We start from the raw sequence: 55034 nt of genomic DNA on the forward strand, positions 1-55034 counted from the left end.
CCTGACACCCCTCCCCTCCTCTCCTCCCGTACCCTCCCCTCCCTCCCCCTCGTTCTCCGTGATGTGTCTCACGAGGCGTGTGGTGATCCGTGAGGCGGGTATCCGGCCCCGGGACCATGGAGCAGGGTGCCGGGATGAAATGGTAGAAATGGGGAGCAAAGCCCCCTGCGGAGAGGAGACGCCATGTCGTCGAAGCGACGCCGTAAGAAGAAGGCACGCCGTAAGAACGGCGCCAACCACGGCAGCCGTCCGCAGTCCTGAGCGGCCCGCCCGCCGGACCTGCGAGCGCACGCGAAGGCCCCCGGGACACCGTCCCGGGGGCCTTCGCCGTCTGACGCCGCGAACCCGCTACGCGGCCTCCACCACGCCCGAGGACGCCACCTCGATCTTCGCGGAGGTGGCACCGGAACGGGACCCCAGCCCCTCGATCCGCTTGACCAGCTCGGTCCCCTCGACAACCTCGCCGAAGACGACGTGCGCGCCGTCCAGCCACGGGGTCTCGACCGTCGTGATGAAGAACTGCGAGCCGTTGGTGTTGCGGCCGGCGTTCGCCATCGACAGCAGGAACGGGCGGTTGTGCTTCAGCTCGAAGTTCTCGTCCGGGAAGCGGTCGCCGTAGATGCTCTTGCCACCGGTGCCGTTACGGCGGGTGAAGTCACCACCCTGGAGCATGAACTCCGGGATGACCCGGTGGAACGGCGACCCCGCGTAACCGAAGCCATGCTCGCCGGTGGCCAGCTCACGGAAGTTGCGAGCGGTCTTGGGCACGACATCGTCGTACAGCTTGAAAACGATGCGCCCCGCGGAGGCGCCGTCGATCGTAATATCGAAAAATACGTTGGAACTCATGGAAGCCATCCTTCCACTTCCCGGCGGTGCCCTGTGCCGCCGGTCCACGTTCCTGGTCGACGCCGTCCCTCTCCTGCCGCCCTGCCGGGCCCGCGAAACACCCTCGCCGCCCCCATGGCGATCTCCCGCCCGCCCGGCGGACAATGCGGCATGACCGAACGGCTCTGGGAGCTCTGGTACCGCCGGCTGCCGACGACCGAACCCGAAAAGCCGCTGTCCCCGGCCCGCGAGGCCCGCATCCGGGAACTCGGCGAGGAGAACGCCCAGGAAGGCGCCCGCGCCATCGAGGCGGCACACGCCGCGGCCGGAGACCTCCTCGTCGAGCTCGACCGGCTGCGTCCGCTGGTGGAGCTGATGGGCGAGTACGGGTCGGCGGCAGTGACCCAGCACACCGATCAACGGCCGTAGGGTGCGACCGGCCGTAGTACAGCCACAGCGCCGGCCCGGGAGGCCGCGGCGTGAGCCGAGCCCCGCCGCTCCAGTGAGGCAGTGGCGGGGCTCAGGGCCGGCTGGTGCGCAACCGCCACATCACGTGGCGGAGAACGCGCCGCCCTGGACGCCCGCGATGAACTCCGCGAACGAACGGGAGGGGACGGAGAGGACGGGACCGTTCGGGTCCTTGGAGTCGCGGACGGGAACTATGCCGGTGGCTGCGGTCTGTGTCGGGGCCCACTCGACACAGGAGCCGCCATTGCCGCTGTAGGAGGACTTGAACCAGATGAGGGCTCGGGGGTCGTTCGTCACGAGGTGCCCTTTCGTACCTGCTGGATCATGGCTACTGAGTCTGCCTGCGAAAGCGCTTCGGTCTGTAGCTGATGGTAGGCCCTTACCAGAGGCAGCACGGACGTGAGTTCCCTGTCCAAACGGCCGTGCGTCTCGGACTCGACGTAGGAAACCACGGAGCGGTCGGACAGGGTCAGCAGGTTGACCAGGCGGTTGAACGGGCGACGCTCGCCTATGGCGTAGGGGGCTACCTGGAGAGTGGTGTTCGGCTGGTCGGCGAACTCGACCAGCCGGGCCAACTGGGCGTCCATGACGGCGGGCTTGCCGATCGGTCGCCGGATGCAGCTCTCGTCCAGGACCACGATCACCATGGGAGCAACGCGCCGCACCAGGGACGCCTGTCGTTGCACCAGGAACTCGACTCGCTCACGGGCCTGTTCGGGACTGAGCGTGCCACGCCGCACATTGCCGTCCTCGATGACTCTCGCGTACTCCGGCGTCTGAAGCAATCCGGGGATCACCCCTACTTCGAACAGCCGGATCTCCGCTGCGCGGGCTTCGTGGAGCTCGACCGGCTGCACCCCTTGGTGGAACTGATGGACGCACCGTACGACTGAGGACGTGGACCGGATCGGCCCCTCGGACGAACCGTGCGCCGCCCCGCCGCTCCAGTGCGGGGGTGGCAGGGCTCAGGGGCGAGCCGACCGCGCAGGTCAGATGGCGGCCTGCCGGGCGAACTCGACCAGTCCGGTGAAGGTGGTGGGGAGCAGCATCAGGACCGGGCCGCTCGGGTCCTTGCTGTCACGTACGGGGACCACGCCACGTGAATCGACGAGGTCGGTGGCGACCTCTATGCAGTCGCCGCCGTTGTTGCTGTATGAGGACTTGACCCAACGGGGGAATTCGGTGGTCACGGGGCGCCCTTTCGTACCTGCTCGATCATGGCCACAGATGCCGCCTGCGACAACGCTTCGGCCTGCAACTGATGGTATGCCGTCAGCACGGGCACCACGGAGGCGCTCTCCCGGTCGAGGTTTCCCTGAGCCTGGGATTCGGCGTAGTAGATCAGGGACCGGTCCGGCAGCGTCAGGAGGTTGACGGGCAGGTCAAACGTGCGGCGCTCCCCTATCTCGTACGGTGCCACCTGCAACAGCGTGTTCGGCAGGTCGGCAAACTCGACCAGCCGAGTCAACTGTGCGTCCATGACAGCGGAGCCGCCGACCTGCCGACGGATACAGCTTTCGTCTATGGCCACGAACACCATGGGTGGCCGGGGCCGCTCCAGTGCGGCCTGGCGCTCGGCTAGGAACGCAACGCGTTCATCCGCCTGTTGAGGCGTGATGGCGCCCCGTCGCACGGCGCTGTTAGCCAGCACGCGTGCGTACTCCGATGTCTGCAACAAACCAGGAATGATCCCGATGTTGTACAGCCGGATCTCCACAGCACGGGCCTCGTACCCGACGTACTCCGGAAACCCTTCCAGCAGACTGCCGTGCTTGATCTCACGGAATTCGCGCTCGAACGTATTCGCGGCGCCGACAAGGCCGAACGCCCTGTCTGCACTACGCGAGAACGGAAGGGTTGGAGGCTTGCGACCAGTTTCGACCGCCGAAATGTGCACGCTGGAGTAGCCCATGTGGCCGGCGAGATCTTCCTGGGTCCAGCCACGTCCCTCGCGCAGACCGCGCAGATGCGCCCCGAAGGCGGCCTGCGGGCTACTGCCGGGCCTCAACTCTTTACGATTCAGGGGGAGTCACCAGCTCTTCGTCCGTATTCGGCAGGTTGAAGGGATACCGACTCTAGGCCACTCTCGGCCTATCCGGTGGCGGAACGGCCGCGGGGAGGAGCGGCGGGCGTGGCCCGGAACCGCATCCGCTCGCCCCACCGCCTCGCGGTGACGCCGATTACCGGACTGCGCGGCCTGATCGCGTACCGACGTACCCCCACGAACGGTGGCCACAAGTGACCGATCCCCACCCCGTCTTCAACCCCAGCCCCAGCCGGGAAAGCCTCACCCGACTCATGCGCTTGTTCGGTCACAACGGTGTGCTGCGTGTGCGCACCAGTCGCGGCAGTGACGCTGCCCTCAACCTCCTCCGACCCGAAGGCAAGGCCATGACACCCGCCGCCCCCATGCCCACGTCCAAGGAAATCCAGATCACCGGCATCCGGAAACACGTCGCCGAATGCGTCACCGAGATCAATGGCGCGCGGTGCGGCGCCCGCTCCAACGTCTGGGACACCCCCGTACATCTGAATGTATGGATCCTCGCCCACGCGGACGCATACGCGCACAAGAAGTTCGTGAAGCACACGGAAGACCCGGTCAACGTCTACACCAAGCCCGCCAAGAGGCCGCAGTGAGAGAGGCGGGTTGACGCGTTCGCCGAGCAGTACCGCGCCCCGGCCGCCCTGCTGCGGCACCGCGGCAAGAGCCGGGCATCAGGAGCCCTCCGTGCCGTCCGACCTCGCCAAGCATGAGGACAGCGGATGGGTGGGGCTCATGTGCAGTGATTTTCCACGGACCGAAGGAGAGCACACCATGAGCACGGCCGTCGTCAGCAACTCACGCACGGAGAACGCGGCATCTTCATCGCCGGCAGCAGTACAGAAACCGCCTCGCTTGCTGTGGTTGGATCTGACCCGGAAGTATCAGCTCCGATGTGTGCACTGCTACAACGGGTCCGGCGCGGACGGAACGCACGGCACCATGACCCGCAGTGACTGGATCAACGTGCTGGACGAGGGCGCCGCGCTGGGCGTCCCGCACGTCCAGTTCATCGGCGGCGAACCGACCCTGCACCCCGACTTCGACACCCTGGTGACACACGCGCTGGGCCTCGGAATGCAGACAGAGGTTTACAGCAACCTGGTCCACGTCCCATCCGCACGCTGGGAGCTGTTCCGACGTAACGGTCTGTCTCTGGCCACGTCCTACTACTCGGCCAAGGCCAACGCGCACGACGCGATGACCGGACGGCCCTCCCACCGCCGCACCCGGGCCAACATCGAAAAGGCCGTACAGCTCGGCATTCCGCTGCGCACCGGCATCGTCGCCGAGACTGACGAGCAGATCGCCGAAGCACGCCGCGATCTCGAAATGCTGGGCGTCAAGCAGATCGGCGCCGACCGCGTTCGGCCTTTCGGCCGGGGCGCGCAGGGGAAGGCGCCGGACCTGACCGGCCTGTGTGGTAACTGCGGTAACGGAGCGGCGGCCATCGGCCCCGATGGGGCGGTTTCTCCGTGCGTGTTCTCCACATGGATCAAGACCGGCAACGTACGGGACGCCCCCTTGGGGGAGGTGCTCACCGGCTCGGGCATGGCTGAGGCCGCTACGGCCATTCGCAACGCGCGTGGGGCCAAGGAGTGCCAACCTGACTGCGTGCCCAACAACCCGTGCGACCCGCGATGCGAACCGGCCGCCGCCTGCACTCCGGGAACGCCGCCCAGTGACTGCGACCCACGAAGGTGAAGCGCCCCGAAAGGACACGACATGACCGGCTTGCCCGACTCCCACTTCCGGGATCTGATCCGCCCGCATACCGGGCAGGTCGGCCATGTTCTGGTTCCGGAGCGCGGCTTCAGCTCGGACTTCGCCGCAGTGATCACCAGCGAGAAGGGCGAGTTCTTCGTCAAGGCGATGTTCAATAATCCGGGGGGCCGCCGGGACTCCATCCTCCGGGAAAAGCTGATCAACCCCTCCGTGCAGCCCCTCTCCCCTCCTCTGCTGTGGAGTGCCGAGGGTCGGTGGATCATCCTCGGATTCGAAGCCGTCACCGGGAGGGCATCCAGCTTCAAGCCAGGTTCACCAGACCTTCCCGCGGCCATCGGCAGCCTGGACCGCATCGCAGGCGTCGGCCTTCCCGACGTGGCGCGGAAGTGGACCGAGACGCGGTGGGACGCTTACGCGGCGGATCCCTCGGATGTGGAACTGTTCCGAGGGAACACACTGGTCCACGCCGATATCAACCCGAGCAACATCATGATCGGCGAGGACGCGACATGGCTGGTGGACTGGTCGTGGCCCACCCGGGGTGCCGGCTTCATCGACGCGGCCTGTCTGGTCGTACAGCTCGTATCGGCCGGGCACAGCGCCGAGGACGCCGAAGCCTGGGTGGCCGGCTGCACAGCTTGGGCAAACGCCGATTCGGAAGCGATCGACGCTTTCGCCAAAGCCACCTTGCGGATGTACACCGGGTTCGCGGAGCGGAGCCCTGACGCGTCATGGCTGAGGGCCATGGCAGCAGCAGCCCGGGCATGGGTGAACCATCGCGGCCTGAATGAATCACTCGAAAGCCGCAGCTGACGAGCCTTCGCACCGCCACACGACACTGACAAGCCCCCGGAACCGCCACGGACAGTGATCACTCCATGACGGGGCCAGGGGCGCAAAAAGGCCCGCTGACCTGGCGTGTTGCCAGGCCGGCGGGCCTTGTGCCGGCTAGCGACGGACGAGTCGGCCATATACGCCGGGTTCTGTCACCGACGGCCCTTGCGGCCCGTCGGGAGACGGCCATCCATCTAGGGCTGTCGTTGCCGGCAGCCTCGTGCGGTCTACCCGCGGACTCGGGCGGGCAGCCCTCGAACGTCCGCGCAGGGCCGTCAGCCGACGGCCCCTCTTGACCTTGCTCCGGGTGGGGTTTACCTAGCCCTCCGAGTCACCTCGGAGGCTGGTGGTCTCTTACACCACCGTTTCACCCTTACCGAGGACCAAGGTCCCCGGCGGTTTGCTTTCTGTGGCACTGTCCCGCGGGTCACCCCGGGTGGGCGTTACCCACCACCCTGCCCTGTGGAGCCCGGACGTTCCTCGGGGGGATGCGGTGCATCCCCACGCGGCCGTCCGGCCGGCTCGTCCGCCGTGCGGACCATGGTACCCGGCGGCCGGCTGAGCCTTGACCTTGCCGTAGCGGCAACGTTTCTACTGTCCCCATGAGGATCGGAGAGCTCGCGGCGCTGGCCGGCGTCACCACGCGGACCGTGCGGCACTACCACCACCTCGGGCTGCTCCCGGAGCCCGCGCGGCTGGCGAACGGGTACCGGCAGTACGGGCTGCGCGACGCGGTGACGCTGGCGCGGGTGCGGCGGCTGACCGAGCTGGGGCTCGGTCTGGGCGAGGTGCGCGATGTGCTCGCGGACGACGCGGGGCGGGAGCTGCGGGAGGTGCTGGCCGAGCTGGACGCGGATCTGGCGCGGCAGGAGGAGGAGATCCGGCTGCGGCGCGAGCGGCTGGGGGCGCTGTTGCGGCAGACGGAGGAGGACGGGCAGCCGACGGCCGACGGGCCGTACTCGGAGCAGCTGACGGAGCTGTTCGGCGAGATGCGGCGGGTCTCGGCCACGCTGCCCGGCCCGGAGCCCGCGATGGCCGCGAAGGAGCGGGAGATGCTGGAGATGCTGGAGCTGGCCGCGGGCTCCGAGAACGGCGAGCGGATGGTGTCCCTGCTCAGGGAGGCCGTCGCGCCGCCCGGGGCGATGGAGCGGATCTATGAGGTCTACGCCCTGCTGGACGAGCTGGCGGGGGCCGGTCCGGACGATCCGCGGGTGGCGGAGGCGGCCCGCGCGCTCGCCGCGTGCATCCCGGTGAAGATGCTGGGCGCGGTGCGGCTGGACCGGGACGGGCCGGCCGTGACGGGGTTCGCGGACTCGTATTTCGCGGATCTCGCGCCGGCGCAGGAGGCGGCCGTGCGCCAGGCGATCCGGTTGGTGATGGAGCCGGGCGAGGGAACGACGCAGGGAGGGGTGTGACGTGGGTGCGGGACGGGAGACGGGCAGAGGGCGGCGGCTGCTGGCGTACGAGGGGAGGTGGATGGCCAGTCTGGGGCTGTGGGTGACGCGGCGGCGGCACGGGGTCGGGCCGGGGCAGCGGCCGCTGGGGTACGCGCGGGCGCAGGCGCCGATGATGTACGGGTTCGCGTTCGTGTGCACGGTGGAGACGGTCGGCGTCGGGTTCCTGCTGGCGAAGATGCCGGTCGTGCACTGGATCATGCTGGTGCTCGACGTCTATACGGTGCTGATGGTGCTGGGTTTCCAGGCTGCCGCCGTGACCCGGCCGCATGTGCTGGGGCCGGAGGGGCTGCGGGTGCGCCAGGGTGCCGCGCTGGATGTGTGGATACCGCTGGAGCGGATCGCTTCCGTACGGTACGACCTGCGCTTTCCGAAGGCGGAGGCGGCCGGGCGGCAGGCCCTGGAGCGGGACGGGGTGCTGGAGATGGCGGTGGCGGCGCAGACCTGTGTCACCGTCGAGCTGACCGAGCCGGTCACGGCCGTGAAGCTGCTGGGGCAGCGGGTGACGGCCCGTACGGTGCGCTTCCACGCCGACGAGGGGCGGGCCGCGGTCGCCGCGATCAGGGAGGAACTGGCGGCGGGGAAGGAGACGGCGGCGGTCACGCCGGTGTGAAGCGGACGAGAACGTGACCAGAGCCCACATCACACCGGCGTGAAGCGGACAAGAACGAGACCGGAACCGCATCACGCCGGCGTGAAGCGGACAAGAACGTGACCAGAGCCCACATCACGCCGGCGTGAAGCGCACCGGAGCGTGCCCCGGGTCCGCTTCCGTGAGGCGGACGCGCAAGGGCTCGCCCAGCGGCAGTGCCGGGACCCGCTCGCCGCCGTCGATCCGGCCGATCACCGCCGGGTCGTACAGGTGCACCGTGCCCCGGTCCGGCCGTTCCTCCTGGACGTCGACCACGTACCCGTCGAAGATCTCGCCGAGCCGGTCCTGCATCAGGGCCGCCTCGACGAGGTCGACGCATTCCCGCTCGACCCGGCCGGCCCGGCGGCTGCCCTCCGCCATCTCGGCGGGCAGCGCGGGCAGTGCCGTACGGACCCAGTCCGGCGGCTCCTCGCCGGCCGAGGCGGCCAGGCACAGTTCCGCGCCGTAGCGGTCGGCCAGGCGCCGCAGCGGGGCGGTGACGTGGGCGTACGGGGCGGCGACGGCGGCGTGCCGGGCGTGTTCGGGGGCGGGCGGGTCGCCGTCGAAGACGGTGTAGCCGGCGCCGCGCAGCAGGGTCGTGCAGTCCTGGAGGAAGGCGGCGTGCGCGGCGCGGGTGGGGTCGAGGGTGCGGACGAGGGCGGCGTACGAGGTGTGGGCCGGCCAGTCGATGCCGAGGGCGCGGGCGGTACGGCGCAGCCGGGCGACCGCGCCGTCCGGGGCGGTGGGGAGGGTACGCAGGACGCCGGTGCCGGAGGCGAGCATCAGGTCGGCCGCGGCCATGCCGGTGAGCAGGGAGAGCTGCGCGTTCCAGCCGTCGGCGGGGCGGGGCGCGCGGTAGGCGAGGGCGTAGCCGTCGGGGCGCTCGATGATCTCCTGCTCGGGGACGTTGAGGGAGATGCCGCCGCGGGCCACCTCCAGGTCCTCGCGGAGGCGGCCGATCTCGCGCAGGAGGACCAGCGGCTCCTCGGCGGCGCCGGTGTCGATGGCGCGCTGTACGCCCTCGTAGTCCATCCTGACGCGCGAGCGGACGAGGGCGCGGCGTACGTCCGTCGAGCGCAGCGCGCCGTCCGCGTCGAGGTCGAGCCGCCACAGGACGGCCGGGCGGTCCTCGTCGGGGAGCAGGCTGGCGGCGCCCTCGCCGAGCACGGGCGGGTGCAGCGGGATGCGTTCGTCGGGGAAGTAGAGGGTCGTCACGCGGCGGTGCGCCTCGGCGTTCAGGGCGCCGCCGGGGGTGACGAAGGAGGCGACGTCGGCGATGGCGTAGTGGACGCGGTAGCCGCCGCCGGGGCGCCGGGCCAGGAACATGGCCTGGTCGAGGTCCATCGAGCCGGGCGGGTCGACGGTGAACATCGGCAGGCCGGTCGCGTCGGTGGCGGCGGTCTCGGCGGGCGGGTGCGGCCAGCGTGCGGCACTGTCCGCCTCGGCCTGCGCGGACAGCGGAAAGGTCTGCGGTATGTCCAGCCGCGCCCGCAGCTCGCGCAGCGCCGCGCGCAGCGGTGCCTCGGCTGCGGCGGTCACGCGGAGGTGGCGGCGGGGCATGTTTTGAGCGTAGGGGGCGCGCGGGGCGCCCGCCCCTCGATGGGGTGCCCGCCCCGCTCCTGGCCCGACCGTAAAGTGGCACAGCCATTGCACAGGAGGTTAAGGAGAAGCGCGTGCTCGTGTTGTTGCCGCCGTCCGAGGGGAAGGCCGCGTCCGGGGGCGGGAAGCCGTTGGACATGGGGGCGCTGTCCCTGGCCGGGCTGAATCCGGCCCGGGAGGCGGTGCTGGACGAGCTGGTCGGGCTGTGTGCGGCGGATGAGGCGAAGGCACAGGAGGTCCTGGGGCTGAGCGACGGGCTCCGGGGCGAGATCGCGAAGAACGCGGGGCTGCGCGAGGCCGGGACGCGGCCGGCCGGGGAGATCTACACAGGCGTGCTGTACGACGCGCTGGGCCTGGCCACGCTGGACGCGAAGGCGCGGCGGGCGGCCGAGGCGTCGCTGCTGGTGTTCTCGGGGCTGTGGGGCGCGGTGCGGATCGGCGACCGCATCCCGTCGTACCGCTGCTCGATGGGCGTGAAGCTGCCGGGGCTGGGCGCCCTGGGCGCGTACTGGCGGACGCCGATGGCCGAGGTGCTGCCGCAGGCGGCGGGGGACGGTCTGGTGCTGGATCTGCGGTCGGCGGCGTACGCGACGGCGTGGAAGCCGAAGGGCGAGGTCGCGGGCCGTACGGCGACGGTGCGGGTGCTCCAGTCGAAGATCGTCGGCGGGGTGGAGAAGCGGTCGGTGGTCAGCCACTTCAACAAGGCGACGAAGGGGCGCATGGTGCGGGACCTGCTGACGGCGGGGCGCGCGCCGGAGGGCCCCGCGGAGCTGGTGGAGGCGCTGGGCGATCTCGGGTACGTGGTGGAGGCCGAGGCGCCGGCCAAGGCGGGCAAGGCGTGGGCGGTCGATGTGGTGGTGACGGAGCTGTAAGCCCGCTGACGGAGCGGCGTTGCAGCATCCGCAACGATCGTTGCGGATGCTGGCAGCCCGCAGCACTATAGGCGGCGTGACTACCGCTGCCGCCTCCTCCCCCGCCACCCCGCCCTCCGTACTGGGGCTCGCCCCCGTGATCCCCGTCGTGGTCCTCGACGACGCGGCCGACGCCGTGCCGCTCGCCCGCGCGCTCGTGGCGGGCGGGCTCCCGGCCATCGAGGTGACGCTGCGTACGGCCGCCGCCCCGGAAGCGATACGGGCGATCGCCGACGCGGTCCCGGAGGCGGTCGTCGGCGCGGGCACGGTGCTCACCCCCGAGCACGTGGACACCGCGGTCGCGGCGGGTGCCCGCTTCCTGGTCAGCCCGGGATGGACGCCGCGGCTGCTGGCCGCGATGCGCGGCTCGGGCCTGCCGTTCCTGCCGGGCGTCTCGACGGCGTCGGAGGTGGTGACGCTGCTGGACGAGGGCGTCACCGAGATGAAGTTCTTCCCGGCACAGGCGGCGGGCGGCACCGCGTACCTGAAGTCGCTCGCCTCGCCGCTCCCCCGGGCCCGCTTCTGCCCCACCGGCGGCATCGGCCCGTCCTCGGCTCCCGCCTACCTGGCGCTGCCGAACGTGGACTGTGTCGGCGGTACGTGGATGCTGCCGGCGGACGCGCTGCGCGCGAAGGACTGGGGCCGGGTGGAACGGCTGGCGCGCGAGGCCGCGTCGCCGGCCTGAGCCGACGACGCGGCCGGGTGCCCCTGTGCGGACGGGCGTTACGGCGTGACGATCGCGAACATCGGGTCCGGCACCGTCAGATACCCGAACACCGTGTCCGCCGCCGTCTGATCGTCGACGCGGATGGTGCCCGCCTTGACCGCCGCGTCGAAGTTCCGCTGGAACAGCGGCCCTTCGAGGATCAGCGAGTCGAACGTCTCCCTGGTGAGGGCGATGCCGGCCTGCGGCTTGCCCGCGTACAGGTCCGTGCCCGCCACGTACACCAGGACGCCGTTGCGCAGTGTCGTGGTGCACTCCTGCCGCGTGTCGGTGAAGTTCCAGTGGAGCACGATCGCGGCGCGCTGTTCCTGTGCCGCCTTCGGGCCGTCCACGCTGCGCGCCATCGCCGCGAAGACCTGCTCCAGGGTCATGCTGTGGACCAGGTCGGGCGCGCCCTTGCCGGTCGGCCGCTGCGGGCCGCCGCGCAGTTCCTCGGCGCCGGTCAGGTAGAAGTTGCGCCACGGCCCGTTCTCGGCGCCGTAGCCGAGCTGCGCGAAAGCCTTGATCTGGAGGGCCTTGGCGTCCTGCACCGCCTTCTCGGAGACGGTGGCGGGGTCGGCGAAGATGACGTGGTTGAGCAGTTCCACGACCCAGCGGTACGCCGCCGGGTCGCCTTCGCGCCCGTCATACGCCTCCTGCGCCTTCTGCACGACGGCCTCGGCGCCGCCCATCGCCGCCACGTAGCGGGTGCCAGCCTCGGTCGGCGGCAAATTCCACAGATGGGCCGGGTTTCCGTCGAACCAGCCCATGTAACGTTGGTAGACCGCCTTGAAGTTGTGGCTGAGGGAGCCGTAGTACCCCTGGTTGTACCAGTGGTCGGCGAGCCCGGCCGGCAGGTGCTGGAGTTCCTCGGCGATCTCGATTCCGGTGTATCCGCGGTTGATGAGCCGCAGCGTCTGGTCGTTCAGGTACGCGTACATGTCCCGCTGATTGCTCAGGAATTCGATGATGCTTTCCTTGCCCCAGCGCGGCCAGTGGTGCGAGGCGAATTCCACTTCGGTGTGCTCGCCGAAGGTCTGGATCGCGTCGGTGAGGTATTTCGACCAGGCGTGCGCGTCCCGCACCTGGGCGCCGCGCAGGCTGAGGATGTTGTGCAGGTTGTGGGTGGCGTTCTCCGCCATGCACAGGGTGAGGAGTTCGGGGAGATAGATGTTCATCTCCGCGGGTGCCTCGGTGCCGGGCGTCAGCTGGAAGACCAGCCGTACGCCGTCGATGACGCGGCGGTGCAGCCCTTGCCGCCACGGGATGACGTCGGCGGGCGACCAGTCGTCGGCGGTGACCGCCTCGGCGCTGCCGATGTAGTCGGTCGGCGGCAGCAGGGTGACCTCGCCGGTGGAGACGGTCAGGCCGAGGCCCGAGCCGACCTGCGCGTACGGGCTCTTGTCCAGCTCCGCCGCGTACATGTACTCGGCGCGGCGCTGCATCGCCGGGCCCGCGTAGACGTTCTCGCTGACGGCGTGCTCCAGGAACCCGTCGGGCGCGATGACCGTGAGGTCGGCCGGGATCTCGTCGTTGTGCTCGGCGAACAGGCCGCGGGCGCCGCCGAAGTGGTCGACGTGGCTGTGGGTGTAGATCAGCGCGCGGACCGGGTTCCGGTTCCCGGTGGTGTCGCGGTACAGCTTCAGGGCGGCCTGCGCGGTCTCGTAGCAGGCCAGCGGGTCGATGACGATGATCCCGCGGTCCCCCTCGATGATCGTCATGTTGGACAGGTCGTAGCCGCGCACCTGGTAGACGGCCCCGCGCGTGCCGGAGGTGACCTGGAACAGCCCGGCCATCGCGGTGAGCCTCCCCTGGCGCCACAGGCTCGGGTTGACGGTCGGCGGCGCCTGCTCGTCGCCGTCGGTGAGGAAGTCGTACGCGGTGAAGCTCCACACCACCTTGCCGCTGTCGGTCCGGGAGTAGATCGCCGGTACGTCCGGCTGTGCCAGCAGCCCCCGCTGCGCGTCCTCGAAGTCCTGCGAGCCGCCTTCCCGGAGCCGCTCGGCGGCCTTCCGGTTGGCTTCCGCGACGGACGCGGATATCTCGACGGGCCCGGTGTACTCGCTCGGCATTCCAACCTCCGTAAGGGCATGCGGAATTCACGCATACGGCGAGGGAAGGGCGCTGGCCGCGCCCTGTGCCAGCGACGCTAGGAAAGCGGGCAGCGCGCTACAAGGAACCAATCAAGCCAGTGGCACGAACCGGCCCGGGCCCGGTGAAAAGCGCAGGGTTCACGCCAGTCGAAGGTGGGCCGGAAAAGGGTCGGCAAGTGACGGGAAACGGCCCGCACGGACGCGGAAAAGGCCCGCGCGGTGACGCGCGGACCTTTCCCGTGGCGTGAAACCCGGGCTGGTGGCGGGAAATCCCGCCCGCCGCCTCGTGACTTTGCCGCAGCTCAGCGCAAATGCGCCGTCTCGTTCACCAGCCGCACCGAGGCGTTCCCGTCGCCGTAGTACGCGACCGCCGACAGCGACGCCGCCGACAGCTCCATCCGGAACAGCGACTCCGGCGGTGCGCCGAGGGCGAGCCGCACCAGCGTCTTGACCGGGGTGACGTGGGTGACCAGCAGCACCGTGCGGCCCGCATACCGGGCCAGCAGCTTGTCGCGGCAGACGGCGACGCGGCGGGCGACCGCGGCGAAGGACTCGCCGCCGGTGGGCGCCGCCTTGGCGGAGCCGAGCCAGGCGGCCAGGTCCTGCGGATGGCGCTCCTGCACCTCGGCGAAGGTCAGGCCCTCCCAGGCGCCGAAGTCGGTCTCGCGCAGGCCCTCGTCGACGCGTACGTCCAGGCCGAGGCGGGCCGCGACGGTCTCGGCCGTCTGCCGGCAGCGCTTGAGGGGCGAGCTGACGACGGCCTGGACCGTGCCGCGCGCGGCGAGCGCGGCGGCGACCGCTTCGGCCTGGCGGTGTCCGGCCGGGGACAGCTCCGGGTCGGAGCCGCCGCTGCCGGAGAACCGCTTCTGCGGGGTGAGGGCCGTCTCGCCGTGCCGCAGGAGGACGAGCGTGGTGGGCGTGCCGAGGTCGGCGGACGCCCAGCCCACCGGGGGTGCCTTCGGCTCGGCGGCTTCCGCGGCCTCCGCGGCGGCGTCGGCCGCCCGAGCCGCGGCGCTGCGCGCCGCACCGCCCGCGTCCAGTTCGGCCCGCGAGTCGCGCGGCTCCCACTGCCGCCCCGCCTTGCCCGCGTCCATCGCCTCGTTGGCGAGCAGGTCGGCGTGCTTGTTCTGCTCGCGCGGAATCCACTCGTACGTGACCCGGCCGGGCGGGAAGACGGTCCGCGCCTCGGCCGCCAGCGGCCGCATGTCCGGGTGCTTGATCTTCCAGCGGCCCGACATCTGCTCGACGACGAGCTTGGAGTCCATCCGCACCCGCACCTCGGCGTCCGGGTCCAGCGCGTGCGCGGCGCGCAGCCCGGCCAGCAGGCCGCGGTACTCGGCGACGTTGTTGGTGGCGGTGCCGATGTACTCGGCGGCCTCGGCGAGCGGCTGCCCGGACTCCGGGTCGATGACGACCGCGCCGTAGCCCGCGGGCCCCGGGTTGCCCCGGGACCCGCCGTCGGCCTCGACGATGAGCGTACGGGCCACGGCCTACAGGCCCGAGTCGGGCGTGCGCACCAGGATGCGGCTGCAGTTCTCGCAGCGCACGACCTTGTCGGCGGGCGCGGTGCGCACGTCGTTCAGCTCGGTGATGTCCAGCTCCAGGCGGCAGCCCTCGCAGCGGCGCTGGTAGAGGCGGGCGGCGCCGAGGCCGCCGTGCTTCTCGCGCAGCTTGTCGTAGAGGGCCAGCAGGTCGGCCGGGATGTCGGCGACGGTCAGCTCGCGCTCCTTGCGGACCGTCTCGGCCTCGGCGTCGATCTCGGCCCACACGGCGTCCCGGCGGGCGGTCGCGTCGTTGGCCTTGGCCTGCACGGACTCCACGCGCTCGGTCAGCTCGGCGACCCGCTCCTGGGCGGACTCGCGGCGCTCCATGACCTCCAGGACGACGTCCTCCAGGTCGGCCTGGCGCTTGGCGAGGGAGGCGATCTCCTTCTGGAGGTTCTCCAGGTCCTTGGGCGAGGTGATGGCACCGGAGTCCAGGCGCTGCTGGTCGCGGGCGGCGCGCTGGCGCACCTGGTCCACGTCCTGCTCCGCCTTGGTCTGCTCGCGGGTGGTGTCGCTCTCCTCGGTCTGCGCGGCGACCAGCAGGTCGCGCTGCTGGGTGAGGTCGCCCTCCAGGGTCTGGATCTCGGCCAGCTCGGGGAGGTTGTTGCGCTTGTGCGCGAGCTGGCTGAGCCTCACGTCCAGGGCCTGGACGTCGAGGAGGCGGATCTGGTCGGCGGGCGCGGCGTTCAGCGGGGGGCTCCTGTGGTTGTGGTCGGGGTCGTGCGGGCGTCGGACGCCGCGTGGGCGGTCCAGGGGTCGGTGACCGTGCGCGAGACATGGGTGCGCAGGTTCCAGCCGTGCCGGTCGGAAATCTCGTCGAGCTGGGCCGCCGCCTGCTCGCACCAGGGCCACTCGGTGGCCCAGTGGGCGGCGTCCAGCAGCGCCAGCGGGCTCTTCTGGGTCGCCTCGGAGGCGGGGTGGTGGCGCAGGTCGGCGGTGAGGAACGCGTCCACGCCCGCCGCCCGTACGTCGTCGAAGAGGCTGTCGCCGGAGCCGCCGGAGACGGCGACCGTGCGGATCATGCGGTCCGGGTCGCCGGCGATCCGTACGCCCTGCGCGGTCGCGGGGAGCCGGGCGGCGGCGTACGGGCCGAACTCGGCCAGCGTCATCGGGTGCGGCAGTTCGCAGATCCGGCCCAGGCCGCGGCTGCCGTGGGCGTCGGTGGCATCCGGCACCAGGGGACGCAGGACGCGCAGGTCGAGCGCGCCCGCGAGGGCGTCGGAGACACCGGGATCGGCGGTGTCGGCGTTGGTGTGCGCGACGTGCAGCGCGATGTCGTTCTTGATCAGGGTGTGCACGACGCGGCCCTTGAAGGTGCCGGCCGCGACCGTGGTCGTACCGCGCAGGTAGAGCGGGTGGTGCGTGACGAGCAGGTCGGCGCCGATCCTGACCGCCTCGTCGGCGATCTCCTGCACGGGATCGACGGCGAACAGGACCCGGCGCACCCCGGCGTCCGGGTCACCGCAGACCGTGCCGACGGCGTCCCACGATGCGGCCCGCTCGGGGGGCCAGAGGGCGTCGAGCGCGGCGAGGACTTCAGACAGTACGGGCACGGGGGAAGGTTACCTCCCAGCCGTGCCCCCGTGCCGGGCCGCTCGGTGGCCGCGGCCGCGGCGGGCGGCCGCCGGGCGGCCCGGCCGCGGGACCGGCTCCGCTCCGGCCCTCATCCGCCCCCTCCGTTGCCCGAAGCACATCCTCCGCCGCCACATCAAGGCGAACCGGACATCCGCCACACTTTTGCGTGAACTGCCGCAACCTTCGCCGATCGTTTGGGCGTGCGAAAACTACCTTCGGGCGCACTGACAGGAGGTGAGCACTCGATGACGGCTTGTGTCACCGAGGACGCCGCGAAGCCGGACGCCCGGCCGCACCCCGCGGCGCTGACCATCGCCGCCGACGGCTCGTACGCCGCCCGGCTGGCCTGGCACGAGAGCACCGGCAAGTGGTTCCCCGAGCGCTGGACGCTGGCGGGCCCGGAGCCGTACGCGGTCCCGCTGCCCGGCCGCCGGCCCGAGGAGGCGGACACCCGGCTGCTGCCCCTGGCGGACGGCCGGGTGCTGATCCGGCGCCGGGCCGCCGACCGCCACGCGCTCGGTCTGCTGTACCCGACAGGCCCCGGCACCGGCGAGCTTCCGCTCGGCACCGTCGAGGCCGCGGAGCTGGCCCTGCTGCCCGCCGCGCCCTGCGGCAGCCGTGCCTACGCCCTCGCGCCCGGCGAGCGGTCCACGGTGCTGTGGCTGGTGCACGACGGCCGCCACTCCCCCGTTCCCGGCCAGGCGCGCACCGTCCCCGCCTGCGTCGCCGAGGTCGAGGGCCACTGCACGGGCGGCGTCTGGCTGGACCGTACGGGACGGCTGCTGGCGCTGGACCAGGAGCTGGACGGCCGCACCAAGACGGTGGTGGTCGACCTGGAGCGCGGCGGCGAGGTGAGCCCGCTGCTCCAGATCACCGAGGAGAGCAACGACCGGCTGCTGCTGGCCGATCCGGACAGCGGCCTGCTGGTGCTGCGGTCGGACGCGGCGGGGCACGACCGGCTGGGCTGGGGCGTGCTCGGCAGCGCGCTGCCGGTGCGCTTCTCGGAGTGCCTGCGGCTGCCGGACGCCGCGCTCCAGCCGTTCGCCGTACAGCCGGGGCAGGCGCTCGCACCGGAGAACAGCGCGGTGGCGTTCCGGATCGACGCCGTGACCGGCACGTGGCTGGGCGTGTGGCGGCCCGCGGAGCGGCGGCTGCGGCAGTTGCCGGCCCCGCGCGGCTGGCTGGCCGGGACGGGGCTGTGGACGCCCGACGGCGAGCTGCGGTTGCCGTGCGTGACACCGTCCGTACCGTGCGGGCTGGCCCGGCTGCCGGCCTCCGCGACGGGGGCGCGCCCCCAGGCGGAGCCGCCCGGCGGCCCGCCCGCCGAGGCCCGTACCGGCGCGGGCGCGCCTGCCCCCGCCGGAGACCTCGTGCCCGCCGGCATCCCGGACAGGCGCCCCGCACGATGGGTACGGGTGCCCTCAACTCCCCTGCCGGCGGCGGCGCATACGCAACCGCCGCCGCCTCCGTCCGCCGTCGCCTCCACAGCATCCGCACAAGCGGAATCCGTGACCCGGGAACCGTACGGCGTGCTCGCGCATCCCTCTCCGTACAGGCCGGTGCCGTTGCAGCAGGCACCACTGCAACAGGCCCGGCCGACGGCCCGGGAGGCCCGGTAGAGCAAGATCTTTCGCTTCGTTAGTATCAGCGGTCGACCGGCCACCGACGGCCTGCCGCGGCGCATCCCAGCCGCCGCGGAACGGGCCCCGCCGCGTACAGCCGCAAGCGATCCGACGGAGTGACTCCCCACATGTCCGAAGCCCGAACCGACACGACCCAGGCGCGCCCGCAGGACGCCGACCGGGCCGCCACGGCGGCAGGCTCCGGCAAGCACCGTGGCCCGGCCGCCTCGGAGGACGCCGACGCGTCGCCGAACGGCCGGCACCGGCGGACCAAGGAGCCGCAGGACGCCTGAGAGAAACGGTAATTCTCGGTGGCGTCCGGGCCGTTCCCGTTGGCAGGCTCTTGCCATGGACTCCCGGCTCCCCCAGGACCCGCGCCACGCGTGGCTCGGCACCCCGATCGACGCCCGCCCGCTGTTCGCCCCCGAACACGCCGCGCTGATGGCCACGGTGCGCGGGCTGGCGCCCGCCGACTGGGGCAGGGAAGCGGTGCCGGGCTGGACCGTCCGTGATCTCGTCGCCCACCTCCTGGGCGACTTCTACGGGCGCCTCTCGCGCGACCGCGACGGCCACCGGGACGGCCCCGCCTTCGCGCCGGGCGAGACGCTGGAGGCGTTCATCCACCGCATCAACCAGGAGTGGGTGGACGCCTTCTCCCGGGTGAGCCCGGCCGCGCTCACCGACACCCTCGGCCTGGTGGGCGGGCAGGTGGCCCGGTTCTTCGAAGGCGCCGATCCGCACGCGCCGTCGCTGGGTGTGTCGTGGGCCGGTGCCGACCCGGCACCGATGTGGCTGGACAGCGCCCGCGACCTGACCGAGTTCTGGACGCACCGCCAGCAGATCCGGCACGCGGCCGGGCAGGGCACCGACCCCGATGCGCGGCTCTTGTCCGTGGTGCTGGACACGTTCCTGCGGGCGCTGCCCCACACCCTGCGCGAGGTCGCCGCACCGGCCGGTACGCAGATCCAGGTACGGATCGACGGCCCGGCCGGTGGCACCTGGACCGCGACGGCCACCGGGGCCCGCTGGTCGCTGGCCGAACCGGCCGGCGTACGTTCCGCCGCACGTCCCGACGCGCTGGTACGCCTGGACGCGGAAACCGCCTGGCGCCTGTGCACCCGCGGCATCCAGCCGGACACCGCCCTGGCCCGTGCCCGTATTGAAGGCCGCCGCGACCTGGCGGAAGCCGCCTGCCGGATCGTGTCGATCATCCACTGACCGGCTCGGCGCCTCAGCGCCTCTTCAGGCCCAGCACCTCCGCCGCCGCGAACGTCTCGTTCGGCGGGCGTTCCTCGTAGTACGGCGTCAGCAGGCCGTCCAGTTCGGCGTACGTGAACGCGTCCTTCGCCGTGTCGAACTGGGCCGCCACCCTGGGCCGTTCGACCACCGCGACCATGCCACCGTGCACCACGAGCAGTTGCCCGTTGAGCCGCGCGGCGGCGGGCGAGGCCAGGTAGCCGACCAGCGGCGCGACATGCTCGGGCGCCAGCGGGTCGAGGGCCCCGTCCGCCGGGACCTGGAACCCGGCGAACACGTCCTCGGTCATCCGGGTGCGGGCCCGGGGGCAGATGGCGTTGACGGTGACGCCGTACTTGGCCAGCGCGAGGGCCGAGGACGTGGTGAGGCCGACGATGCCGCCCTTGGCCGCCGCGTAGTTGGGCTGGCCCGCCGAGCCCGCGAGGAACGCCTCGGAGGAGGTGTTGACGATCCGCCCGTACACGGCGGCACCGGCGGCCTTGGAGCGCTCGCGCCAGTGGGCGGCGGCGAAGCGGGTGGTGTTGAAGTGCCCCTTCAGGTGCACGCGGATCACCGAGTCCCACTCGTCCTCGGTCATGGAGAAGACCATCCGGTCGCGCAGGATGCCCGCGTTGTTCACCAGGATGTCCAGCTTCCCCCAGCGTGTGACGGCCTGTTGGACCAGGTCGCGGGCCGTCTCGTGGTCGGCGACATCGCCGACGTGCGCGACGGCCTCGCCGCCCGCGGCGCGGATCTCCTCGGCGGCCTCCTCGGCCGGGGCCGCCGATGCCGCGCCGGAGCCGTCCCGGCCGGGCTGCCCGTAGTCGTTGACGACGACGGCCGCGCCGAGCCGTGCGAGTTCCCGCGCCTCCGCCCGGCCCAGGCCGCGGGCGGCGCCGGTGACGATCGCGGTCAGTCCGTCGAGCGGCCGTTCGGTGGGAGCGCTCACGTTGTCGGCTTCCTCTCGTTCGTCGGGGCGTCGCGCCCGCGCCGGCGCGGATCACATCTCGCGATCACATCTCGATGCACGTACGGAGCGCCACGCCGGTCCGCATCTGCTCCAGCGCCTCGTTGATCTCGGTGAGCCGCACCCGGTGGGTGATCAGCCCCGCCAGGTCGATCCGGCCGGCCCGCCACAGGGAGATGGCCCGCTCGTACGAGCGCAGCACGTCCCCGCCCCCGTACAGCGACGGCAGGATGCGCTTCTCGTCGAAGAACAGCTCGAACATGTTGACCTGGAAGTGGTCGTCCATCGCGCCCGCGCCGACCACGCAGAGCGTGCCGCCGCGCCGCGTCGCCTCGTAGGCGGTCCGCGCCGTGGCGGACTTGCCGACCACCTCGAAGACGTAGTCGAAGCCCTCACCTGCGGTCACCCGCTGTTTGGCGTCGGCCAGCTCCTCCGGGGCGACCGCTTCGGTGGCGCCGAATCGCAGCGCCGCCTCGCGGCGCGCGGCCACCGGGTCCACCGCGACGATCTGCGCGGCCCCGCAGACCCGCGCGCCCTGGACGGCCGAGATCCCCACGCCGCCGCAGCCGATCACCGCGACGGACGCCCCGGGCTCGACCCGCGCGGTGTTCATGGCGGCGCCCAGCCCCGTCGTCACCCCGCACCCGATCAGCGCCGCGATCTCGTACGGCACATCGTCCGGGATCGGTACGGCGCAGTTGGCCGCGACCACCACTTCCTCGGCGAAAGTGCCGGTGCCCGCGAAGCCGAAGACGTCGGACGGGTCGGCGCCGGGGCGGCGGAAGTTGGGGGTGCCGGCGTTCATGAACCCGGCCAGGCACAGCTGGGTCTGGCCGCGCTTGCAGGAGGGACACGTACCGCAGGCGGGCAGCCAGCACATCAGCACCCGGTCGCCGGCCGCGAGCCCCTGGACGCCCTCGCCCACCTCCGTGATCTCGCCCGCGCCCTCGTGCCCGGGGACGAACGGCGCGGGCTGCGGCAGCACCCCGCTCATCGCGGACAGGTCCGAGTGGCACAGCCCGGCCGCCCGGATGCGGATGCGCACCTTGCCCGGCCCGAACCCCACCGCCTCGACGCCGTCGAGGACTTCCAGCTTCTCCTGCCCTGTCTGGTGCTGAATCGCTGCGCGCATGGTGCGCTCCCTTCGCGGGGCGGCGGGGTCGGATGATCAGCTGCCGGGCCGGCCCGGCCCGGGAATGTCCTTACACGCCCGACGGGCTGATGGTGACGGCGGTGTCCACCAGGACCGGCGCGTCGTCCCGGTCGGCCGCCGTGACCGACACCAGGACCCGTCCGGGCTCCTGCCACATGCGTACGCGCAGCGTCTCGCCGGGGAAGACCACCCCCGCGAACCGGGTCGCGTACGCGGCGACGCGCGCCACGTCGCCGTCCAGCACCTCGTCCACCACCGCCTTCAGCGTGATGCCATACGTGCAGAGCCCGTGCAGGATCGGCCGGTCGAAGCCGGCGAGCTTGGCGAAGTCGGGGTCGGCGTGCAGCGGGTTCCAGTCGCCGGACAGGCGGTAGAGCAGCGCCTGGTCCTCCCGTACGTGCCGCTCGACGGTACGGTCCGGCGCGCGCTCGGGCAGCGTCGGCCGGCTGGACGGCCCCCGCTCCCCGCCGAACCCGCCCTCCCCCTTGACGAAGATCTGCGTGTCGCACGTCCAGAGCGGCCCGTCGTCGTCGGCCGTCTCGGTACGCAGCACGATGACCGCGGCCTTCCCCTTGTCGTACACGGCCGGGACGGTGGATGTCTGGACGGCCCGCCCCCGTACGGGAATGGGCCGGTGCAGCGTCACGGTCTGGCCGCCGTGCAGGACGGCGGCCAGGTCCACGTCGATACCCGGCGCGCCGAGGCCGCCCGCCAGCGCCATGCCGCCGCCCGCCACCGTCGCGAAGCTGGGCAGTACGTGCAGCTTGCTCTCCAGGGTGTAGCGCAGCTCGCCGGGGTCGGTGGCGGGCACGCCGGCGCCGATGCCGAGGTGGTAGAGCAGGACGTCCTTGGGTTCCCAGGCGAGGTCGGTGGTCCGCGGCTCGGCGGAGGTGGCCTGGGCGGCGTCGATGGGCATGGGGCTGCTGCTCCTTCACCACGGTGTGAAGACCCCGACGCGGCCGTCCGCACCGTCGGCCGTGCCGGGGTCGCCTGCGGTCGGCGGTCCGGGGTCCGGTGCGGCCATGGCCGGCGACCGTACCCGGGCGTCCCGTTCTAGAACGCGTTCTATCCGACGGCTTCCATGTATAGCCGATCCGGCAGGAGCCGGGAACCCCTGACGCCCCGTCAGATGACCGCGCCGTTCCGACCCGCCCGCGTCCATGACATTTGTCCCCGTCGGCCGCGTACATTCACCACTGCCGGGCCGGCGGCAGCCTCGGTAGCGTCGGGAACAGAGCGCGGCGGAGTGCGGCGGAGCACGGAAAGCGGCGCGGAACAGGGAAGAGGCAGTACGGAACGTGCGCAGGAACCGGCAGACCGAGAAGAACGGGAGCGACGAGCTGGACGGCGGGTGGGGCGACGGACGGGACGACGGATGCGGCGGTCCCGGCCGGCTCGGCACCCGTATGCGTGCCCGTATGCGCACCCACAGCCGTGCCCGCAAGCCGACCGCCCCGGGCTGGTCCGGCCTGCTCGACCCGGGCGAGGCCGCGGTGTCCACGGGCCGTCGCGGCCGTGGGTCCTCCCGCTACGTCAAGGGCACGGGTCCCCGCCCCCAGACCTTCCTGCCGTGGCTGCTGATGGGCGTCGGTGCCCTGTCCAACATCGTCAGCGGCAAGGACCAGAACACCTGGCTGGCCGGTCTCGGCCTGCTCGCCTTCAACTCGATCTACATCTTCGTCGTCTTCTCGGCCTTCAACCCGCGCTACCGCGACTCCCGGGTCCCGCTGTACGGCTTCGCCGCCCTGACCGCGGTCACCTACGCGATCGTGCTCTCCTTCGGCCACATCTGGCTGTTGTTCTTCCCGCTCCTCTCGCTGGCCTCCGGCGCGGTCCGGGCCCTGCGCGGCAAACCGCACTTCGCCGTGCTGGTCGTCCTCAGCGGCTCGGCGGGCACCATCTCGGGCTGGCGCTTCGGCGACCACTGGATGTCCGCCGCCATCGGTTACGGCACGTTCTTCTCCGGCATGATCGCCGCGACCGTCCTCCACCTCTTCGACACCATCAAGCAGCTCGACGCCACCCGCCAGGAACTGGCCCGCACCGCGGTGGAGAAGGAGCGCCTGCGCTTCTCCCGCGATCTGCACGACCTGCTCGGCCACACCCTCTCGGTGATCGTCGTCAAGGCGGAGGCGGTACGGCGGCTGGCGCCGCGCGACGTGGACGCGGCGCTGGGCCAGGCCGCCGACATCGAGGCGGTGGGCCGCCAGGCGCTGACCGAGATCCGCGAGGCGGTGACCGGCTACCGCGAGGGCGGTCTCGGTACGGAACTGGACCGCGCCCGCTCCGCCCTCCAGGCCGCCGGCATCGAACCCGTCGTCCGCGAGTCCGGCCCGCCGCTGCCCCCGCAGGCGAGCGCACTGCTCGGCTGGGTGGTGCGCGAGGGCGTCACCAACGCCGTGCGCCACAGCGGCGCCACGCACTGCGAGATCGAGGTCCGTACCGACGCGTCCGCCGGGCGCGCCCGCCTGACGATCACCGACGACGGCCGCGGCCCCGCCGCGCCGTCCGCGACGCCCGCCACCTCCGGAGGCACCGGCCTCAAGGGCCTGACGGAACGCCTCGCGGCGGCCGGGGGCACGCTGGACTCCGGGCCGGACGGGCGGCGGGGGTTCCGGCTGGTGGTGGAGCTGCCGGTGGACAGTGAGGAGGTGGCGGGGGAAGAGGTGTCAGCGCGTCAGTGATCACGGTTGGCGTCAGCTGCTCGCCGTGGGCCAGGATGATCGTGTGAACGATGACACCCCGCAGCCCACTGCGCACCCCGCTCTACAGCCCGTCCGGGGCGCGGCCAGTACCGCGATCACCGGCTTGGTCCTCGTCGGCGCCGCCTGGGTGGCCCGGGCCGTGTGGCAGGTCCGGCTCGCCACGACGGGGCAGCCCTCCTCCGGGCCCCCGGACCAGGGCAACGGCCAACACCGCCCGCTGACCGGGCTGGAGGACGCGTACCACATCGTCACCACGCTGGGGGACGTGGCCACGCTGCTGTGCGCGATCGCCTTCCTGGCGTGGCTGCTGCGCGTACGGGACAACGCGCGCGTCCTGTCGGGACAGCCGCCGCGCTACTCCGGGCCGTGGGTCTACCTGGGCTGGATCGTGCCCGTCATGAACCTGTGGGTGCCGCGCGGAATCGTCGCGGACGTCCATCAGCAGAGCGCCCCCGGAGAGCGGCTGCCACGCGCCGTGAACTGGTGGTGGGGGCTGTGGCTGGCCGGAATGCTGAGCGGGCTGGGGCTGATGTACACCAACTCCACGACGGACGACGTCATCGCGCGCGCCTACACGGACGTACGGCTCCTGCTGGTTGCCGATGCGGCGGTCGTGGGCGCGGCCGTGACCGGTGTCCTGGTCGTACGTGCCCTGACCGCGGTGCAGGAGCGGCCGCGCCCGTGTTAGCCGGGTGTTAGTGGAGCGCCAGCACCGCGATAGCGGCCCCGGACAGGATCGGTGACGTACCGAGGAGAGAACGCCACCGACCACCCCTGGGGGACCCGGAATGAGCTCCAGCACCACCGCCCGCACCGCCCGCCGCCGCACCCTGCGCGTCGCCGCCGCGGCCCTGATCGCCACCGCCGGCCTGACCCTGACCGCCTGCTCCGGCTCGGACTCCACCGGTACCAAGGCCGCCGCCACGAGCCACGCCGCCACGAGCCACACGACTACGGACATGGGCATGGCCGCCGCCGAGTCCAAGGCGGGCGTCACGGCCAAGGGTTCTTCCCCGGCCCGCACCCAGCCCCTGCCGGACGGCAGCAAGGCCCGGATCACCAAGCTCGGCGAGCAGCATTACCGCGTCAAGATCATCAACCGCGGCGCGGTCCTGGCCACGCTGGAGGCCAACGGCAAGGACACCGGCCTCGACGCCAACGGCATGTACGTCGTGCTCACGCTCGACGGCCAGGTCCACGCCTGGATGGGCGGCGAACACCAGGGCCCGGGCACCTTCAAACTCGCGGGCGGCTGGACGGCCAAGGTCACCAAGGCCGGCGAACTCCACTACCGCGCGCAGATCATCGGCCCCGACGGCGTGGTCGGCACGCTGGACGCGAACCAGCACGACACCGGCGGCGTCGCCAACGGCGTGTACATCGTGCTCAGCGCCGGTGGGGTGATCAGCTCCCACCTCTGAGCGCTAGACCTTGAGGAGCGGCCGGGCCCGCTCGTACAGCGCGCGGGCGGCGGCGTTCTTCCGGTACGGACGGATGAACGCGGCCATGCGCCGCATGCGGTCGTCGGCTCGGCCGGATTTGACCGAGGGGTAGTCGTCCAGGGCCAGGTTCCAGGTGTGGCAGGCGGCTTCCAGGTGGCCCAGCTCCAATTGCCGTTCGGCGAGCAGGCCGCGATAGTGCACACGGTCGCGCTGGTACACGCTTTGGCGTACCCGGTCCGCCTCCTCCATCGCCCGGAGGGCCCTGGCCTTGTCACCGAATTCGTAGCGCACCTGACTGGTGTGGTAGCAGAGCGCGGTGGCACTGTACGAGCCCCACATCTGCACCTGCGTCTCGGCCCGCTCCATCGCGGATTCCGCCATACGAAGGTGGCTCAGCGCACCTGCCCGGTCCCCCGTCCGCGCCGCCGCGTGCGCCTGCTGCCCGGCCAGGAACGCCCGCATCCGCGGCCCCGCCTGCGGCGACACGGCGCCGGCGGCGTCCGCGAGCCGCAGGGACTCGGCGCCGTGGCCGAGGTTGATCGCCTGCACGCTCATTCCGCGGAGGGTCGTGCTGTACGCGAAAGGATCGTTCGCCGCACCCGCCAGTTCCAGCGCCTTGAGGTAATACTGCTGCGCCAGGTGGTGCTCCCCCTCGTCAACGGCCATATAGCCGGTGCGGTAACACAGAATCGACGCGGCGGACCGCAAGGCCATCCGGGCCTCTTCCGTACCGCCCGCTCCCAGGGCCGGTGCCACCGTATTGATCAGGAATGACGCCGCCATGGGCCGCGCGTAGCGTCCACCGAATTCGTCGTCCAGCTGCGATACCCGCTCCGACATGGCGGCGACCATCCGCACATCGCTCATGCCGATGTGCGCGCTCTTCGCGGTCCGGATGCCTTCCGCCCTCGCCACCACATCCTGCCAGCCAGGAATGGTCAGGGCGACGGAGAACAGCCCGGCTCCCAACAGCCCACGCCGCGACGGGTCCACGTCCATGCTCCCCAATTCGACCAGCCCTTCCAACGTACCCACGAATTCGGACGCCTGAACGGTCGGCGCGGGAAATCCGGCCTGGGCGTGGGTGACCGGGCGGTTGAGCTGCCGCGCGAACGCCTCCAGGACGATGGGCCGTACGGGCTCGCGCGGCAGCGTCCCGCCGAGCCAGTGATGTACGGCGGACTCGTTGTACCGAAGCGGCCTGCCGATCTCCGTGCCCACCCGGTTCACCGCTCGCGCGCACTGATCGAGGGACCAGCCGCTCTCCGTGAACAGACGTCGCAACGCGCAGTTGGGTGTCCGCTGTGCCATGGCCGCTCAGCTCCTGTAAGGGCGTTAAAACCGCGCCTGTGTGAGCACCGTACCGCCGCATTACGTACCGGAGTTGGCTGGTCGTAAATCCGTCACACGCAAGGAGCGGAACATGACCTCGGAACAGCCCGCCACCTACCGCCTGGAATGCGTACACGAAGACGTGTCCGGTCCCTGCTGGGCCCGCTCGCCCCGGGTCAGCGACCCGCGGGCGCTGGACGTGTGGGCGGCGAAGCACACGCGGGAGACGTGCGGGGCGCACGTCCGGTTCGACGAGCTCGTCCGACGGCCGCGCACCATCCGCGCGCCGAAGGTCTGACCGGAAGGGACCGGCACCGTGGAACCCTGCTCACCCTGCCCCCTCCCGCGCGGCGTGGCCGTGGCCCTCACCCCGACCGGGGTGCGCCTGGTGGCCAATCGCCGCGGGTCCACCGTCTGGGACGTACGGACCGCGGCGGAGCGGTACGCCGTGAAGGTCGGGCGCCCCGTACCCGAGACGGACGAGCACCCCGGACAGGACTGGACCGGTGTGGCCCCGGCCCGCGAGGCCGTGGTCCTCCAGCTCCTGGACAGGTTCGCGGTCTACGGGACGTGGCCGTACGGAACGTGGAACGCGCAGCCGTGGCACGAAGGCCCCGGCCTCTACGAATGGTGGGAGCCGCAGCGCCACGGCGGGAGCCCCGCGCCCCTCGACGCCGCGCACGCGTGCGCCGACGCGCTCGCCGTGCTGCACGGGGCGGGGTGGGTCCACGGGGACCTTCATCCGGCGCACATCATCGTCGGCCCCGACGGCACCGCCACGCTCATCGGCCTCGCCCTGGCGCAGGGCGGGCCGGTGCCGGACGCGGTCGATTTCCCGTACCCGGGAAGCGTCATCCCTTACGAGAGCCCGGAAATGTCCCGGAGCATTCTGGAAACGGGAACAGCAACGCCCACCACCGCATCGGACGTTTACGCGCTGGGCGCCGCTTTCCTCACCAGCGCGACGGGGCGGCGGCACGTGGCCTGCCCCGACGGCGCGCCGCGCGCCGTACAGCGGAAGGCCGTGACCACCACCCCGCACCACCCGGTGACCGTCCCGGGCCTGTTCGGCAAACTGATCGAGGCCATGCTGAGTCCCGTACCGGGCGACCGGCCGACCAGCGCCGAGGTCCGTTCCGTCCTCGCGTGTCAGCGCTGAATCCTCACACTCACACCCCGTGGCGCCTTTGCCCACACTCTGCTGGACGGGGTGCCGCCACGGTGGACGATGACGACGGCCACGAGGCCGACGGCCAGGCCCAGAGCGGCCTGCGGGCCGAACGGTTCGCCGAACATGAGGGCTCCCCAGACCGCGGTGACCGGGGCCATGAGAAACATGAGCGTGTTGACCTTGGTGACCCCGGAGCGCCGCAGGATGAGCCAGTACAGCCCGTATCCGCCGAAGGTCGACAGGACCACGAGCCAGGTGATCGCCGTCCAGAACGAGAGCTCGGCGGGCGGGCGTGCGGCTCCGGTGGCCACCGCGAGTGCCGTGAAGACGACGGCGCTGGTGACGCAGTGGACCGTCATCGACACCGCCGGCGCGACCCGCGAGCCGCCGCGGCTTTCCAGGAACGTGGCCGCCACCAGCGAGAACATGCCGAGGAAGGGTACGAGGTAGGCCCACCAGGCCGCGCCGGTGCCGGCCGTCGCGTCGGCCGTGGTGACGATGGCGACACCGGCCACCCCGAGGCACAGGCCGAGCCACTGCCCGCGTGAGACGTACTGCCGCAGCAGCGGTCCGGCCAGCGCTCCGGCGACCAGCGGCTGAACGCCGTCGATCAGGGCCGTGGTGCCGCTGGAGACGCCGAGTCCGATCGCCCAGTAGACCGTGAGCAGATAGCCGCTCTGCGACAGCACGCCGATCGCGGCCTGCCGGGCCACGTCCCGCGGGGTGAGTCCCCGCCACAACGCTCTGGAGACGGCCGCGACGACGACCAGGACGACGGCCAGCGGCAGGAACCGCCACATCAGGACCGTCACCGCGGAGGCGCTGCCGGCGCCGAGCTTGGCGCCGATGAACCCGGAGCTCCAGCAGAGCACGAAGGCGACCGAGAGCAGGAAGTTCACGTTCCACCCTCCCTGAGTGGACGGAGTAAACAGATCGGTATACCCGTACCCGCACTATACAGGTCGGTATACTTGGGAGCATGAGCAGTTCCTCCGCCACGCCCCGACGGATCGCGATGACGCCTGCCGCGCGGCGCGTCCTGGAGGCCGCCGGGCGGCTGTTCTACGAGCGCGGCATCCACGCCGTCGGGGTGGATCTGATCGCCGCCGAGGCCGGGGTGACGAAGAAGACGCTCTACGACCGGTTCGGCTCCAAGGAGCAGATCGTCGTGGAGTACCTCGCGGACCGCGACGAACGCTGGCGCGCCTTTCTCGACCGGCACCTCGACGCCGCGCCGCCGGAGCCCGCGGCGCGTGTCCTGGCCGTCTTCGACGCTTCCCGCGCCTGGTCGGCGGAGCACAGCACCAAGGGGTGCAGCATGGTCAACGCGCACGCCGAGATCAGCGATCCGGCCCACCCGGCCTACCCGGTCATCACCGGTCAGAAGCAGTGGATGCTCGCCCTGTTCGCCGATCTGGCCGAAGGCATCGCCGGCACCCCGGACGGGGCCGGTCATCTGGCCCGGACGCTCACGCTGCTGCACGAAGGAGCGCTCGTGGCCCACGGTTTGCACCTCTTCGCCGACCCCATCGGCCACGCCCGCGACCAGGCGGGCGTCCTCCTCGCCTCCTGCTGAGCACAGCCCTCCACCCGGCCCACCGGCCCTGCCCGCACCGGTCCGGACAGGCGCTGAAAACAGCTGACCACCTGCGCGCTTTACTCTGGTGCCATGAGCCGAGACGCAGCGACCGGCCCCGCGGAACGGGACTCCTCAGCGGGGTGTGTGAAAGTCCTCCTCGCCGAGGACCAGGGGATGATGCGGGGCGCGCTCGCGCTGCTGCTCAACCTTGAGGAGGACATGGAGGTCGTCGCGCAGGTGTCGGCCGGGGACCAGGTCGTACCGGCGGCGCTGGAGGCGCGGCCGGACATCGCGCTGCTGGACATCGAGCTGCCGGGGCGCAGCGGGCTGGACGCGGCGGCGGAGCTGCGGGAGGCGCTGCCGTCGTGCAAGGTGCTGATCGTGACGACGTTCGGGCGGCCGGGGTATCTGCGGCGGGCGATGGAGGCGGGGGCGTCCGGGTTCCTGGTCAAGGACGGGCCGGTGGAGGATCTGGCGGCGGCGATCCGGCGGGTGCTGGCCGGGGAGCAGGTGATCGATCCGGGGCTGGCCGCGGCGGCGCTCAGCGCGGGGCCGAATCCGCTGACCCAGCGCGAGCGCGATGTGCTGACCGCGGCCGTGGACGGGGCGACCGTCGCCGACATCGCCGGGAAGCTGCACCTGTCGCAGGCGACCGTGCGCAACTATCTGTCGGCGGCGATCGGCAAGACGGGGACCCGCAACCGTATGGAGGCGGTGCGGACCGCCCGGCAGAACGGGTGGCTGTAGCGCAGCGGCGTCAGCCCGCCGTCTCCTCCTGGAGGTACGCCTCGTAGCCCTTCGCGTCCAGCAGGCCGTCGAGTTCGCCGGGCCGGGTCAGCCGGAGTACGGCCAGCCAGCCCCCGCCGTACGGCTCGTCGTTGATCTGTTCCGGGGCGTCGTTGACGGTGTCGTTGACCGCGAGGACCGTACCGGTCAGCGGCACGTAGACCTCGGTGACGGCCTTGACCGACTCCAGCGAGCCGAACGCGTCGCCCGCCTCGAACCGCTCGCCCTGCTTGGGCAGTTCGGCATAGACGATGTCACCGAGCTGACGCTGCGCGTGGTCGGTGATGCCGACGGTGGCCTGATCGTCCTTGACCCGGACCCATTCGTGGTCCTTGGTGTACGAGAGATCCGCGGGGATGTTCGCCATGCCGCGACGCTGCCACCGCGCCCCGGCGGAGGGAAGGCTTCCGGCGGAGGGAAGGCCGGGGCGCGGCCGTCAGGCGATGGTGCGGCAGCACGCCTCCGGTGCGGTGCCGGCGCTCTCCCCCAGCGTGCCGGCGTCCGCCTTGACGACGTAGACCTCCCACGGTTCGTTGCCCGGGCCGGTCACCCAGACCTTGTCCTGGAGTGCGTAGCAGCAGGAGACGTCCTTCTGCTCGGAGGTCGCGAGACCGGCTTCCTTGAGGCGGGTGGCGGCGGCGGTGACCTCCTCGCCGTCGGCGACCTCGACGCCGAGGTGGTCCAGGCGGGTGTCCTGGCCGGCCGCGCCCTCGATGAGAACGAGCTTGAGCGGCGGCTCGGCGACGGCGAAGTTGGCGTACCCCGGCCGGCGCTTGGCCGGTGTGGTGCCGAAGAGTTTCGCGTAGAAGGCGATCGAGGCTTCCAGGTCGGCGACGCGCAGAGCGAGCTGGACACGGGACATGGCGGTCTCCCCACAGCTTGATTCGATACCTGTCGATACAGTCTGCCGATACCACTTTGCGGCCTGCATCGACAGGCGTCAATATAGAGGCATGTCGAAACAAGAACTGCGGGTCCTTGGGGAGGACAAGCCCGAGGACTGCTGCCCCGGCCTGCTGACCGCGCCGCTGGCCGAGGAGCAGGCCGTGGAGCTGGCGAAGGTCTTCAAGGCCCTGGGCGACCCGGTCCGGCTGCGGCTGCTGTCGATGATCGCCTCCCGGGCCGGTGGCGAGGTGTGCGTCTGCGAGCTCACCCCGGCCTTCGACCTGTCCCAGCCGACCATCTCCCACCACCTCAGACTCCTGCGCGAGGCCGGGCTCATCGCCTCTGAACGGCGCGGGACATGGGTGTACTACCGGCTGCTGCCGCAGATGACGGACCGCCTCGCCGGGGCCCTCACCCGAGCCATGGACGGCCTGCCGCCCACCGGCGCCGCCTCATGAGCCCCGCACCCGGCACGGCGGCCGAACCGGTGGCGGCCCGCCTGTCGTTCACCGACCGCTACCTCGCCCTGTGGATTCTGGCCGCGATGGCCGCCGGCCTCGGCCTCGGGCGCCTGGTGCCCGGACTCGGGGGCACCCTGGCGAAGGTGACCGTCACCGGCGTCTCCCTGCCGATCGCGCTCGGGCTGCTGGTGATGATGTACCCGGTGCTGGCCAAGGTCCGCTACGACCGCCTCGACACGGTCACCCGCGACCGCCGCCTCCTGATCCCCTCGCTGCTGCTGAACTGGGTGGCCGGCCCCGCGGTGATGTTCGCGCTCGCCTGGATCTTCCTGCCGGACCTCCCCGCGTACCGCACCGGGCTGATCATCGTGGGGCTGGCCCGCTGCATCGCCATGGTCATCATCTGGAACGACCTGGCCTGCGGTGACCGCGAGGCCACCGCCGTCCTGGTCGCCCTCAACTCCGTCTTCCAGGTGGTCGCCTTCGCCGCGCTCGGCTGGTTCTACCTCTCCGTCCTGCCCGGCTGGCTCGGTCTGGAGCAGACCGCGCTGGACGTCCCGACGTGGGAGATCGCCCGCTCGGTTCTGGTCTTCCTGGGCATCCCGCTCGCCGCCGGCTACCTCACCCGCCGCCTCGGCGAGAAGGCCAGGGGACGGGACTGGTACGAGACGAAGCTGATCCCGCGTATCGGCCCCTTCGCCCTGTACGGACTGCTGTTCACCATCGTCGTGCTCTTCGCCCTGCAAGGCGACGCGATCACCTCCCGGCCGCTGGACGTCGCCCGTATCGCCCTGCCGCTGCTGGTCTACTTCGCCGTCATGTGGGCCGGGTCGATGGCGTGGGGCAGGGCCGCCGGGCTGGATCATCCGCGCGCCACCACGCTGGCCTTCACCGCCGCGGGCAACAATTTCGAGCTGGCCATCGCGGTCGCCATCGCCACCTTCGGCGCCGCCTCCGGCCAGGCTCTCGCCGGTGTCGTCGGGCCCCTCATCGAGGTCCCCGTCCTCATCGGCCTCGTGCACGTGGCCCTGGCCGCCCGCCGTTTCTTCCCCTCGTCCGCCGGACAGCCGGCCGGCGCCCGGGAGTCCGCCGCCGCCTGAGCCCGCGTGCTCCCGGCCCGTCACGTCCGCAAGTACGACGCCCCGTTGAGGTCCAGTACGGCGCCCGAGCTCCACTGGGCCTCGGGCGAGGCCAGCCACCGTACGGCCGCCGCGACCTCCTCGGGGGCGGCGACCCGGCCGAACGGGCTCTGCGCGCGGATCGCCGCGCCCTCGGCGCCGGTCAGGCGGTGGGCCACCCGGTCCGTGTCGATGAAACCGGGCGCCACGGAGGCCACCGCGATGCCGTGCGGGGCGAGCGCGACGGCGAGCGACTGGCCGAGGGCGTGCACGGCGGCCTTGGTGGCGCCGTAGGCGGGGTGGTCGGGCTCGCCGCGGAAGGCGCCGCGGGAGCCGATGTTGACGATCCGGCCGCCGGTGCCCTGCGCGATCATCGCCTGGGCCGCGCCGTGGCTGAGGTGGGCCGTACCGAGCAGGTTGACCGCGACGTGCTGCTGCCAGGCGGCGGTCCAGTCCTCGTACGAGGTGGTCGCGGGCGGGTGCGGGGTGTTGACGGCGGCGTTGTTCACCAGGACGTCGAGGCCGCCGAGAGCTTCGACGGCCGCGCCGGCCAGGGCGGCGGCGCCGGACGGGTCCGCCAGGTCGGCGCCGAGCAGGACGTGGCCGCTGCCGGGCAGTGCGGCAAGGGTCTCCTCGGCGTCCGCGCGCCGCGAGCCGTAATGGACCGCCACCCGGTCGCCGTTCTCCGCGAAGGCGTGCGCCACGGCCCTGCCGAGGCCGCGCGAGGCGCCGCTGACCAGGACGCGGCGGCCGGTGGCGGGAAAGGGGGAGCGAGTAGCGACGGGCGTGGCGTCAGGCATGGTGCGCGTCCTCGGGGCGGCGGGGCAGGGCGAGGACCATCAGCAGGACGCTCGCCAGCAGGATGACCGTACCGACCTGGAAGGCGAGGCCGTAGCCGTCGGCCATCGCGGCCGGGCCGCCGTGGCCGGACGCGATCCGGGTGGCGGCGACCGTGGACAGGATGGACAGGCCGAGCGCGCCGCCCATCTGCCGCGAGGTGTTGATCAGGCCGGAGACCAGGCCCTGGTCGGAGGGCGCGGCGCCGGAGGTGGCGATCGAGGCGATCGGCGTGGCGGTCAGGCCCGCGCCGAAGGCCATCAGGATGCCGGGGCCGAGCAGCGTACCGAGGTATGTGCCGTCGGCGCCCATCTGACCCTGCCAGAGCATGCCCGCGGCGGAGACCAGCGCGCCGGCGACGGCCAGCGTCTTGGCGCCCGTCCGGTTCATCAGCCGCGGCGCGATCTTGGAGCCGAGCACGATGCTCAGCGAGTGCGGGATGAAGGAGAGCCCGGCTTGAAGGGGCGTGTAGCCGAGGACGTTCTGCACATAGAGGCTGAGGAAGTACCACATGGAGAACATCGCGGCGCCGGCCAGCACCATCGCGCTGTTCGCCGCGTACACCGAGCGCAGCCGGAAGAGCGTCAGCGGCATCAGCGGCGCCTTCGTACGGGCCTCGACGGCCACGAACGCGACCAGCACCAGCAGGCCCGCCACCAGCGGCAGCAGCGCGCTCGCCGAGGACCAGCCCGCCGACTCGGTCTGCACGATGCCGTACGCCACCAGCGCGAGCCCGGCCGTCACCAGGAGCGCGCCCGGGATGTCCAGCCGCCGCCCCTCGCCGCGCCGGCTCTCGGTGAGCCAGAGCAGCGCGCCGATCAGCACCAGCGCGCCGACGGGGACGTTGATCAGCAGCACCCAGCGCCAGGACAGGTACTCGGTCAGCACCCCGCCGACCAGGCCGCCGACGGCGCCGCCGCCCGCGCCGACCGCGGTCCAGGTGGCGATGGCGCGGGTGCGCGCCGGGCCCGCCGGGAACGCGGTGGTCAAGATGGTGAGGGTGGCCGGGGAGAGGATGGCGGCACCGACGCCCTGGACCGTACGGGCCGCGACCAGGTGCCAGGACTCCTGCGCCAGGCCGCCCGCCAGGCTCGCGAGGGTGAAGAGGGCGAGCCCCACGACGAATATGCGCTTGCGCCCGAAGAGGTCGGCCACCCGGCCGCCGAGCAGCATGAACCCGGCGAAGGTGATCACGTAGGCGTTGACCACCCATTGCAGCCCCAGTTCGCTGAGCCCGAGGCCGGTGCGCATGCTCGGCAGCGCAACGTTGACGACCGAGACGTCCAGGACGACGAGGAACTGTCCGGCGCAGACCAGCAGGGTCACCAGCCAGGTGGGCGGCGGGGTGCGGCGGACGCTTTCGGGCAGCGTGGTGGGGGTGGCTGTCGGGGGCATGGTCTCCATAGTTGCACCTGCCACGCGTCGGCGGCATCGGATTATCGGCCCGGAGGTGACCGGTCACAGGTCCTAGGTCGAAGGGCCCCCGGCCATGCCTCGGACCGAAGGGTCCGGCCGTCCCACGGGTCGAAGGGCCCCCGGCCGCCCCTCAGGTCATCCCTTCCGCAACAACGTCACCACCGCCGCCCCGCCCAGCCCGATGTTGTGCGCCAGTCCGACCCGGGCCCCCGGCACCTGGCGGGCGCCCGCCGTGCCGCGCAGCTGCCGGACGAGTTCGGCGGCCTGTGCCAGGCCGGTGGCGCCGAGCGGGTGGCCCTTGGAGATCAGGCCGCCGGAGGGGTTGACCACCCACCGGCCGCCGTGGGTCGTGGCGCCGTCCTCGACGAGCTTGCCCGACTCGCCCTCCGCGCACAGGCCCAGCGCCTCGTACGTCAGCAGTTCGTTGACCGAGAAGCAGTCGTGCAGCTCGATCACGTCCACGTCCTCGATGCCGAGCCCGCTCGCCTCGTACGCCTGCCGGGCCGCCGCCCGGGACATCGGGCGGCCGACGACATCGATGCAGGAGCCGGAGGCGAAGCTGTCCTCGGTGTCCGTCGTCATGGCCTGTCCGGCGATCTCCACGGCCCGGTCCGCGAGCCCGTGGTCGCGCACGAAGCGCTCCGAGGCGACCACGGCGGCGGCCGCGCCGTCGGAGGTCGGCGAGCACTGGAGCTTGGTCAGCGGCCGGTGGACGGTCCTGGCGGCGAGGATCTCCTCGACCGTGTAGACGTCCTGGAACTGGGCGTCCGGGTTGTCGGCGGAGTGCCGGTGGTTCTTGGCACCGACCGCCGCGAGCTGCCGCTCCGTGGTTCCGTACCGGTCCATGTGCTCGCGCGCCGCGTTGCCGAAGATCTGGGCGGTCGGCGGCGTCATCTCGAAGCCGTGCGCGGCGGCCATCACACCGTAGTGGCGGGCCACGGGCGAGGCCGCGAAGTCGCCGCTGTCCGCGCCGCCGCCCAGCGCGCCGCGCTTCATCTTCTCGAAGCCGAGGGCCAGTACGCAGTCGTTGAGGCCGGAGGCGACGAACTGCCGGGCCATCATCAGGGCGGTGGCGCCGGTCGCGCAGTTGTTGTTGACGTTGTAGACGGGGACGCCGGTCAGGCCCAGTTCGTACACGGCACGCTGCCCGGCGGTGGAAGCCTGGTGGCAGTAGCCGACCGGCACCTGTTCCACGGCGCTGTACGGGACACCGGCATCGGCGAGCGCCTTACCGCCCGCCTCCCCCGCCATGTCCCAGTACTGCCAGTCCCGCGTCTCCGGCTTCTCGAACTTCGTCATGCCCACGCCGATGATGTACGCCTTGCCGGTCATGGCGGTCCTCCTCGTAGGGGCGCCCGGAATCAGATGAGCGGGCGCGGCTCCGGGTCCCGGGGCAGGCCGAGCAGCCGCTCCGCGACGACGTTCAGCTGTACCTGCGTCGTACCGCCCGCGATCGTCAGGCAGCGCGACATCAGGAAGCCGTGCAGGGCGCGTTCCGCGGGGCCCTCCCCCGTCGCGCCCGCCGGGCCGAGGAGTTCGAGCGCCAGCTCGGCCACCTTCTGCTGGTGGGCGGTCTGCACCAGCTTGCGGACGCTCGCCCCGGCGCCCGGCTCCCGCCCCGCCACCTGCTGGAGGGTGGTGCGCAGCCCGATGCACGCCAGCGCGTGCGCCTCGGCGGCCAGCGCGCCCACCCGCTCGCGCACCGAGCCGTCCAGCCCGGCCGCCCGCTCGATCAGCGCCTCCAGCCCGGTGTCGAAGCCGACCTGGTCGGCCATGTGCACGCGCTCGTTGCCGAGGGTGTGCCGGGCCACCCGCCAGCCGTCGTCCACCTCGCCCACCACCGCGTCCTGCGGCAGCAGTACGTCGTCGAAGTACACCTCGCTGAAGAGCGAGTCGCCGGTGATCTCGCGCAGCGGCCGCACCTCGACGCCGGGTGCCGCCATGTCGACCAGGAAGAACGTCAGGCCCTGGTGCTTGGGCGCGTCCGGGTTCGTCCGGGCGAGCAGGATGCCGAAGTCCGCCTGCCGGGCCGCCGAGGTCCACACCTTCTGGCCGTTGACGCGCCAGCCGCCGTCCACCCGCTCGGCCCGGGTGCGCAGCGCGGCCAGGTCGGACCCGGCCTCCGGCTCGGAGAACAGCTGGCACCACAGCCGGTCGCCGCGCAGCGTCGGCAGCAGATGGCGTTCCTGCTGCTCCGGCGTCCCGTAGGTGATCAGGGACGGCACCACCCAGGTGGCGATGCCCAGGTCGCTGATCCGGACACCCGCGTCGCGCATCTCCTGCTGGACGGCCAGCTGCTGCACGGGGCCGGCGTCCAGGCCGTACGGGGCGGGCAGGTGCGGCGCCGCGTAACCGGTGGGCGCCAGTTCGTGGCGTACGGCAGCGGGGGCCAGGCCGCGCACCTTCGCGATCACCTCGCGGGCCTGCTCGCGGTAGCGGGCCGCCTCCCCCGACCGCTCCACCGGCAGGTCCATGCGCAGCTCGCGCCGCGCGCCCTCGGCGCCCAACCGGGCCGCCCGCAGCCGGTGTTCGCCGCCGCTGCCCAGCAGTTGGCGGGCCACGGTCGCCCGCCGCAGGTACAGGTGCGCGTCGTGCTCCCAGGTGAAGCCGATGCCGCCGAGGACCTGGATGCAGTCCTTGGCGCAGTTGAAGGCGGTGTCCAGGGCGGTGGCGGCGGCCAGCGCGGCGACCAGGCCGCGGGTCGCGGGCGCCTCGTCCGCCGCGCGCGCCGCGTCCCAGGCCAGGGCGCGGGCCTGTTCGATCCGTACGAGCATGTCCGCACAGAGGTGCTTGACGGCCTGGAACTGGCCGATCGGCCGCCCGAACTGCTCGCGTACGGCGGCGTGGCGGGCGGCGGTGTGCAGCGCCCAGGCCGCGGTGCCGCACGCCTCGGCGGCGAACAGCGTGGCGGCCAGGTCCCGTACGAGCGCGGTGTCGACCTCCAGTACCCGGTCCGCCGGGACCGGTACGGCCTCGGCCGTCACGCGGGCGACCGGGCGCGTGGGATCGGCGCCGGTCTGTATGCACACGGAGAGCGTGGCGGCGTCGGCGGCGACCCAGACGGTGCCGGACGGCGCCTCCGCCGCCAGCAGGATCAGATCGGCGTCGCCACCGGCGAGGACGGGCGGCGCCGTGCCGTCCAGTACGTGGCCGTCGGCCGTGGGGGCCGCGCGGAGGGTGCCCGTACCGAGGGCGACGGCGCCGATGCGGTCGCCGGCGGCCAGGGCGCGCGCCAGGTCAGGGGTGCCGCCGCGCCGCAGCAGTTCGGAGGCGAGCACGCTGGGCAGGTAGGGGCCGGGCAGCGCGGCGCGGCCGGTCTCCTCCAACGCGACGGCCAAATCCAGCAGTTCGCCGCCGCCACCGCCGTACTCCTCCGGCAGATGCGGCCCGAGCAGCCCCATCGCGGCGAGGCCGTCCCAGTACGCGGGGCGTCCTCGCCGGCCGGGGCCGGCGTCGAGCAGCTTGCGCACCTCCTCCGGCGGTACGGCCCGCGCCGCCCAGCCCCGCACCGCCGCGGCCAGCTCACCCTGCTCGGGGGTGATGCCGATGCCCGTATCCGTACTCGCGTCGAAGCCCTTCCCCATGACGGGCAGACTAGAACACGTTCCAAACTGACGGTAGGTCAGGTCGGGGGCGACTTCCGGACCGGTCGGGCCCGGCCGGACGGAGAGCGGCCCCGGTGAAATGCGTACAGGAACGTACGAGACAGACCGAATCCGTACGGGCCGAAGGGAAACGTAAACCTCCCCGCCCCGAATCCGTAAACCGCACCGACCGGCCAACCGGAATAGGCGGCACATTCCCCACCGCTCACCCCCTCTCGCCCCTTACGGTGCCACCCGCGCCCTCCCCGCATTACCGGCACGTACCATCCGTCGTTATGAGTCGCCGCCGCACCGCCCGGTGACCGTACGACGAGGAGGAATCCCCATGGCCGCCGCGAACGCCCCCAAGCCGGAGATACTCGCCGCTTTCGAGGCGGCAAAGGGCTTCATGCCGCTCGACGAAGGGCTGGCGCTTTACGAGGCGGCAACGGAAGCGGCGGCGCTGGGGCTGCCGCTGGTGGAGATCGGCACGTATTGCGGCCGTTCCACGATCCTGCTCGCGGACGCGGCGCGGGCCGCCGGCGTACCGGCCGTCACCGTCGACCACCACCGCGGCAGCGAGGAGCAGCAGCCCGGTTGGGAGTACCACGACCCGTCCGTGGTCGACCCCGAGGTCGGGCTGATGGACACGCTGCCCGCCTTCCGCCGCACGCTGCACGCGGCGGGGCTGGAGGAGCACGTCATCGCGCTGGTGGGGCGCTCGCCGCGGATCGCCGCGCTCTGGAACACGCCCGTCGGGCTGGTCTTCATCGACGGCGGGCACACCGACGAGCACGCCACCGCCGACTACGAGGGCTGGGCGCCGCACGTCGCGCCCGGCGGGCTGCTGGTCATCCACGATGTCTTCGCCGACCCGGCGGACGGCGGACAGGCCCCGTACCGCGTCTACCGGCGCGCCCTGGAATCCGGTGCGTTCACCGAAATATCGGCACACGGCTCGCTGCACGTACTGCGTCGCACCGGTGAAGGGCGCTGACCGCACCACTACGATCGCGATGTGTCGAACGGCAGTACATTCCCCCCGCGCCGCCGCTTCGGCGGCACCCTCGTCGTCGTCCTGGCCGCGCTGCTGGCCGCCTGCGCCGCGGGCTGGCTGATCTGGCGGTCCACGAGCGGACACGGCGGTGACCGGCCACCGAAGGCGCTGCCCGCGGCGAGCCCGTCGTCACCGGGCGGGCCGCCGGGCAAGGGCGGTACGAGCGGCGCGGGCGGTTCGGGCACCGGGGACGACGGGGGCCGCCCCACCCCGGGCGACCCGGAGGACAAGGGAGACCGGCCCGGGTCCGGGCCTGACGGGCACACCGGCACCCGCCTCAAGGGCCGCACCGTCCTCCTCGACCCCGGCCACAACCCCGCCAACCGCGACCACACCCGCGAGATCGCGCGCCAGGTGGACGTCGGCAACGGGCGCAAGGAATGCGACACCACCGGTACGTCCACCGACGACGGCTACGCCGAGGCGTCCTTCACGCTCGACGTGGCGCGGCGCGCCCGTACTCTGCTCCAGGCCGAGGGCGCGAAGGTGGTCTTCACCCAGGACGGCGACCGGCCGTACGGGCCGTGCGTGGACGAGCGCGCCCGCGCCGGCAACGAGGCGAAGGCCGACGCGGCGGTGTCCGTGCACGCCGACGGCGCGGGTGCGGGCAACCGGGGCTTCCATGTGATCCTGCCCGCCCGGGTCACCGCGGGCGCCGCGGACACCTCCGCCATCGTCGGCCCGTCGCGGCGGCTCGGCGAGCACCTGGCGGGCCGGTTCGTGGCGGCGACCGGGAGCGCCCCGGCCAATTACCTGGGCGGCGGCACCGGCCTCGTCGTACGGTCCGACCTCGGCGGCCTCAACCTCTCCGGCATTCCCAAGGTGTTCCTGGAGTGCGGCAATATGCGCGACGCGAAGGACGCGGCGCAATTGACCGACCCGCAATGGCGGGAAAAGGCGGCCCGCGGGATCGCCGAGGGCATTACCGGCTTCCTGACCGAGTAGCGGCGCCGCGGGTGCCGATACCGACTCGATACCTGACCGATACCGACAAGACGGCCCACAGGATCCGGCGGTAGGTTCCCCCTTACGATGGGGGGCCACCCCGTGCCTCGCCACGCGCCCACCAGCGCATATGGCTGCGACAGCGAAGACAGACACCGGAACCGACAAAGGACCCTTACGTGAACATCCGCTCCCTCACTAGAGGCGACGGCGTGGTGATCGGAGCAGCGGTGTTGCTGTTCATCGCCTCGTTTCTCGACATCAGCTCGTACGACGGCTCCGACTGCACCGGCAGCTTCTGCCCGCAGATCACCTCCACGAACGCCTGGGACGCGCTGCCCCTGCTGATGGGCATGTACCTGGCCGGCATCATCGCCGCCGCCCTGATCGTCGTGGCGCGGGCCCTGCCGCGCCCCCTGAAGGTCGCCGGTCTCGACCTCGGCCAGTTCGGCGTCGCGTGGACCGTGTTCGTCGCCTGGTTCGCCTTCTGGACGATCGTCAACAGCGGCGGCGCGGGCGCCGGACTGATCCTCGGCCTGATCGCCGCGCTGGTGCTGGCCGCCGGGGCGGTGGCCACGCCGCTGGTGCCCGCCCTGAAGGCCGGTCTCATCCCGGCCCCGCGGCCGCAGACCCCGTCCCCGTACGGCGCGGCGCCGGGCCAGGGGTACGGCTACCCCGGCGCCCACCAGCAGCAGCCGGGCCACGGCGGGTACGGCTACCCGGGCGCGCAGCAGACCGGCCAGGGGCAGCCGGGCGGTCCGCAGTCGTACGGCGGGCAGCAGCCCTCGCCGGCCGCCGCGCAGCAGCCCGCGCCCGCGGCGGACTTCGCGCCGTTCTGGTTCGCGGTGCCGGTCGCGCGCCCGCTGTACGGCGAGGACGGCGCGCCGACGCCGATCGCCGAGCTGGCGCCCGGTACGTGGTACCTGGCCGTGGACCAGCGCGGCCAGGCGCTGGTCGCGCAGACGCAGGACGGGCGCCGCGGCGTCCTCCAGGACACGACCGGCATCCAGCGCGGCTGACCGCACCCCGCCCGCGGCGCACCGCGCGACGGCCCCTCACCCACCCCGGGCGAGGGGCCGTCGCCGTACCACCCTCCCTTTCCTTCCCCGCCCCCGCCTCGTACGCTGCGCCGACGTCCTGACGCGCCGTCAGGATGCCTGCTGCCGACGGACCGGAGGCACCACCCATGCGACTCGGCCTGGCACTCGGCTACTGGGGGCGCGGCCCCGACCCCCGGCACCTCGAACTCGCCCAGGAGGCCGAGCGGCTGGGCTACGACTCCGTATGGACCTCCGAAGCCTGGGGCTCGGACGCGTTCACCACCCTCACCTGGATCGCCGCCCACACCTCCCGGATCGGGCTGGGCACGGCCGTCGCCCAGATGGCCGCCCGTACGCCCACCGCCACCGCGATGCAGGCCCTCACCCTCGACCACCTCACCGGCGGCCGGATGCTCCTCGGACTCGGCCTGTCCGGGCCGCAGGTGGTGGAAGGGTGGTACGGCCGCCCCTTCCCCGCGAGCCCGCTCACCGCCACCCGCGAGTACGTCGACATCGTCCGCCAGGTGCTGCGCCGGGAGGCCCCGGTGACCCTCGACGGCCGCTTCCACCCGCTCCCCTACCGCGGCCCGGACGGCACCGGCCTCGGCAAACCCCTCAAGCCCATCACCCACCCCCGCCGCGCCGGCCTCCCCGTCCTCCTCGGCGCCGAGGGTCCCAAAAACATCGCCCAGACCACCCGCATCGCCGACGGCTGGCTCCCGCTGTACTGGTCCCCGTACCGCACCGACGTGTACGAGGCCTCCCTCGCCGACGCCCCGGACGGCTTCCGCGTCGCCCCCATGGCCCGCGCCCAGGTCTGCGACGACGTGGCCGAGGGCCTGCTCCCGGTCAAGGCCATGCTCGCCTTCTACATCGGCGGCATGGGCCACGCCACCCGCAACTTCCACGCCGCCCTGATGTCCCGCCTGGGCCACCCCGAAGCCGCCCACCGCATCCAGGACCTCTTCCTCCAGGGCCACCGCAACGAGGCCGTCCAGGCCGTCCCCGACACCTTCGCCGACGAAATCTCCCTCATCGGCCCACGCGCCCGCATCGCCGACCGCCTGGCGGCGTGGCGCGCGGGGCCGGTGACGGATCTGCTCGTCACGGCGCCGGATGTGGAGACGTTACGGGTGGTGGCGGAGGTGAACGGCTGACCCCAGGTGCCACCCACCCGACCCGAGAGAGCGAGCTGTGCGGGCACAGAAGGAGTGCGAAGCGGAACACGGCCCGGCAGCGACCGAGTATCACCGGACCTTCGAGGAGAACGCATGAGTCGCGGATACCACACGCGGTGGGAGGTTCCGGACGAGCACCGGGCGGATCCCGCCTACGTGGAGGCGAGTGCGGCGATCGCGCTCGGTCAGGCGGTGTTCGATGCTCGCGGCGCGCTCGGGCTGTCGGTGGGTGAGCTGGGTCTTCGGGCCGGGCTCGCTGCGGAGGAGGTCGAGCGGATCGAGGGCGGCGGGACGGTACCGACCCTGCCGCTGCTGCGCCGCCTGGCGCACGCCCTCGATGCTCAGCTCGACCTCTCCATCGACTCGGACGAGGTGTCACTGTCCTTCGTGCCGCACGCCGCTTGATGCGGAGCGGCCCGTCAGGCGCGTCCCCCCGTCAGAACTTCGCCGCCTCCAGCCACTCCTCCGCAAACGACCGGTCGCCGATGACCTCGATGCCCGGGGTGTCCACCGGGAGGCGGCGGTAATAGACGCGGAGGAGGTCGGTGAGGGGGCCTTGGAGGGTTGCGGTGGCGGTTTCGGGGGTGTGGCGGTAGGTGGCCTTGTCGCCGGTGTAGTCGAGGAGCCAGTCGGCGGGGGCGCCGGGCGGGGCGTCGGTGGCGTGGAGGCGGAGGGTGCGGCCGGTGCCGAGGAGCCGGGCGGCCGGGTGGTCGGGCTTGAGGAGGGGCGCCAGGCAGACCAGTTGGGTCCACTCCTCCATGGTGTCGGCGGCCACTTCCGGGTCGAGGGCGAAGCCGGCGCCCGTCGCGGACGCCGCGTCCGCCCGGTGGACAACCGTCTCGTGGGTCATCCGCCGGGGCCAGAAGACCGTCGGCTGGTCCGGCACCCAGGCCCACAGCAGGGTGTCGCCGCCCGCCTCGCGCAGCGCCTCGACGACGCGCCGCGCGCCGTCCGCCAGCCAGGCGTCCAGGGCCTCCGGGTCGTCGCCCTCGGGGCCCTGGTGGTTCGGGACCGCGTCGAAGGGGACCATCTCGGTGGCCCGGGTCCGTACGGTCGTGTCCACCCAGCGGTGTGCGCCGCCGACGTGGCGCAGGAGGTCTTCGAGGGTCCAGTCCGGACAGGTCGGTACGGTCGTCTTCAGGCCGGCGCCGCGGACGGTCTCCCGGAGCAGGTCGGTCTGGGTGAGGATCTCGGCGCAGTAGCGGTCGTGGCCGAGGGTTCCGGTCATGGTGATCGTCATGGGGCGAACAGTAGTGCGCGGGTGGGGTGGAGGGCCGCCCGGTTTTCTCCGAACGGGCGGGCGTCGGGCGGGAGTTGTTTATGCCGGACTTATGCGGCTACCCGGCTGTCATGTCCAGGAGACACCGCTACGGAAGCAGTCAGGCGGCCCGGGCCGTCACCCTCGTCGCCGACCTCACGGCCGTCATCCTCGGCCTGTGGATCGTGATGTACCTGCTCGACGCGAACCGCGCCAACGACCTGGTGCACTTCGTCCAGGGCGCGGCGCGGTGGCTGGCGGGCTGGTCGTACAACCTCTTCACCTTCGACGCGGAGTGGCTGCGGACGCTGCTGAACTACGGGCTGCCGGCGCTCGTGTACCTGGTGCTGGGGCATGCCCTGGCGGCCCGTATCCGGCGGATCGAGCACTGAGGGAAGGGGCGGGGCGGCGCCCCGCCCCTCAGCGGCAGCAGTCCGGGGTCAGGCCCGTCGGCAGGCGCTCGCCCCCGAAGACGGCCGTGGTCGCCTCGTCGCCGCCCAGCGCGGCCACCGCGAGCAGCATCGAGCCCGCCGTCCAGGACGTCTGCTCCTCGGGCCAGACCGCGTCGTCGTCGAAGACGTAGCCGGTCCAGTACATGCCGTTCTCGGCGCGCAGGTGCTGGACCCACTTGAGGATCTGCACGGCGCGGTCCGACTCGCCCATCGCCCAGAGCGCGAGGGCCAGTTCGGCGCTCTCGCCGCCGGTGACCCAGGGGTTGGGCAGGACGCACCGTACGCCGAGGCCGGGAACGACGAAGTCCTCCCAGGCCGCCTCGATGCGCTCCTTGGCGGCGGTGCCGCTCAGGGCGCCGCCGAGGACCGGGTAGTACCAGTCCATCGAGTAGCGGGACTTGTCGAGGAAGCGCTCCGGGTGGTGCTGGATGGCGTGGCCGAGCCGGCCGAGGGCGAGCTCCCAGTCGGGCTGCGGTTCCTCGCGCTGTTCGGCGATGGCGAGAGCGCAGCGCAGTGCCTGGTAGATGGAGGAGGAGCCGGTCAGCAGCGCGTCGGTGACGGGCGTGCCGTCGTTCTCGCGCTTCCAGCCGATCTCGCCGCCGGGCTGCTGGAGTTCCAGGACGAATTCGACGGCCGCGTAGACGGCGGGCCACATGCGGTCCACGAAGGTGTCGTCGCCGGTGGACAGGTAGTGGTGCCAGACGCCGACGGCGATGTACGCGCAGAAGTTGGTCTCCCGCCCCCGGTCGGTGGGCACCGCGGCGTCCCCGTCGGCGTAGGCCGCGTACCAGGAGCCGTCCGGGTTCTGGTGCCGCGCCAGCCACTCGTACGCGGCCTCGGCGCGCTCGTGCTCCCCGGCGGCGTCCAGGGCCATGGCGGCCTCGGTGTGGTCCCACGGGTCGAGGTGGTGGCCGCGGAACCAGGGGATCGCGCCGTCGGCGCGCTGCGTCGCCAGGATGCCGGCGACGGTGCGCGCCGCCTGTCCGGCGGTCAGGACCCCGGGCAGGACCAGGCGTTCCGTACGTCCCGGTGTCGTCACTTGGCGGCCCCGGCGGCGGCGTCGGCGGTGGCGGCGTCCGCCGGCAGGTGCGGCTTGACGGCGTACGCGACGAAGCTCTTGCCGATCACCGGGTTGAGCACCCGCTCGGCCATCCGCGTGGCCAGCGGCTTCTTCATGATGTCCCAGACCAGCAGCTTGTGGTACGCCTTGACCGGCAGCGCCTGGTCGTTGTCGACGCCGAAGGCACACTTGAGCCACCAGTACGGGCTGTGCAGCCCGTGCGCGTGGTGGGTGCCGTAGGGCTTCAGGCCCGCCTCGCGCATCTTGCCGAGCAGTTCGTCGGCCTTGTAGATGCGGATGTGCCCGCCCTCGACCTCGTGGTACTCGTCGCTGAGTGCCCAGCAGACCTTCTCCGGACCGTAGCGCGGCACGGTCACCGCGATCCGCCCGCCGGGCCGCAGCACCCGCACCATCTCGGCGAGCACGCCCTTGTCGTCGTGGATGTGCTCCATGACCTCGGAGATGATGACGACGTCGAAGCTCGCGTCGGGGAAGGGCAGGGCCAGCGCGTCGCCCTCCATGGCGGTGGCGGTGGCACCGGCCGGCGCCTCACCGGCCTCCTTCATGGCGGCGAACCACTTGGCGACCTCGCGGATCTCCTCGGCGTTCCGGTCGAGCGCCACGACCTGCGCGCCGCGCCGGTAGCACTCGAAGGCGTGCCGGCCCGCGCCACAGCCCAGGTCGAGGACGCGGTCGCCCGGCGCCAGCGGGAATCGGGAAAAGTCGACGGTCAGCAAGGGCTCTCTGCTTTCGTCCTGGGGGGATCCGCGGGCAGCTAAGGCCGACGGCGGCGGGTCATGGCGGTACTGGTCGGTGCCCGGCCGGGCCGCATCAGGCGCGGCCGGCGGGGGTCGGTGCGGTGGCGTCCGCGGTGCGGCGGGAGCGGGCGGCGCGCAGGCGCGGGGCCTGGAGGGCGATGGCCTCCCGGTAGCGTTCGGCGGTGCCGATGGCGGCCTGGCGCCAGGTGAAGCGGGCCAGGACGCGTTCGCGCCCGGCGGCGCCGAGGCGGCGGCGCAGGCCGGCGTCGCCCAGCAGGCGGGTCAGTCCGGCGGCCAGCGCGCCCGCGTCGCCCGGTGGCACGGACAGACAGGTCTCGCCGTCCGGGCCGGACACCTCGGGGATGGCGCCACCGGTGGTGGCCAGCAGCGGCGTACCGGTGGCCATGGCTTCGGCGGCGGGCAGCGAGAAGCCCTCGTACAGGGACGGTACGCAGGCGACCTGGGCGCCGCGGACCAGGTCGACCAGTTCGGCGTCGCTGATGCCCTTGACGAACTCGATCGCGTCGCCGAGGCCGTGCCGCTCGATGGCGGCGGCCACCGGGCCGTCGTCGGCCCGCTTGCCGACGACCACCAGGTGGGCCTCGGGGTTCTCCGTACGGACCTTGGCCAGCGCCTCGACCAGGTGGATCAGGCCCTTGAGGGGCACGTCGGCGCTGGAAGTGGTGACGATGCGGCCGGGGATCTCGGGGACCGACGGATCGGGCGAGAAGAGGTCGGTGTCGGCGCCGATGTGCACGACGTGGATACGGCCGTCCCGTACGCCGAGGTGGTCCACGATCTCCTGCCGGGAGGAGCCGGAGACGGTCAGCACCGACGGCAGGCGGCGGGCGACGCGCTTCTGCATCCGGGTGAAGCCGTACCAGCGGCGCACCGAGGCGCGGCGCTGCCAGCCGGTGGCGGCGTCGAGGTCGAGCTGCCGGTCGACGGTGATGGGGTGGTGGATGGTGGTGACCAGGGGCGCGCCGAGGTCGCCGAGCAGGCCGTAGCCGAGGGTCTGGTTGTCGTGCACCACGTCGAAGTCGCCGCGCCGGGCGGCGAGGTGGCGGCGGGCGCGCAGCGAGAAGGTCAGCGGCTCGGGGAAGCCGCCGGTCCACATCGTGCCGACCTCCAGCGCGTCGATCCAGTCCCGGTACTCGCCGCGCTTCGGCGTGCGGAACGGGTCGGGCTGCCGGTAGAGGTCGAGGCTGGGGAGCTCGGTGAGGCTGACGCTGCCGCCGGACTCCGTCTGGACGGGGTCCGCGCGGTCCAGGACCGGGTACGGCTGCGCGCCGATCACCTCGACGGTGTGGCCGAGGCGGGCCAGTTCGCGGGAGAGGTGGCGGACGTAGACGCCCTGGCCGCCACAGAACGGGTTGCCCTTGTACGTCAGCAGGGCGATGCGCAGCGGGCGGTCGCCGTCCGGACCCGCGGAGGCGGCGGGGGCCTCGGCGGGGTGCGGCGCGGCTGCCTGGACGGCCTCGGCGGACACTCTCGGCCCCCTTCTCGCTGGACTTTCGCCGGAGCGTAACCGCTGGCGCTAATCTAGAACAAGTTTCAGTACGGTTCGGCCGCGGCCGGCCGGCGACCGGTCCGCGACGCCCGCGGGCCAAGGCGGCCGGCGGGCTACTGATCAGTTCAAGGAGCTTCGAATCTACCGGCCGGAAACCTGGCCGAAAGAGCCGCACCAGGTGATTCGCGCCACGACCCGGCCCCCTGCCATGCTGTGCCGATCGCAGGACCGGCACAGGCCGCACCGCGGACGCACTGCCACGGAATGGGACATATGACTACGGACTCCACAGCGGCCGGAGCGGCGCTTCCCGCCGGTCCGCCCCTGACCGCGCGTCAGGAGGCCCGTCGCCGCCGCATCCTGCACACCAGCGCGGAGCTGGCCGGCCGCGGCGGGTTCGACGCCGTGCAGATGCGCGAGGTCGCCGAGGCGTCGGACGTGGCGCTCGGCACCCTCTACCGGTACTTCCCGTCCAAGGTGCACCTGCTCGTGGCGACCATGCAGGACCAGCTGCAGCACCTGCACGCGACGCTGCGCAAGCGCCCGCCGACGGAGCCGGAGCCGGGCGCGCGGGTCGCGCAGACGCTGATGCGCGCCTTCCGTGCGCTCCAGCGCGAACCGCACCTGGCCGACGCGATGGTGCGCGCCCTGACATTCGCCGACCGGTCGGTGAGCCCGGAGGTGGACACCGTCTCCCGGCTGACCACGGCGATCATCCTGGACGCGATGGGGCTGGACGGCGCGCCCACGCCGGAGCAGCTGTCCGCGGTCCGGGTCATCGAGCACACCTGGCACTCGGCGCTGATCACCTGGCTGTCCGGGCGGGCCTCGATCGCCCAGGTGAAGATCGACATCGAGACGGTCTGCCGGCTCATCGATCTCACGGCGCCGGCGCCGCGCGCCTGATCCGGCGGCTACGAACGGGTAACCCCTAAAAGGGCGCACCGGGGGCGCGCACAACCCCCACGCGCTCCCCCTCGCTTCCGCTTGGCCAGTTCTCCGGGTCCATGTCAGCGGCATTGCCGGTATGAATTCCGGGTACTCGCAACGGAGCCGGTACACGTGGGTCTGGAGGGGGACTGCAGTGATCCGGGTGCTACTCGTCCACGACATATGTCTGTTCCGATGGGCGTTGACAGAAGTACTCGACCGGGAGAACGACATCGAGGTCGCCGCCGCCAGCACCCGCGACGCCGCGGAGCGGGCGCGTGCGACGCGGCCGGACGTCTGCGTCGTGGACGCGGAGAGCCCCGAACCGAACGGGACGGGGATATTACGCAAGTTGGCCAAACTCGCCAAAGCGAAAGGCCCGGTGAAATCACCGGCCCTGCTGGTGCTCGGCTCGGCGCACCGGCCGGGACCGCTGCGCCGGGCCTTCGAGGCGGACGCCCTCGGATACGTCGACAAGGAGGCGTCGCCGGTACAGCTGACCACCGGGATACGGCAGGTGGCGGCGGGAAAACGATTCATCGACGGATCGCTGGGCTTCGGCTTCCTCCAGGCCGCCGACATTCCGCTCACCCGCCGGGAGCTGAGCGTGCTGTCACTGGCCGCCGAGGGCTCCTCGGTCTCCGAGATCGCCGGCGTCCTGCATCTGTCGACCGGGACCGTGCGCAACTACATGTCCGCCATCACCCGCAAGACGGGAGCCCGCAACCGCGTCGACGCCATCCGCATCTCGCGCGGGGAGGGCTGGCTGTAGCGGCGCGGCGGCAGCGGCGCCGCCCGGCCCCTCGTGGGCCCACCCGCCGGTGAGTTCGCGGTAGAGCGCGGACCGTCGCAGCAGGTCGCCGTGGCGGCCCGTCCGGGCGTGCGTACCGTCCATCACCAGCACCCGTTCGGCCCGCAGCGCCGAGCTGATGCGGTGCGCGACGACGATCAGCGTGCCGCCGGGGCGGGCCGCGAAGGCCCGTTCGGCGCGGGCCTCGGCCGCCGGGTCGAGGTGGCAGGTCGCCTCGTCCAGGACGACCAGCGGCGCGGGGGCGAGGTAGGCGCGGACCAGGGCGATCAGCTGGCGTTCACCGGCGGACAGTTCGGACGGTACGAGCGTGCCGTCCGGCCCGCCCAGCCGCGCCAGCAGCACCCCCGCGCCGATCTTCTCGGCGGCGGCCAGCAGGTCCGCGTCCGAGCCGTCCCGGTCGCCCTGGCCGTCCGTACACAGGTAGCGCACGTTCTCCCGCACGGTGCCGGAGAAGACGTACGCCTCCTGCGGCACCAGCACCCGGTCCGCGACGGCGGGCCGGCGGACCTCGCCGCTGCCGGGCTCCAGCAGGCCCGCGACCAGCCCGGCCAGGGTGGACTTGCCGATGCCGCTCGGGCCGACGACGGCCAGGTGCCCGCCGTCCGGCACGGTCAGGTCGAGATCGCGGAACACCGGGTCGGCGTGCGGGCCGTACGCGAAGGTCACGCCGCTGAGTTCGACGGCGGTCCCCCGGTGGGGCGTCATGTGCGGCCGTGCGCCGTCCGGTCCGGCCGCCGGCTCGGCGGTGAGACGGCGCAGCACCACGCCGAGGCGGGTGCCGGAGGTGCCCAGCCCGTGCATCAGGCTGTGCAGCGCGGGCAGCAGCGACTGCGTGAGATACGCGAGCGCGCCCACCAGCGCGCCGGGCGTCACCCCGCGGCCGAGCAGCCAGGGCGCGCCGAGCAGCAGCAGGACGATCGGCAGCCGTCCGCTGATCCCGAGGGCGAGCACCCGGCACATGCTCCACCGGGCCAGCGCGGCCGACGCCCGCTGTTCGGCGTCGAACCGTTCGCCCACCGCGTCCGCCACGGTCCGCTCCGCGCCGGCCGCGGTGATGTCGCGGAGCCCGCCGACCGCCGCGCCGGTCTCCTCGGCGATCGCCTCGTCCGCCGCGAGGAACGTCTCCTGGCGGCGGGCCATCGGCCGCAGCGCCCAGCCGAACAGGCCGAGTCCGAGCAGCAGCGGCGGCAGCACCAGCAGCAGGAGTACGGGGGCGAGCGAGCACAGGCCGGCCAGCGCTCCGGCGGTGACGAAGACGAACGAGCGGGAGACCAGCACCAGCCCGGCGAAGGTGTCGCGGGCGATCTCCACCTGGTGGGTGAGCCGGGAGACCGCGGCTCCGTCGGGCGCGTACAGGGCGCGGCGGACGACCTTGCGCACCAGGCTGTCGCGCAGCGGTTCCACCAGGTCGGCCACGGCCCCGTAGACCCGCGCGGTGCCGTAGGCGCCCGCACCGACGCAGACCGCGGCGGCGGCCAGCCAGCCGACGCCGACGGCCGGCGCGCCGCGCAGGAACCCGTCGTCCAGGGCGCGGGCCAGCGCGAATCCGAACAGGAAGGTCTGCGCCGACTCGACCAGCGACCAGCCCGCGAGCCTGCCCAGGACCCGGCGACGCCGTTTGAGGAAGCGCGGCCCGGAGCGGCGCAGAGGCTCGCCGGGAACGGTCCCGTGCGGCGCGGTCTTCCCTGCCGCGGCTCCGCGCCGCTCGGCCGGAACGGCTTCAGGCATGCGCGGCCTCCTTGGGGGCGGTGGCGAACAGTGCCCGGTAATCGGGCAGTTGCCACAGCTCGGCGTGCGGCGCAAGGGCGCGAATTCGTCCGTCGTCGAGCCAGGCCACCAGGTCGGCTCGGGCGGCGGTGGCCGCGCGGTGGGCGACGACGATGCGGGTGGCGGCCTTCACGTCGCGCAGCAGGGCGCGGGTGACGTGCAGTTCGGTGACGGTGTCCAGGCTGGACGTGGCGTCGTCGAGGATGAGCAGCCGCTCGGCGTGCGCGAAGGCCCGCGCCAGGCCGAGGCGCTGCGCTTCGCCGCCGGACAGGGGCGCGTCCGCGCACCGGGTCGCGTACCCCTCGGGCAGGCGGTGGATGAAGGGGGCCGCGCAGGCGGCCTCGGCGGCGGACTCCAGTTCGGTCTGGCCGGGTGCGTACGAGCCGAGCGCGAGCGTGTCGCGGAGGGTGGCGCCGAGGACCGCCGGGCGCTCGAAGGCGTAGCCGACCGCGCGGCGCAGGGCGTCGTGTGTCAGGTCGGGCAGCGGTACGTCGTCCAGGACGACGCTGCCGGAGTCCGGGTCGGCCAGCCGTCCGGCGACCGCGGCCAGTACGGACTTGCCGGTGCCGGAGCGGCCGACGACGGCGACCGAGGTGCCGCCGGGCACGGTCAGGTCCAGGCCGCGCAGCACGGTGCGGTCGCCCCGCGTCACGGTGACGCCGTGCAGTTTCAGCGTGCCGTCGCCCGCGCCGAGGGGCCGCCTTCCGTAGTGCATCGCCGGGACGTCCAGGGCCTCGGCGATGCGCCGGGCAGCGGCGCGGGCGTGCACGAGGGTGTTCAGCTGGCCGACGATCTGGCCGATGCCGGTGGCCAGGGCCGCGTACCGGGACGCGGCGAGCAGGCCGCCGATGGTCATCTCGCCCTGCGCCAGCCGGGCACCGGCCACGCACAGCACGGCGATCTGGAGCAGCGGGACGAGCATGGCGGCCTGCGCCGTGGACCGGCCCAGGACCTCCCACATGCGGTGGCCGTGCCGGGCGAGGCCGGGCAGCGGGGCGAGGATGCGGGCGGCCTCGCGGCGCCGGGTCCCCGCGGCGGCGATCGTACGGGCGCCGCCGACCGCTTCGACGAGGCGCTTCGCCATGTCGCCCTGGTGCTCCTGGTAGCGCACGACGCAGTCGCCGGTGGCCCGCGCGAAGGCGCGCAGCAGCAGGGCCAGCAGGGGCATGCCGAGGAGGAAGACGGCGGCGGTCCACAGGTCCACGTACGCGAGGGCGATCAGCGCGCCGACCGGGGTGATCACGGCGGCGAGCGAGGCCGCCAGGGCGGTGGGCGCGGTCCCGGCGTGGGCGGCGTTGCCGACGACGCGGGTGACCAGGTCGCCACTGCCGTACCGCTCGGTGGCGCGCGGCCCGGCGGCGAGGAGGTGGTGGGTCAGGCGCCGCCGTACCCAGGCCGTGCCGCGGGCGTCGGTGATGCCGGTGAGCAGACCGTCGAGGGCGTCCAGCAGGACGATCAGACCGGTCAGGACCGCGCAGAGGACGAGCCAGGGGGCGGCCGGGCGGTGGGCGAGGAGCAGGTCGAGGGTGTGCCCGAGGGCACCGGGGAGGGCCAGGCCGAGCCCGGCGGACGCGACGGTGAGCAGCAGCAGCGCGGTGGCGCGCGGGGCGCTGTGGCGCAGGGCGCCGCCCAGCAGCCGGTCGGCGGGGGTGACGGTCACAGGCTCTCCCACGACAGGTGTGCGTGCGGCCCACGCACGGGCCGCACGCACGTCCGGATCACAACTCCCGGATACGGGCTACCGGTTCAGGCATTCCGGTAGGTGCGCAGTCCTGTCAGAGACACAGCAGGACGCTGGCCTGGCTCGCGCAGAGCGTCAGGCTGACGTGGCTGCCGCCACCGCCGCCGCCGTGCTCGGGAGCGTCCATCGCCTGCAGGTCGAGAAGCGCCATGACACTTTCCTTTCACTTATGGGGACGTTGTTGTGCAGGTGTTGCTGGTGTTGCTGCGGCTCCGGGCGGACGGGTCGCCCCGCGATGCCCGGGTTTACGGCTCCGGCACACGGCCGGAGCCGGTCTCAGGGCCGCCGGTGCTCCTCCTCGGAGGGCGGCGGCGGGAGGAAGGGCAGGTGGACGGGCCGGTCGTGCAGGGCCGCGCCCAGGCCCAGGAGGACGCCGGCGGACCCGGTGGCCAGGTCCATCGACAGACGCATCATCTGGTCGCCGGGGAAGGCGAGGTGCTTCCGGTAGGGCATCGCGTACCACCCCAGGCAGGAGATCTGTACGGCCAGTTCGCCGTCGAGGTCGGCGGCCGGTGTGGTGGTCCGCGCCAGGTGCAGGACGCATCCGGCGCGGCCCCGGAAGAGGCCGGGCTGTACGTAGAAGCGGGCCGTCGCGGCGGGCAGGATCGCGGTGCGCGCCCGCTCGAACTCCTCGTCCGCGCGGTGCCTCAGGTAGTCGTCGAGGACCGTGGCGATGCCGACGCTGCCGCCGCCGAGATACGGCATGGTCCGCCAGCCCTCGTCCACGACCAGGGCGCCGTCCTTGTCCCGTACGCAGCGCGCCAGGTCACGGCGGAGCGCCTCGGCCGCCATGTCGAGCAGCCCGGCGTCACCGGTGGTCTCGTACAGCCGCAGGAAGAGCAGGGCGGGTCCGGTGGCGCCGCGCAGCAGGCCCGCGCGCTTGCCGCAGGCGTCGAGCCGGTCGGCGGCGTGCCCGGCGGCCTCCAGGGCCCGTTCGCGCAGTTCGCGTTCGCCGCGGGTGCGGGCCAGGTCCTCCAGGGCCAGGCCGACGCCGGCCAGGCCGCCGTTCAGGTCGGGCGCGAGGCGGTGCCACTTCTCGGCGAGGACCTGTTCCAGCAGCTGCGTGGCGCGCTCCTGGTGGCCCAGCCGGTCCAGGACCCAGGCGACGCCGGACAGCCCGTCGTAGAAGCCCAGCGGGGTGCCGGGAGGGGGCGGGGCGGTCTGCCGCAGCAGCCATTCCTCGCCTTCCTCGTACCGTCCGGCGCCGGTCTCGGCGAGGGCGTGGAGCACGCCCGCTGCGCCGTGCGCGATGCCCAGGCCGCCGCCGTCCGAGAACTGGGCGATGTCGCCGGGGAAGAGCCGGTCGGTGCGCTCGGGGGTGGCCGAGGCGAGGATGCCGCGGACGAGGGAGTCGCGGCTGTGCGGCCAGTCGGCGGGCTCGGCCGGGAGGTAGGGCGCGGCTTCGGTGCGCCGCTTCGCGGTCCTCGGTTCGGCGCAGGCGGCCGCGCCGGCTGCGTCTGGTGCCCCCTGGATCACCTCGACCGCCCCGGCCAGGAACTCGGCCGGTACGTCGGGGAATTCGTGGGCCACGATCTCGGCGAGGTGCGCGGCCTTGTCCCGGTCGAGCACCAGCAGCGAGGTCATCGGCAGGAACAGGGCGAGCCGCAGACAGGCGAGGGCGTAGCGGTCCACCTCGACGCCGATGCGGTCGGCGGGCGCCATGAAGCCCGGGTGGGCCAGCGTCTGCCGCAGCTTCGCGCCGTCCACCGCCGCGGCCTCGAAGTCCAGCAGCCGTACGCCGCGTTCGTCGGGCGTGACCATGATGTTGAACATGTGCAGGTCGTTGAAGACGACGCCGTGGCGGTGCAGGACGGCCACCGTTTC

The 55034-nt window shown here is 72.6% G+C and carries 56 protein-coding genes, 1 other RNA gene and 2 pseudogenes (1 of these 59 running past the window's edge); 29 read left to right on the top strand and 30 right to left on the bottom strand.

Annotation, left to right across the window (positions count from 1 at the left end):
* Positions 1–183: 183 nt before the first annotated feature.
* Positions 184–261, top strand: a complete 78-nt coding sequence (locus ADK86_RS45745; RefSeq protein ID WP_370443954.1) for a 50S ribosomal protein bL37 — start codon at positions 184–186, stop codon at positions 259–261.
* Between the two features lie 87 nt (positions 262–348).
* Here the strand turns inward: ADK86_RS45745 and ADK86_RS28655 are convergent, their stop codons facing one another.
* Positions 349–849, bottom strand: a complete 501-nt coding sequence (locus ADK86_RS28655) for a peptidylprolyl isomerase (RefSeq protein ID WP_053699212.1) — start codon at positions 847–849, stop codon at positions 349–351.
* 150 nt (positions 850–999) lie between these two features.
* Here ADK86_RS28655 and ADK86_RS28660 point away from each other — a divergent pair, with 150 nt between their 5' ends.
* On the top strand, positions 1000–1257 hold the full coding sequence (locus tag ADK86_RS28660) for a hypothetical protein (RefSeq protein ID WP_053699213.1): 258 nt from the start codon (positions 1000–1002) through the stop codon (positions 1255–1257).
* A 120-nt stretch (positions 1258–1377) separates the two neighbouring features.
* Here the strand turns inward: ADK86_RS28660 and ADK86_RS28665 are convergent, their stop codons facing one another.
* The 4 genes and pseudogenes from ADK86_RS28665 to ADK86_RS28680 form a co-directional block, all read right to left on the bottom strand.
* Positions 1378–1593, bottom strand: coding sequence for a DUF397 domain-containing protein (locus tag ADK86_RS28665; protein ID WP_053699214.1), 216 nt, complete (start codon positions 1591–1593; stop codon positions 1378–1380).
* A pseudogene (locus ADK86_RS28670) lies at positions 1590–2132 on the bottom strand (DUF5753 domain-containing protein); the annotation flags it as partial. The pseudogene ADK86_RS28670 and the gene ADK86_RS28665, both read right to left, overlap by 4 nt.
* 153 nt (positions 2133–2285) lie before the next feature.
* The gene (locus ADK86_RS28675) at positions 2286–2486 is read right to left on the bottom strand and encodes a DUF397 domain-containing protein (RefSeq protein ID WP_053699216.1); all 201 of its coding nucleotides are present in this window, start codon (positions 2484–2486) and stop codon (positions 2286–2288) included.
* Positions 2483–3319: a helix-turn-helix domain-containing protein gene (locus ADK86_RS28680; protein WP_053699217.1), complete on the bottom strand. Its 837-nt coding sequence runs from the start codon at positions 3317–3319 to the stop codon at positions 2483–2485. Before ADK86_RS28680 ends, ADK86_RS28675 begins: the two co-directional genes overlap by 4 nt.
* 215 nt (positions 3320–3534) lie before the next feature.
* Between ADK86_RS28680 and ADK86_RS44845 the strand changes: the two genes are divergently transcribed.
* The 3 genes from ADK86_RS44845 to ADK86_RS28695 all read left to right on the top strand — a co-directional run bounded on the left by ADK86_RS44845 (position 3535) and on the right by ADK86_RS28695 (position 5878).
* The gene (locus ADK86_RS44845; protein WP_053699218.1) at positions 3535–3936 is read left to right on the top strand and encodes a hypothetical protein; all 402 of its coding nucleotides are present in this window, start codon (positions 3535–3537) and stop codon (positions 3934–3936) included.
* A gap of 178 nt (positions 3937–4114) precedes the next feature.
* Positions 4115–5044 carry a radical SAM protein gene (locus ADK86_RS28690; RefSeq protein WP_078952325.1) on the top strand — a complete coding sequence of 310 codons (930 nt, stop codon included), beginning with the start codon at positions 4115–4117 and terminating at the stop codon, positions 5042–5044.
* A 21-nt stretch (positions 5045–5065) separates the two neighbouring features.
* Positions 5066–5878 (top strand): phosphotransferase family protein, encoded by an 813-nt coding sequence (locus tag ADK86_RS28695; RefSeq protein ID WP_053699220.1) that lies wholly within the window; start codon positions 5066–5068, stop codon positions 5876–5878.
* A gap of 142 nt (positions 5879–6020) precedes the next feature.
* On the opposite strand, the gene rnpB is transcribed toward ADK86_RS28695, so the two are convergent.
* Positions 6021–6424, bottom strand: an RNA gene (gene rnpB / locus ADK86_RS29240) — RNase P RNA component class A.
* A gap of 77 nt (positions 6425–6501) precedes the next feature.
* On the opposite strand from rnpB, the gene ADK86_RS28700 reads away from it, so the two are divergent.
* Both ADK86_RS28700 and ADK86_RS28705 read left to right on the top strand, forming a co-directional pair.
* Entirely contained in the window at positions 6502–7314 is an 813-nt protein-coding gene (locus ADK86_RS28700; RefSeq protein WP_053699221.1) for a MerR family transcriptional regulator, read from the top strand.
* A 61-nt stretch (positions 7315–7375) separates the two neighbouring features.
* The gene (locus tag ADK86_RS28705) at positions 7376–7966 is read left to right on the top strand and encodes a hypothetical protein (protein ID WP_053699222.1); all 591 of its coding nucleotides are present in this window, start codon (positions 7376–7378) and stop codon (positions 7964–7966) included.
* A gap of 114 nt (positions 7967–8080) precedes the next feature.
* On the opposite strand, the gene ADK86_RS28710 is transcribed toward ADK86_RS28705, so the two are convergent.
* The gene (locus ADK86_RS28710) at positions 8081–9544 is read right to left on the bottom strand and encodes an RNB domain-containing ribonuclease (protein WP_053699223.1); all 1464 of its coding nucleotides are present in this window, start codon (positions 9542–9544) and stop codon (positions 8081–8083) included.
* 113 nt (positions 9545–9657) lie between these two features.
* Between ADK86_RS28710 and yaaA the strand changes: the two genes are divergently transcribed.
* Positions 9658–10455: a peroxide stress protein YaaA gene (gene yaaA, locus ADK86_RS28715; RefSeq protein WP_053699224.1), complete on the top strand. Its 798-nt coding sequence runs from the start codon at positions 9658–9660 to the stop codon at positions 10453–10455.
* Positions 10456–10522: 67 nt separating this feature from the next.
* A complete protein-coding gene (locus ADK86_RS28720) occupies positions 10523–11179 on the top strand; it encodes a bifunctional 4-hydroxy-2-oxoglutarate aldolase/2-dehydro-3-deoxy-phosphogluconate aldolase (RefSeq protein WP_107088589.1) in 657 nt (218 codons plus the stop codon).
* A 38-nt stretch (positions 11180–11217) separates the two neighbouring features.
* Here ADK86_RS28720 and ADK86_RS28725 read toward each other — a convergent pair whose 3' ends face one another.
* The 4 genes from ADK86_RS28725 to ADK86_RS40220 all read right to left on the bottom strand — a co-directional run bounded on the left by ADK86_RS28725 (position 11218) and on the right by ADK86_RS40220 (position 16387).
* Positions 11218–13269 (bottom strand): alkyl/aryl-sulfatase, encoded by a 2052-nt coding sequence (locus tag ADK86_RS28725; RefSeq protein WP_053699226.1) that lies wholly within the window; start codon positions 13267–13269, stop codon positions 11218–11220.
* A 323-nt stretch (positions 13270–13592) separates the two neighbouring features.
* Complete coding sequence (locus ADK86_RS28730; protein WP_053699227.1) at positions 13593–14777, bottom strand: bifunctional RNase H/acid phosphatase; 1185 nt, start codon at positions 14775–14777, stop codon at positions 13593–13595.
* A 3-nt stretch (positions 14778–14780) separates the two neighbouring features.
* The gene (locus tag ADK86_RS28735; RefSeq protein WP_199834494.1) at positions 14781–15524 is read right to left on the bottom strand and encodes a zinc ribbon domain-containing protein; all 744 of its coding nucleotides are present in this window, start codon (positions 15522–15524) and stop codon (positions 14781–14783) included.
* On the bottom strand, positions 15521–16387 hold the full coding sequence (locus tag ADK86_RS40220; RefSeq protein ID WP_063789108.1) for a Nif3-like dinuclear metal center hexameric protein: 867 nt from the start codon (positions 16385–16387) through the stop codon (positions 15521–15523). Before ADK86_RS40220 ends, ADK86_RS28735 begins: the two co-directional genes overlap by 4 nt.
* 267 nt (positions 16388–16654) lie before the next feature.
* On the opposite strand from ADK86_RS40220, the gene ADK86_RS28740 reads away from it, so the two are divergent.
* The 3 genes from ADK86_RS28740 to ADK86_RS28745 all read left to right on the top strand — a co-directional run bounded on the left by ADK86_RS28740 (position 16655) and on the right by ADK86_RS28745 (position 19249).
* Complete coding sequence (locus ADK86_RS28740) at positions 16655–18028, top strand: hypothetical protein (RefSeq protein ID WP_063789109.1); 1374 nt, start codon at positions 16655–16657, stop codon at positions 18026–18028.
* 131 nt (positions 18029–18159) lie between these two features.
* Entirely contained in the window at positions 18160–18324 is a 165-nt protein-coding gene (locus tag ADK86_RS43930; RefSeq protein WP_199834492.1) for a hypothetical protein, read from the top strand.
* 55 nt (positions 18325–18379) lie between these two features.
* On the top strand, positions 18380–19249 hold the full coding sequence (locus ADK86_RS28745) for a maleylpyruvate isomerase family mycothiol-dependent enzyme (protein WP_053699229.1): 870 nt from the start codon (positions 18380–18382) through the stop codon (positions 19247–19249).
* 13 nt (positions 19250–19262) lie between these two features.
* On the opposite strand, the gene ADK86_RS28750 is transcribed toward ADK86_RS28745, so the two are convergent.
* The 3 genes from ADK86_RS28750 to ADK86_RS28760 form a co-directional block, all read right to left on the bottom strand.
* Complete coding sequence (locus tag ADK86_RS28750; RefSeq protein WP_053699230.1) at positions 19263–20216, bottom strand: 3-oxoacyl-ACP reductase; 954 nt, start codon at positions 20214–20216, stop codon at positions 19263–19265.
* Positions 20217–20280: 64 nt separating this feature from the next.
* Entirely contained in the window at positions 20281–21366 is a 1086-nt protein-coding gene (locus tag ADK86_RS28755) for a Zn-dependent alcohol dehydrogenase (RefSeq protein WP_053699231.1), read from the bottom strand.
* Positions 21367–21436: 70 nt separating this feature from the next.
* The gene (locus ADK86_RS28760; RefSeq protein WP_053699232.1) at positions 21437–22303 is read right to left on the bottom strand and encodes a MaoC/PaaZ C-terminal domain-containing protein; all 867 of its coding nucleotides are present in this window, start codon (positions 22301–22303) and stop codon (positions 21437–21439) included.
* Positions 22304–22685: 382 nt separating this feature from the next.
* Between ADK86_RS28760 and ADK86_RS28765 the strand changes: the two genes are divergently transcribed.
* The 3 genes from ADK86_RS28765 to ADK86_RS28775 all read left to right on the top strand — a co-directional run bounded on the left by ADK86_RS28765 (position 22686) and on the right by ADK86_RS28775 (position 25513).
* On the top strand, positions 22686–24071 hold the full coding sequence (locus ADK86_RS28765; RefSeq protein ID WP_053699233.1) for a sensor histidine kinase: 1386 nt from the start codon (positions 22686–22688) through the stop codon (positions 24069–24071).
* Between the two features lie 43 nt (positions 24072–24114).
* Entirely contained in the window at positions 24115–24780 is a 666-nt protein-coding gene (locus ADK86_RS28770; RefSeq protein WP_053699234.1) for a DUF4328 domain-containing protein, read from the top strand.
* Between the two features lie 100 nt (positions 24781–24880).
* Positions 24881–25513 (top strand): hypothetical protein, encoded by a 633-nt coding sequence (locus tag ADK86_RS28775; RefSeq protein ID WP_053699235.1) that lies wholly within the window; start codon positions 24881–24883, stop codon positions 25511–25513.
* A gap of 3 nt (positions 25514–25516) precedes the next feature.
* On the opposite strand, the gene ADK86_RS28780 is transcribed toward ADK86_RS28775, so the two are convergent.
* Positions 25517–26845 carry a hypothetical protein gene (locus ADK86_RS28780; RefSeq protein ID WP_053699236.1) on the bottom strand — a complete coding sequence of 443 codons (1329 nt, stop codon included), beginning with the start codon at positions 26843–26845 and terminating at the stop codon, positions 25517–25519.
* Positions 26846–26957: 112 nt separating this feature from the next.
* Between ADK86_RS28780 and ADK86_RS28785 the strand changes: the two genes are divergently transcribed.
* The gene (locus ADK86_RS28785) at positions 26958–27164 is read left to right on the top strand and encodes a hypothetical protein (RefSeq protein ID WP_030370510.1); all 207 of its coding nucleotides are present in this window, start codon (positions 26958–26960) and stop codon (positions 27162–27164) included.
* A gap of 60 nt (positions 27165–27224) precedes the next feature.
* Positions 27225–28025, top strand: a complete 801-nt coding sequence (locus ADK86_RS28790; RefSeq protein WP_324611422.1) for a protein kinase — start codon at positions 27225–27227, stop codon at positions 28023–28025.
* Here ADK86_RS28790 and ADK86_RS28795 read toward each other — a convergent pair.
* Positions 28016–28936 (bottom strand): DMT family transporter, encoded by a 921-nt coding sequence (locus tag ADK86_RS28795; RefSeq protein WP_053699238.1) that lies wholly within the window; start codon positions 28934–28936, stop codon positions 28016–28018. The two genes, ADK86_RS28790 and ADK86_RS28795, sit on opposite strands and share 10 nt — an antisense overlap.
* 116 nt (positions 28937–29052) lie before the next feature.
* On the opposite strand from ADK86_RS28795, the gene ADK86_RS28800 reads away from it, so the two are divergent.
* The gene (locus tag ADK86_RS28800) at positions 29053–29613 is read left to right on the top strand and encodes a TetR/AcrR family transcriptional regulator (protein ID WP_053699239.1); all 561 of its coding nucleotides are present in this window, start codon (positions 29053–29055) and stop codon (positions 29611–29613) included.
* Between the two features lie 93 nt (positions 29614–29706).
* Positions 29707–30363 carry a response regulator transcription factor gene (locus ADK86_RS28805; RefSeq protein WP_050506398.1) on the top strand — a complete coding sequence of 219 codons (657 nt, stop codon included), beginning with the start codon at positions 29707–29709 and terminating at the stop codon, positions 30361–30363.
* A gap of 10 nt (positions 30364–30373) precedes the next feature.
* Here the strand turns inward: ADK86_RS28805 and gcvH are convergent, their stop codons facing one another.
* Together gcvH and ADK86_RS28815 are read right to left on the bottom strand one after the other, a co-directional pair.
* Complete coding sequence (gene gcvH, locus ADK86_RS28810) at positions 30374–30769, bottom strand: glycine cleavage system protein GcvH (RefSeq protein ID WP_030588377.1); 396 nt, start codon at positions 30767–30769, stop codon at positions 30374–30376.
* Positions 30770–30838: 69 nt separating this feature from the next.
* Positions 30839–31264, bottom strand: coding sequence for an ArsI/CadI family heavy metal resistance metalloenzyme (locus ADK86_RS28815; protein WP_053699240.1), 426 nt, complete (start codon positions 31262–31264; stop codon positions 30839–30841).
* Between the two features lie 91 nt (positions 31265–31355).
* Here ADK86_RS28815 and ADK86_RS28820 point away from each other — a divergent pair, with 91 nt between their 5' ends.
* The gene (locus tag ADK86_RS28820) at positions 31356–31745 is read left to right on the top strand and encodes an ArsR/SmtB family transcription factor (RefSeq protein WP_053699241.1); all 390 of its coding nucleotides are present in this window, start codon (positions 31356–31358) and stop codon (positions 31743–31745) included.
* A complete protein-coding gene (gene arsB / locus ADK86_RS28825) occupies positions 31742–32848 on the top strand; it encodes an ACR3 family arsenite efflux transporter (protein ID WP_053699242.1) in 1107 nt (368 codons plus the stop codon). The genes ADK86_RS28820 and arsB overlap by 4 nt, the downstream gene beginning before the upstream one ends.
* A 20-nt stretch (positions 32849–32868) precedes the next feature.
* Here arsB and ADK86_RS28830 read toward each other — a convergent pair whose 3' ends face one another.
* From ADK86_RS28830 to ADK86_RS28845, 4 genes are all read right to left on the bottom strand, one after another.
* Positions 32869–33666 carry an SDR family NAD(P)-dependent oxidoreductase gene (locus tag ADK86_RS28830; protein WP_053699243.1) on the bottom strand — a complete coding sequence of 266 codons (798 nt, stop codon included), beginning with the start codon at positions 33664–33666 and terminating at the stop codon, positions 32869–32871.
* Entirely contained in the window at positions 33659–35107 is a 1449-nt protein-coding gene (locus tag ADK86_RS28835) for an MFS transporter (protein WP_053699244.1), read from the bottom strand. Before ADK86_RS28835 ends, ADK86_RS28830 begins: the two co-directional genes overlap by 8 nt.
* A 147-nt stretch (positions 35108–35254) precedes the next feature.
* On the bottom strand, positions 35255–36451 hold the full coding sequence (locus ADK86_RS28840) for a lipid-transfer protein (RefSeq protein ID WP_053699245.1): 1197 nt from the start codon (positions 36449–36451) through the stop codon (positions 35255–35257).
* Between the two features lie 29 nt (positions 36452–36480).
* Positions 36481–38703 carry an acyl-CoA dehydrogenase gene (locus ADK86_RS28845; RefSeq protein ID WP_053699246.1) on the bottom strand — a complete coding sequence of 741 codons (2223 nt, stop codon included), beginning with the start codon at positions 38701–38703 and terminating at the stop codon, positions 36481–36483.
* 346 nt (positions 38704–39049) lie between these two features.
* Here ADK86_RS28845 and ADK86_RS28850 point away from each other — a divergent pair, with 346 nt between their 5' ends.
* The 5 genes from ADK86_RS28850 (at position 39050) to ADK86_RS28870 (ending at position 43328) form a co-directional block, all read left to right on the top strand.
* On the top strand, positions 39050–39700 hold the full coding sequence (locus ADK86_RS28850; protein WP_053699247.1) for a class I SAM-dependent methyltransferase: 651 nt from the start codon (positions 39050–39052) through the stop codon (positions 39698–39700).
* Between the two features lie 21 nt (positions 39701–39721).
* Positions 39722–40705 carry an N-acetylmuramoyl-L-alanine amidase gene (locus tag ADK86_RS28855; RefSeq protein WP_053699248.1) on the top strand — a complete coding sequence of 328 codons (984 nt, stop codon included), beginning with the start codon at positions 39722–39724 and terminating at the stop codon, positions 40703–40705.
* 179 nt (positions 40706–40884) lie between these two features.
* Positions 40885–41724, top strand: coding sequence for a DUF5336 domain-containing protein (locus tag ADK86_RS28860; RefSeq protein ID WP_078952326.1), 840 nt, complete (start codon positions 40885–40887; stop codon positions 41722–41724).
* Positions 41725–41891: 167 nt separating this feature from the next.
* Positions 41892–42902 (top strand): LLM class F420-dependent oxidoreductase, encoded by a 1011-nt coding sequence (locus ADK86_RS28865; RefSeq protein WP_053699250.1) that lies wholly within the window; start codon positions 41892–41894, stop codon positions 42900–42902.
* A gap of 114 nt (positions 42903–43016) precedes the next feature.
* Positions 43017–43328, top strand: coding sequence for a helix-turn-helix domain-containing protein (locus ADK86_RS28870; RefSeq protein ID WP_053699251.1), 312 nt, complete (start codon positions 43017–43019; stop codon positions 43326–43328).
* Positions 43329–43359: 31 nt separating this feature from the next.
* Here ADK86_RS28870 and ADK86_RS28875 read toward each other — a convergent pair whose 3' ends face one another.
* Entirely contained in the window at positions 43360–44163 is an 804-nt protein-coding gene (locus tag ADK86_RS28875) for a maleylpyruvate isomerase family mycothiol-dependent enzyme (protein WP_420718889.1), read from the bottom strand.
* Between the two features lie 110 nt (positions 44164–44273).
* Here ADK86_RS28875 and ADK86_RS28880 point away from each other — a divergent pair, with 110 nt between their 5' ends.
* Positions 44274–44573, top strand: a complete 300-nt coding sequence (locus ADK86_RS28880) for a hypothetical protein (protein ID WP_030588416.1) — start codon at positions 44274–44276, stop codon at positions 44571–44573.
* Between the two features lie 28 nt (positions 44574–44601).
* On the opposite strand, the gene ADK86_RS28885 is transcribed toward ADK86_RS28880, so the two are convergent.
* From ADK86_RS28885 to ADK86_RS28895, 3 genes are all read right to left on the bottom strand, one after another.
* Entirely contained in the window at positions 44602–45672 is a 1071-nt protein-coding gene (locus ADK86_RS28885; RefSeq protein WP_053699252.1) for a prenyltransferase, read from the bottom strand.
* Positions 45669–46430, bottom strand: coding sequence for a class I SAM-dependent methyltransferase (locus ADK86_RS28890; RefSeq protein ID WP_053699253.1), 762 nt, complete (start codon positions 46428–46430; stop codon positions 45669–45671). The genes ADK86_RS28885 and ADK86_RS28890 overlap by 4 nt, the downstream gene beginning before the upstream one ends.
* A 94-nt stretch (positions 46431–46524) precedes the next feature.
* Complete coding sequence (locus ADK86_RS28895; RefSeq protein ID WP_030588424.1) at positions 46525–47940, bottom strand: glycosyltransferase family 4 protein; 1416 nt, start codon at positions 47938–47940, stop codon at positions 46525–46527.
* 294 nt (positions 47941–48234) lie between these two features.
* Here ADK86_RS28895 and ADK86_RS28900 point away from each other — a divergent pair, with 294 nt between their 5' ends.
* On the top strand, positions 48235–48867 hold the full coding sequence (locus tag ADK86_RS28900; RefSeq protein WP_053699254.1) for a TetR family transcriptional regulator: 633 nt from the start codon (positions 48235–48237) through the stop codon (positions 48865–48867).
* A gap of 121 nt (positions 48868–48988) precedes the next feature.
* A pseudogene (locus ADK86_RS44850) lies at positions 48989–49579 on the top strand (response regulator transcription factor); the annotation flags it as partial.
* On the opposite strand, the gene ADK86_RS28905 reads toward ADK86_RS44850, so the two are convergent.
* The 4 genes from ADK86_RS28905 to lanKC all read right to left on the bottom strand — a co-directional run.
* Positions 49505–51430: an ATP-binding cassette domain-containing protein gene (locus ADK86_RS28905; protein WP_078952327.1), complete on the bottom strand. Its 1926-nt coding sequence runs from the start codon at positions 51428–51430 to the stop codon at positions 49505–49507. The pseudogene ADK86_RS44850 and the gene ADK86_RS28905 overlap by 75 nt on opposite strands.
* On the bottom strand, positions 51423–53129 hold the full coding sequence (locus ADK86_RS28910) for an ABC transporter transmembrane domain-containing protein (RefSeq protein WP_053699255.1): 1707 nt from the start codon (positions 53127–53129) through the stop codon (positions 51423–51425). Before ADK86_RS28910 ends, ADK86_RS28905 begins: the two co-directional genes overlap by 8 nt.
* A 115-nt stretch (positions 53130–53244) precedes the next feature.
* On the bottom strand, positions 53245–53361 hold the full coding sequence (locus ADK86_RS28915; protein WP_030588438.1) for a SapB/AmfS family lanthipeptide: 117 nt from the start codon (positions 53359–53361) through the stop codon (positions 53245–53247).
* A 125-nt stretch (positions 53362–53486) separates the two neighbouring features.
* A protein-coding gene (lanKC, locus tag ADK86_RS28920; protein ID WP_053699256.1) for a class III lanthionine synthetase LanKC crosses the window boundary here: on the bottom strand, positions 53487–55034 show its 3' portion. Its footprint extends 1089 nt past the window's final position; only the last 1548 of its 2637 coding nucleotides appear in the window; the start codon falls outside the window, past its right edge; it ends in the stop codon at positions 53487–53489.

Source organism: Streptomyces sp. NRRL F-5755 (assembly GCF_001279365.1).
In the GTDB taxonomy this organism is placed as follows: domain Bacteria; phylum Actinomycetota; class Actinomycetes; order Streptomycetales; family Streptomycetaceae; genus Streptomyces; species Streptomyces rimosus.

Bases quoted from the DNA above. Each gene is read 5' to 3' on its own strand.
- ADK86_RS28755 (WP_053699231.1), bottom strand. From the start codon at position 21,366: ATGCGCGCAGCGATTCAGCACCAGACAGGGCAGGAGAAGCTGGAAGTC.
- ADK86_RS28835 (WP_053699244.1), bottom strand. From the start codon at position 35,107: ATGGAGACCATGCCCCCGACAGCCACCCCCACCACGCTGCCCGAAAGC.
- ADK86_RS28805 (WP_050506398.1), top strand. From the start codon at position 29,707: ATGAGCCGAGACGCAGCGACCGGCCCCGCGGAACGGGACTCCTCAGCG.
- ADK86_RS28800 (WP_053699239.1), top strand. From the start codon at position 29,053: ATGACGCCTGCCGCGCGGCGCGTCCTGGAGGCCGCCGGGCGGCTGTTC.
- ADK86_RS28660 (WP_053699213.1), top strand. From the start codon at position 1,000: ATGACCGAACGGCTCTGGGAGCTCTGGTACCGCCGGCTGCCGACGACC.
- ADK86_RS28690 (WP_078952325.1), top strand. From the start codon at position 4,115: ATGAGCACGGCCGTCGTCAGCAACTCACGCACGGAGAACGCGGCATCT.
- ADK86_RS28850 (WP_053699247.1), top strand. From the start codon at position 39,050: ATGGCCGCCGCGAACGCCCCCAAGCCGGAGATACTCGCCGCTTTCGAG.
- gcvH (WP_030588377.1), bottom strand. From the start codon at position 30,769: ATGGCGAACATCCCCGCGGATCTCTCGTACACCAAGGACCACGAATGG.
- ADK86_RS28905 (WP_078952327.1), bottom strand. From the start codon at position 51,430: ATGCCTGAAGCCGTTCCGGCCGAGCGGCGCGGAGCCGCGGCAGGGAAG.
- ADK86_RS28865 (WP_053699250.1), top strand. From the start codon at position 41,892: ATGCGACTCGGCCTGGCACTCGGCTACTGGGGGCGCGGCCCCGACCCC.
- ADK86_RS28760 (WP_053699232.1), bottom strand. From the start codon at position 22,303: ATGCCCATCGACGCCGCCCAGGCCACCTCCGCCGAGCCGCGGACCACC.
- ADK86_RS28775 (WP_053699235.1), top strand. From the start codon at position 24,881: ATGAGCTCCAGCACCACCGCCCGCACCGCCCGCCGCCGCACCCTGCGC.
- ADK86_RS28785 (WP_030370510.1), top strand. From the start codon at position 26,958: ATGACCTCGGAACAGCCCGCCACCTACCGCCTGGAATGCGTACACGAA.
- ADK86_RS28900 (WP_053699254.1), top strand. From the start codon at position 48,235: ATGACTACGGACTCCACAGCGGCCGGAGCGGCGCTTCCCGCCGGTCCG.
- ADK86_RS45745 (WP_370443954.1), top strand. From the start codon at position 184: ATGTCGTCGAAGCGACGCCGTAAGAAGAAGGCACGCCGTAAGAACGGC.
- ADK86_RS28870 (WP_053699251.1), top strand. From the start codon at position 43,017: ATGAGTCGCGGATACCACACGCGGTGGGAGGTTCCGGACGAGCACCGG.
- ADK86_RS28655 (WP_053699212.1), bottom strand. From the start codon at position 849: ATGAGTTCCAACGTATTTTTCGATATTACGATCGACGGCGCCTCCGCG.
- ADK86_RS28780 (WP_053699236.1), bottom strand. From the start codon at position 26,845: ATGGCACAGCGGACACCCAACTGCGCGTTGCGACGTCTGTTCACGGAG.
- ADK86_RS28705 (WP_053699222.1), top strand. From the start codon at position 7,376: ATGGCCAGTCTGGGGCTGTGGGTGACGCGGCGGCGGCACGGGGTCGGG.
- ADK86_RS28725 (WP_053699226.1), bottom strand. From the start codon at position 13,269: ATGCCGAGCGAGTACACCGGGCCCGTCGAGATATCCGCGTCCGTCGCG.
- ADK86_RS28815 (WP_053699240.1), bottom strand. From the start codon at position 31,264: ATGTCCCGTGTCCAGCTCGCTCTGCGCGTCGCCGACCTGGAAGCCTCG.
- ADK86_RS28700 (WP_053699221.1), top strand. From the start codon at position 6,502: ATGAGGATCGGAGAGCTCGCGGCGCTGGCCGGCGTCACCACGCGGACC.
- ADK86_RS28845 (WP_053699246.1), bottom strand. From the start codon at position 38,703: ATGGGGAAGGGCTTCGACGCGAGTACGGATACGGGCATCGGCATCACC.
- ADK86_RS28740 (WP_063789109.1), top strand. From the start codon at position 16,655: ATGACGGCTTGTGTCACCGAGGACGCCGCGAAGCCGGACGCCCGGCCG.
- ADK86_RS28915 (WP_030588438.1), bottom strand. From the start codon at position 53,361: ATGGCGCTTCTCGACCTGCAGGCGATGGACGCTCCCGAGCACGGCGGC.
- ADK86_RS28875 (WP_420718889.1), bottom strand. From the start codon at position 44,163: ATGACGATCACCATGACCGGAACCCTCGGCCACGACCGCTACTGCGCC.
- ADK86_RS28820 (WP_053699241.1), top strand. From the start codon at position 31,356: ATGTCGAAACAAGAACTGCGGGTCCTTGGGGAGGACAAGCCCGAGGAC.
- ADK86_RS28710 (WP_053699223.1), bottom strand. From the start codon at position 9,544: ATGCCCCGCCGCCACCTCCGCGTGACCGCCGCAGCCGAGGCACCGCTG.
- ADK86_RS43930 (WP_199834492.1), top strand. From the start codon at position 18,160: ATGTCCGAAGCCCGAACCGACACGACCCAGGCGCGCCCGCAGGACGCC.
- ADK86_RS28745 (WP_053699229.1), top strand. From the start codon at position 18,380: ATGGACTCCCGGCTCCCCCAGGACCCGCGCCACGCGTGGCTCGGCACC.
- ADK86_RS28880 (WP_030588416.1), top strand. From the start codon at position 44,274: ATGTCCAGGAGACACCGCTACGGAAGCAGTCAGGCGGCCCGGGCCGTC.
- arsB (WP_053699242.1), top strand. From the start codon at position 31,742: ATGAGCCCCGCACCCGGCACGGCGGCCGAACCGGTGGCGGCCCGCCTG.
- ADK86_RS28830 (WP_053699243.1), bottom strand. From the start codon at position 33,666: ATGCCTGACGCCACGCCCGTCGCTACTCGCTCCCCCTTTCCCGCCACC.
- ADK86_RS28695 (WP_053699220.1), top strand. From the start codon at position 5,066: ATGACCGGCTTGCCCGACTCCCACTTCCGGGATCTGATCCGCCCGCAT.
- ADK86_RS28840 (WP_053699245.1), bottom strand. From the start codon at position 36,451: ATGACCGGCAAGGCGTACATCATCGGCGTGGGCATGACGAAGTTCGAG.